The organism is Embleya sp. NPDC055664 (assembly GCF_053618075.1).
The window spans coordinates 1-55,478 of record NZ_JBSHGZ010000009.1; the positions used below are offsets into that span (position 1 = coordinate 1).

At 71.9% G+C, this 55,478-nt stretch carries 55 protein-coding genes and 1 pseudogene (1 of these 56 running past the window's edge); 36 read left to right on the forward strand and 20 right to left on the reverse strand.

Annotation, left to right across the window (positions count from 1 at the left end; translation table 11 throughout):
- Positions 1-25: 25 nt before the first annotated feature.
- Positions 26-556, reverse strand: a complete 531-nt coding sequence (locus tag ACWGR4_RS17560; RefSeq protein WP_380002470.1) for a ferritin-like domain-containing protein — start codon at positions 554-556, stop codon at positions 26-28.
- A gap of 394 nt (positions 557-950) precedes the next feature.
- Here ACWGR4_RS17560 and ACWGR4_RS17565 point away from each other — a divergent pair, with 394 nt between their 5' ends.
- The 3 genes from ACWGR4_RS17565 (at position 951) to ACWGR4_RS17575 (ending at position 2,132) form a co-directional block, all read left to right on the forward strand.
- Positions 951-1,628, forward strand: a complete 678-nt coding sequence (locus ACWGR4_RS17565) for an endonuclease (protein ID WP_452131530.1) — start codon at positions 951-953, stop codon at positions 1,626-1,628.
- Between the two features lie 118 nt (positions 1,629-1,746).
- Positions 1,747-1,956, forward strand: a complete 210-nt coding sequence (locus ACWGR4_RS17570) for a hypothetical protein (protein ID WP_452131531.1) — start codon at positions 1,747-1,749, stop codon at positions 1,954-1,956.
- Positions 1,957-2,006: 50 nt separating this feature from the next.
- The gene (locus tag ACWGR4_RS17575; protein ID WP_380002473.1) at positions 2,007-2,132 is read left to right on the forward strand and encodes a hypothetical protein; all 126 of its coding nucleotides are present in this window, start codon (positions 2,007-2,009) and stop codon (positions 2,130-2,132) included.
- Positions 2,133-2,141: 9 nt separating this feature from the next.
- Here the strand turns inward: ACWGR4_RS17575 and ACWGR4_RS17580 are convergent, their stop codons facing one another.
- Positions 2,142-2,738, reverse strand: coding sequence for a helix-turn-helix domain-containing protein (locus ACWGR4_RS17580; RefSeq protein WP_380002474.1), 597 nt, complete (start codon positions 2,736-2,738; stop codon positions 2,142-2,144).
- A gap of 91 nt (positions 2,739-2,829) precedes the next feature.
- Between ACWGR4_RS17580 and ACWGR4_RS17585 the strand changes: the two genes are divergently transcribed.
- On the forward strand, positions 2,830-3,561 hold the full coding sequence (locus tag ACWGR4_RS17585; RefSeq protein ID WP_452131532.1) for an SAM-dependent methyltransferase: 732 nt from the start codon (positions 2,830-2,832) through the stop codon (positions 3,559-3,561).
- 63 nt (positions 3,562-3,624) lie between these two features.
- A complete protein-coding gene (locus ACWGR4_RS17590) occupies positions 3,625-4,110 on the forward strand; it encodes a DinB family protein (RefSeq protein ID WP_380002476.1) in 486 nt (161 codons plus the stop codon).
- Positions 4,111-4,132: 22 nt separating this feature from the next.
- Here ACWGR4_RS17590 and ACWGR4_RS17595 read toward each other — a convergent pair whose 3' ends face one another.
- Positions 4,133-4,885 carry a TetR/AcrR family transcriptional regulator gene (locus ACWGR4_RS17595; RefSeq protein ID WP_452131533.1) on the reverse strand — a complete coding sequence of 251 codons (753 nt, stop codon included), beginning with the start codon at positions 4,883-4,885 and terminating at the stop codon, positions 4,133-4,135.
- Between the two features lie 51 nt (positions 4,886-4,936).
- Here ACWGR4_RS17595 and ACWGR4_RS17600 point away from each other — a divergent pair, with 51 nt between their 5' ends.
- Together ACWGR4_RS17600 and ACWGR4_RS17605 are read left to right on the forward strand one after the other, a co-directional pair.
- On the forward strand, positions 4,937-5,080 hold the full coding sequence (locus ACWGR4_RS17600; RefSeq protein WP_452131534.1) for a hypothetical protein: 144 nt from the start codon (positions 4,937-4,939) through the stop codon (positions 5,078-5,080).
- A gap of 171 nt (positions 5,081-5,251) precedes the next feature.
- Positions 5,252-5,710 carry a hypothetical protein gene (locus ACWGR4_RS17605; RefSeq protein ID WP_380002478.1) on the forward strand — a complete coding sequence of 153 codons (459 nt, stop codon included), beginning with the start codon at positions 5,252-5,254 and terminating at the stop codon, positions 5,708-5,710.
- 60 nt (positions 5,711-5,770) lie between these two features.
- On the opposite strand, the gene ACWGR4_RS17610 is transcribed toward ACWGR4_RS17605, so the two are convergent.
- Positions 5,771-6,742: an alpha/beta hydrolase family protein gene (locus tag ACWGR4_RS17610; protein WP_380002479.1), complete on the reverse strand. Its 972-nt coding sequence runs from the start codon at positions 6,740-6,742 to the stop codon at positions 5,771-5,773.
- A gap of 62 nt (positions 6,743-6,804) precedes the next feature.
- Entirely contained in the window at positions 6,805-7,347 is a 543-nt protein-coding gene (locus ACWGR4_RS17615) for a CGNR zinc finger domain-containing protein (protein WP_452133704.1), read from the reverse strand.
- A gap of 140 nt (positions 7,348-7,487) precedes the next feature.
- On the opposite strand from ACWGR4_RS17615, the gene ACWGR4_RS17620 reads away from it, so the two are divergent.
- Positions 7,488-9,110: an FAD-dependent monooxygenase gene (locus ACWGR4_RS17620; RefSeq protein ID WP_452133703.1), complete on the forward strand. Its 1,623-nt coding sequence runs from the start codon at positions 7,488-7,490 to the stop codon at positions 9,108-9,110.
- Between the two features lie 13 nt (positions 9,111-9,123).
- Here the strand turns inward: ACWGR4_RS17620 and ACWGR4_RS17625 are convergent, their stop codons facing one another.
- Positions 9,124-10,797, reverse strand: a complete 1,674-nt coding sequence (locus ACWGR4_RS17625) for a PucR family transcriptional regulator (RefSeq protein WP_380002482.1) — start codon at positions 10,795-10,797, stop codon at positions 9,124-9,126.
- A 189-nt stretch (positions 10,798-10,986) separates the two neighbouring features.
- The gene (locus tag ACWGR4_RS17630) at positions 10,987-11,811 is read right to left on the reverse strand and encodes a dienelactone hydrolase family protein (RefSeq protein WP_380002483.1); all 825 of its coding nucleotides are present in this window, start codon (positions 11,809-11,811) and stop codon (positions 10,987-10,989) included.
- An 81-nt stretch (positions 11,812-11,892) separates the two neighbouring features.
- Between ACWGR4_RS17630 and ACWGR4_RS17635 the strand changes: the two genes are divergently transcribed.
- Positions 11,893-12,513, forward strand: a complete 621-nt coding sequence (locus tag ACWGR4_RS17635; protein WP_452133702.1) for a TetR/AcrR family transcriptional regulator — start codon at positions 11,893-11,895, stop codon at positions 12,511-12,513.
- 118 nt (positions 12,514-12,631) lie between these two features.
- Here ACWGR4_RS17635 and ACWGR4_RS17640 read toward each other — a convergent pair whose 3' ends face one another.
- Entirely contained in the window at positions 12,632-13,867 is a 1,236-nt protein-coding gene (locus tag ACWGR4_RS17640; RefSeq protein ID WP_380002485.1) for an NAD(P)/FAD-dependent oxidoreductase, read from the reverse strand.
- A gap of 204 nt (positions 13,868-14,071) precedes the next feature.
- Between ACWGR4_RS17640 and ACWGR4_RS17645 the strand changes: the two genes are divergently transcribed.
- Both ACWGR4_RS17645 and ACWGR4_RS17650 read left to right on the forward strand, forming a co-directional pair.
- Positions 14,072-14,935, forward strand: a complete 864-nt coding sequence (locus tag ACWGR4_RS17645) for an endo alpha-1,4 polygalactosaminidase (RefSeq protein WP_452133701.1) — start codon at positions 14,072-14,074, stop codon at positions 14,933-14,935.
- A 143-nt stretch (positions 14,936-15,078) separates the two neighbouring features.
- A complete protein-coding gene (locus tag ACWGR4_RS17650) occupies positions 15,079-15,399 on the forward strand; it encodes a DUF6087 family protein (protein ID WP_452133700.1) in 321 nt (106 codons plus the stop codon).
- Positions 15,400-15,459: 60 nt separating this feature from the next.
- On the opposite strand, the gene ACWGR4_RS17655 is transcribed toward ACWGR4_RS17650, so the two are convergent.
- On the reverse strand, positions 15,460-16,386 hold the full coding sequence (locus ACWGR4_RS17655; RefSeq protein WP_452133699.1) for an SMP-30/gluconolactonase/LRE family protein: 927 nt from the start codon (positions 16,384-16,386) through the stop codon (positions 15,460-15,462).
- Positions 16,387-16,559: 173 nt separating this feature from the next.
- Here ACWGR4_RS17655 and ACWGR4_RS17660 point away from each other — a divergent pair, with 173 nt between their 5' ends.
- Positions 16,560-17,036 (forward strand): Lrp/AsnC family transcriptional regulator, encoded by a 477-nt coding sequence (locus tag ACWGR4_RS17660; protein WP_452133698.1) that lies wholly within the window; start codon positions 16,560-16,562, stop codon positions 17,034-17,036.
- A 49-nt stretch (positions 17,037-17,085) separates the two neighbouring features.
- Here ACWGR4_RS17660 and ACWGR4_RS17665 read toward each other — a convergent pair whose 3' ends face one another.
- On the reverse strand, positions 17,086-17,757 hold the full coding sequence (locus ACWGR4_RS17665; protein ID WP_452134211.1) for a rhomboid-like protein: 672 nt from the start codon (positions 17,755-17,757) through the stop codon (positions 17,086-17,088).
- Between the two features lie 334 nt (positions 17,758-18,091).
- On the opposite strand from ACWGR4_RS17665, the gene ACWGR4_RS17670 reads away from it, so the two are divergent.
- Positions 18,092-18,565: an indole-3-glycerol phosphate synthase gene (locus ACWGR4_RS17670; RefSeq protein ID WP_380002491.1), complete on the forward strand. Its 474-nt coding sequence runs from the start codon at positions 18,092-18,094 to the stop codon at positions 18,563-18,565.
- 100 nt (positions 18,566-18,665) lie between these two features.
- On the opposite strand, the gene ACWGR4_RS17675 is transcribed toward ACWGR4_RS17670, so the two are convergent.
- Positions 18,666-20,291, reverse strand: a complete 1,626-nt coding sequence (locus tag ACWGR4_RS17675) for an alpha/beta hydrolase (protein ID WP_452133514.1) — start codon at positions 20,289-20,291, stop codon at positions 18,666-18,668.
- Between the two features lie 111 nt (positions 20,292-20,402).
- Positions 20,403-21,383 carry an EamA family transporter gene (locus ACWGR4_RS17680; RefSeq protein WP_452133513.1) on the reverse strand — a complete coding sequence of 327 codons (981 nt, stop codon included), beginning with the start codon at positions 21,381-21,383 and terminating at the stop codon, positions 20,403-20,405.
- Between the two features lie 80 nt (positions 21,384-21,463).
- Between ACWGR4_RS17680 and ACWGR4_RS17685 the strand changes: the two genes are divergently transcribed.
- The 3 genes from ACWGR4_RS17685 to ACWGR4_RS17695 all read left to right on the forward strand — a co-directional run bounded on the left by ACWGR4_RS17685 (position 21,464) and on the right by ACWGR4_RS17695 (position 24,101).
- Entirely contained in the window at positions 21,464-22,372 is a 909-nt protein-coding gene (locus tag ACWGR4_RS17685; RefSeq protein ID WP_452133512.1) for a LysR family transcriptional regulator, read from the forward strand.
- Between the two features lie 142 nt (positions 22,373-22,514).
- Positions 22,515-22,850, forward strand: a complete 336-nt coding sequence (locus tag ACWGR4_RS17690) for an NIPSNAP family protein (protein ID WP_380002495.1) — start codon at positions 22,515-22,517, stop codon at positions 22,848-22,850.
- Positions 22,851-23,168: 318 nt separating this feature from the next.
- Positions 23,169-24,101: a DMT family transporter gene (locus ACWGR4_RS17695; protein WP_452133511.1), complete on the forward strand. Its 933-nt coding sequence runs from the start codon at positions 23,169-23,171 to the stop codon at positions 24,099-24,101.
- A gap of 77 nt (positions 24,102-24,178) precedes the next feature.
- Here ACWGR4_RS17695 and ACWGR4_RS17700 read toward each other — a convergent pair whose 3' ends face one another.
- Positions 24,179-26,200 (reverse strand): hypothetical protein, encoded by a 2,022-nt coding sequence (locus ACWGR4_RS17700; protein WP_452133510.1) that lies wholly within the window; start codon positions 26,198-26,200, stop codon positions 24,179-24,181.
- 533 nt (positions 26,201-26,733) lie between these two features.
- Between ACWGR4_RS17700 and ACWGR4_RS17705 the strand changes: the two genes are divergently transcribed.
- The 5 genes from ACWGR4_RS17705 to ACWGR4_RS17725 all read left to right on the forward strand — a co-directional run bounded on the left by ACWGR4_RS17705 (position 26,734) and on the right by ACWGR4_RS17725 (position 29,916).
- Positions 26,734-27,252: a MarR family winged helix-turn-helix transcriptional regulator gene (locus tag ACWGR4_RS17705; RefSeq protein ID WP_380002500.1), complete on the forward strand. Its 519-nt coding sequence runs from the start codon at positions 26,734-26,736 to the stop codon at positions 27,250-27,252.
- A gap of 158 nt (positions 27,253-27,410) precedes the next feature.
- The gene (locus ACWGR4_RS17710; protein WP_452133509.1) at positions 27,411-27,890 is read left to right on the forward strand and encodes a hypothetical protein; all 480 of its coding nucleotides are present in this window, start codon (positions 27,411-27,413) and stop codon (positions 27,888-27,890) included.
- Positions 27,887-28,753, forward strand: a complete 867-nt coding sequence (locus tag ACWGR4_RS17715; RefSeq protein ID WP_380002502.1) for an NmrA family NAD(P)-binding protein — start codon at positions 27,887-27,889, stop codon at positions 28,751-28,753. Before ACWGR4_RS17710 ends, ACWGR4_RS17715 begins: the two co-directional genes overlap by 4 nt.
- 159 nt (positions 28,754-28,912) lie before the next feature.
- Positions 28,913-29,284, forward strand: a complete 372-nt coding sequence (locus tag ACWGR4_RS17720; RefSeq protein WP_380002503.1) for a VOC family protein — start codon at positions 28,913-28,915, stop codon at positions 29,282-29,284.
- Positions 29,285-29,310: 26 nt separating this feature from the next.
- Complete coding sequence (locus tag ACWGR4_RS17725; protein WP_452133508.1) at positions 29,311-29,916, forward strand: hypothetical protein; 606 nt, start codon at positions 29,311-29,313, stop codon at positions 29,914-29,916.
- A 9-nt stretch (positions 29,917-29,925) separates the two neighbouring features.
- Here ACWGR4_RS17725 and sigJ read toward each other — a convergent pair whose 3' ends face one another.
- Entirely contained in the window at positions 29,926-30,858 is a 933-nt protein-coding gene (gene sigJ / locus ACWGR4_RS17730; protein WP_452133507.1) for an RNA polymerase sigma factor SigJ, read from the reverse strand.
- Between the two features lie 348 nt (positions 30,859-31,206).
- Between sigJ and ACWGR4_RS17735 the strand changes: the two genes are divergently transcribed.
- Complete coding sequence (locus ACWGR4_RS17735) at positions 31,207-32,442, forward strand: epoxide hydrolase family protein (protein WP_452133506.1); 1,236 nt, start codon at positions 31,207-31,209, stop codon at positions 32,440-32,442.
- Between the two features lie 43 nt (positions 32,443-32,485).
- Here ACWGR4_RS17735 and ACWGR4_RS17740 read toward each other — a convergent pair whose 3' ends face one another.
- Positions 32,486-33,268 (reverse strand): response regulator, encoded by a 783-nt coding sequence (locus ACWGR4_RS17740; protein WP_452133505.1) that lies wholly within the window; start codon positions 33,266-33,268, stop codon positions 32,486-32,488.
- A gap of 455 nt (positions 33,269-33,723) precedes the next feature.
- Here ACWGR4_RS17740 and ACWGR4_RS17745 point away from each other — a divergent pair, with 455 nt between their 5' ends.
- From ACWGR4_RS17745 to ACWGR4_RS17765, 5 genes are all read left to right on the forward strand, one after another.
- Positions 33,724-34,632: a universal stress protein gene (locus tag ACWGR4_RS17745; RefSeq protein WP_380002507.1), complete on the forward strand. Its 909-nt coding sequence runs from the start codon at positions 33,724-33,726 to the stop codon at positions 34,630-34,632.
- Positions 34,633-34,780: 148 nt separating this feature from the next.
- Positions 34,781-36,451: a GAF domain-containing protein gene (locus tag ACWGR4_RS17750; RefSeq protein WP_452134216.1), complete on the forward strand. Its 1,671-nt coding sequence runs from the start codon at positions 34,781-34,783 to the stop codon at positions 36,449-36,451.
- 120 nt (positions 36,452-36,571) lie between these two features.
- Positions 36,572-37,006 (forward strand): pyridoxamine 5'-phosphate oxidase family protein, encoded by a 435-nt coding sequence (locus ACWGR4_RS17755; protein WP_452133881.1) that lies wholly within the window; start codon positions 36,572-36,574, stop codon positions 37,004-37,006.
- Positions 37,003-37,962: a S66 peptidase family protein gene (locus tag ACWGR4_RS17760; RefSeq protein ID WP_452133880.1), complete on the forward strand. Its 960-nt coding sequence runs from the start codon at positions 37,003-37,005 to the stop codon at positions 37,960-37,962. The genes ACWGR4_RS17755 and ACWGR4_RS17760 overlap by 4 nt, the downstream gene beginning before the upstream one ends.
- A 127-nt stretch (positions 37,963-38,089) precedes the next feature.
- Positions 38,090-38,749 carry a hypothetical protein gene (locus ACWGR4_RS17765; protein WP_380002510.1) on the forward strand — a complete coding sequence of 220 codons (660 nt, stop codon included), beginning with the start codon at positions 38,090-38,092 and terminating at the stop codon, positions 38,747-38,749.
- Positions 38,750-38,790: 41 nt separating this feature from the next.
- On the opposite strand, the gene ACWGR4_RS17770 is transcribed toward ACWGR4_RS17765, so the two are convergent.
- The gene (locus tag ACWGR4_RS17770) at positions 38,791-39,486 is read right to left on the reverse strand and encodes a hypothetical protein (protein WP_452133879.1); all 696 of its coding nucleotides are present in this window, start codon (positions 39,484-39,486) and stop codon (positions 38,791-38,793) included.
- A 573-nt stretch (positions 39,487-40,059) separates the two neighbouring features.
- Here ACWGR4_RS17770 and ACWGR4_RS17775 point away from each other — a divergent pair.
- The 9 genes and pseudogenes from ACWGR4_RS17775 (at position 40,060) to ACWGR4_RS17815 (ending at position 51,213) form a co-directional block, all read left to right on the forward strand.
- Positions 40,060-40,716: a maleylpyruvate isomerase N-terminal domain-containing protein gene (locus tag ACWGR4_RS17775; protein ID WP_452133878.1), complete on the forward strand. Its 657-nt coding sequence runs from the start codon at positions 40,060-40,062 to the stop codon at positions 40,714-40,716.
- A 53-nt stretch (positions 40,717-40,769) separates the two neighbouring features.
- Complete coding sequence (locus ACWGR4_RS17780) at positions 40,770-41,261, forward strand: DinB family protein (RefSeq protein ID WP_380002513.1); 492 nt, start codon at positions 40,770-40,772, stop codon at positions 41,259-41,261.
- A gap of 253 nt (positions 41,262-41,514) precedes the next feature.
- Complete coding sequence (locus ACWGR4_RS17785; RefSeq protein WP_452133877.1) at positions 41,515-42,750, forward strand: alpha/beta fold hydrolase; 1,236 nt, start codon at positions 41,515-41,517, stop codon at positions 42,748-42,750.
- Between the two features lie 302 nt (positions 42,751-43,052).
- Complete coding sequence (locus ACWGR4_RS17790) at positions 43,053-44,870, forward strand: hypothetical protein (protein WP_452133876.1); 1,818 nt, start codon at positions 43,053-43,055, stop codon at positions 44,868-44,870.
- A gap of 112 nt (positions 44,871-44,982) precedes the next feature.
- Positions 44,983-45,849, forward strand: coding sequence for an ABC transporter permease (locus ACWGR4_RS17795; RefSeq protein ID WP_452134212.1), 867 nt, complete (start codon positions 44,983-44,985; stop codon positions 45,847-45,849).
- Positions 45,777-46,214: pseudogene (locus tag ACWGR4_RS17800) on the forward strand (LuxR C-terminal-related transcriptional regulator); the annotation flags it as partial. The gene ACWGR4_RS17795 and the pseudogene ACWGR4_RS17800, both read left to right, overlap by 73 nt.
- Before the next feature lie 152 nt (positions 46,215-46,366).
- Positions 46,367-49,360: a helix-turn-helix transcriptional regulator gene (locus ACWGR4_RS17805; protein ID WP_452133963.1), complete on the forward strand. Its 2,994-nt coding sequence runs from the start codon at positions 46,367-46,369 to the stop codon at positions 49,358-49,360.
- Positions 49,361-49,636: 276 nt separating this feature from the next.
- Complete coding sequence (locus ACWGR4_RS17810) at positions 49,637-50,320, forward strand: papain-like cysteine protease family protein (RefSeq protein WP_380002518.1); 684 nt, start codon at positions 49,637-49,639, stop codon at positions 50,318-50,320.
- Positions 50,317-51,213: a hypothetical protein gene (locus ACWGR4_RS17815; protein ID WP_452133962.1), complete on the forward strand. Its 897-nt coding sequence runs from the start codon at positions 50,317-50,319 to the stop codon at positions 51,211-51,213. The genes ACWGR4_RS17810 and ACWGR4_RS17815 overlap by 4 nt, the downstream gene beginning before the upstream one ends.
- A 131-nt stretch (positions 51,214-51,344) precedes the next feature.
- On the opposite strand, the gene ACWGR4_RS17820 is transcribed toward ACWGR4_RS17815, so the two are convergent.
- The 4 genes from ACWGR4_RS17820 to ACWGR4_RS17835 all read right to left on the reverse strand — a co-directional run.
- Positions 51,345-52,184: a hypothetical protein gene (locus ACWGR4_RS17820; RefSeq protein WP_452134213.1), complete on the reverse strand. Its 840-nt coding sequence runs from the start codon at positions 52,182-52,184 to the stop codon at positions 51,345-51,347.
- A gap of 231 nt (positions 52,185-52,415) precedes the next feature.
- A complete protein-coding gene (locus ACWGR4_RS17825; RefSeq protein WP_452133204.1) occupies positions 52,416-52,919 on the reverse strand; it encodes a SigE family RNA polymerase sigma factor in 504 nt (167 codons plus the stop codon).
- Between the two features lie 357 nt (positions 52,920-53,276).
- Positions 53,277-54,089 carry a helix-turn-helix transcriptional regulator gene (locus ACWGR4_RS17830; protein ID WP_452133203.1) on the reverse strand — a complete coding sequence of 271 codons (813 nt, stop codon included), beginning with the start codon at positions 54,087-54,089 and terminating at the stop codon, positions 53,277-53,279.
- A gap of 91 nt (positions 54,090-54,180) precedes the next feature.
- On the reverse strand, positions 54,181-55,478 hold the 3' portion of the coding sequence (locus ACWGR4_RS17835) for a bifunctional serine/threonine-protein kinase/transporter substrate-binding domain-containing protein (RefSeq protein WP_452133202.1). The gene runs 874 nt beyond the window's last position; only the last 1,298 of its 2,172 coding nucleotides appear in the window; its start codon lies off the right edge, out of view — the gene reads right to left on this strand; its stop codon occupies positions 54,181-54,183.

Below are 55,478 nucleotides of genomic sequence, written 5' to 3' on the forward strand. Positions count from 1 at the left end.
GGTCCCGCGCGTTCCCGACGTACGCTCAGGAACTCTTCTCCAGGAACCCCAGCATGTCGTCGGCGTGCTCCTCCTCGACCGAAAGAATGTCCTCGATCACCCGCCGCGTGGTCGGATCCCCGTCGCCGAGCCAGCCGATGATCTCCGTGTACGCCTGGATCGCGATGCGCTCGGCGACCAGGTTCTCCCGAATCATCTCGGTCAGATCCGACGACGTCTCGTACTGCGAATGAGCGCGCCCGGCGGCCGTGGACGGGTCGAAGTCCGGTACTCCACCGAGCTGGGTGATCCGCGCGGCGAGCTTGTCCGCATGCTCCTGCTCCTCGTTCGAGTGGACCAGGAACTCCTCCGCGACCGTCTCCCCGTGCACACCCTTCGCCGCGAAGTGGTGTTGGCGATAGCGCAGCACGCACACGATCTCGGTGGCCAGGGCGGTATTGAGCACCTCCACCACCCGCTCCAGGTCCGCCCCGTACGCGGCGGTCACCGGGCCCTTGTCCATCTGCTGCCGAGCCTTGGCCCGCAGGGTCTCCACGTCACTCAGGAATTCCGACATCGTTCCTCATCTCGCTCGCTCGATTCCACGCCGTTACCCCGGGCTCTTCCGCGCAATCGCACGAAATCCGCGCCCGGATCCGTGGGGGCGACCCCCGGACATCGAACGGTGCCCGTCCGGCTGCCCCGGTTCGGCCGATCAATGCACGGGTCGCCGGCACATCCGACCGACAGACCATTGGAAAGGATGAACTCCACTACCAGCAACGCCCGTTGGTCCAACACGCCACTTCGCACCCCATCCCCGCGCCACTTCCGATGGCGCCCTCACCCATGCGGCCGACCGCACCGGGCGGCAGCACTCGCCGCCCCCGCCGCACAAGGTTGTGATCGGACCATCCGGGTACCCGCCCCCGCCAGGAGAGACCGACCGCATCCTCGCTCGGAGGGCACCCGTGACCGACAAGCCGCAGTCCCGTGCGCGACACCGTGCCACCGTCCGGACCCTGCTCGCCGAAGCCGGCACGACCTACGCCGAGGAAGCCGACGTGCGGCTCGCGGACAAGCCCGCGCCGCTGTGGCGACTGCTGGTCCTGAGCAATCTCGGCGCCACCCGGATCAAGGCCGCGATCGCCGTCGCCGCCGCCCGCGAACTCTTCGCGGCCGGCGGCGGCACACCCACCGGTCTGGCCGAACTCACCTGGCAACAACGCGTCGACGCGCTCGGCCGCGCCCACTACGTCCGCTACGACGAGGGCACCGCGACCCGGCTGGGCGACTGCGCCGACCTGATCCACCGCCGCTACGCCGGGGACCTGCGCCGGCTCGCCCGCGACGCCGACGAACGGCCCGAACGCGTCCGGGAACTGCTCTGCGAATTCCCCGGCATCGGGCCGACCGGCGCGGGGATGTTCTGCCGGGAGGCGCAGGCCGTCTGGCCGTTCCTGCGCCCGACCCTGGACGATCGGGCCCTGCACGGCGCCGCCCGGCTCGACCTGCCCACCACCGCGCAGACCCTCGCCGCCCTGGTGGCCGCCGACGACCTGGCCCGACTCGCCGCCGCACTGGTCCGCGTCGACCTGGACAAGCACCTGGCCGACCGCATCACCACCGCGACTCCACCACTCGAGTGAACACGCGCACCCACGCGCTCACCCACACGGACGTGTCATCGACCACGACCCGGGTAGCCGCCCGACAGGAATACACACAGGAAGTCACGCCGGAACCGCAGGAAGCGAGACGACAACCATGGGCACCCGCCACGAATCCCGCGCCGGAACCAAGGCCCGCATCGTGACCCCGACCCCCGACGCCGTCAAGGACCGCGCGGCCGATCACGGCGCCACCTCCGGGCGTCGCGCCAAGCGAGGCGCACCCGCGCTCGGCGCGGCGGCGGCCGGAGTCGCCCTCCTGCTCTGGAAGCGCACCAGGACCAGGTCCCGGCGACCCGGCAAGTAGCCCGAGCCCGCACGCAACCGTCGTACGCAGGCACACCGAAGGAGGCCGGAATGTCGACGGAATCGGTGCTGCGCCTGCGCATCGCGGCGATCGTGCTGATCGCCGTCGTCATCCTGCTGGTCGTGCTGACCACCCGATGGCTGGCCAGACGCCGCCACGGCCACCGCAGGCACTGATGCTCCGACCTACGTCCGCGCCCGAGGCGCGCCCCGGCCGCCGTGTACGTGCGCCCGCGTGCCCTGCAGGTCGAACAGGACCAGAAGCTCCACCGCCCCGCCGTCCGCGCTGCCCAGCCAATGCGGCAGCGAGGTGTCGAACTCGACGGCGTTGTCCGCCTGCACCGTGACGTCCCGCTCGCCGACCACCAGGCGCAACGTGCCGCCGAGCACGTACAGCCACTCGAACCCCTCGTGGGTCTGCAACGTCGGTTCGAGCGGTTCCGGCCGCGCCGGAATGATCATCTTGAACGCCTGTGTACCACCCGGCCGTCGGGACAGCGGCACGAACGTCATCCCGAACCGCCGGATCGGCTTCAGGTGGATACGCGGATCGCCGGCGCGCGGGGCACCCACCAGATCGTCCAGCGGGACGTCGTAGGCATCCGACAGGAGCAGCAGCAGTTCGAGGGTTGCCCGGCGCCGACCGCTCTCCAGCCGGGACAGGGTGCTTTCGGACACCCCGGTGGTCGCGGAGAGATCGGCGAGGGTGATGCCACGCGCCTGCCGCAGCGTCCGCAGCCGCGGTCCGACCGCGTCGAGCACGTCTTCCAGTGCAGAGTCCATGGGACCAGCTTGCCGAAACGGCAAGGAAACGCGCCACCCGGTGGTACGTCGGCCGAGACTGGCCGCACCGACACCGAGGGGAAGGAACCCCATGGAGCACTCCGACGCCGCACCGCACCGGAACGACGCGACACCACACCCCACCGAAGTGACACCACACTCCACCAACGCGGCACCGCATCCCACCGACGCGCACCCCTCCGGGGACGACGCCGCCCGCTACTGGGACTCGGTCTACGCCGGGCGTCCCGCGCCCACCGACCCTCGGCCGAACGCCCGCCTCGTCGAGACGGTCACGGCACTGCCCCCGGGCGACGCGCTGGACCTCGGATGTGGTGGCGGCGGCGACGCGCTGTGGCTCGCGGACCGCGGCTGGCGGGTCACCGCCCTCGACGTCTCGGCCGTGGCCACCTCCCGGCTCGCCCGGTTGGCCCGCGCCCGGGGCCTGGGCAATCGCATCACCGCCACGCCGCAGGACATCCGCGCCGCGCTGCCCGACCTGCGCTTCGACCTGGTCAACGCGCACTACTTCCACACCCCGTACGCACAGGACCGCACCGCCGTCCTGCGCTCCGCCGCCGACCTGCTGCGCCCGGGCGGACGACTGCTGGTCGTCGACCACGGTTCGACGGCGCCGTGGTCGTGGAACCAGGACCCGGACGTGCGGTATCCGACGCCCCGGGAGGTCGTGGCGCCGCTGCGCCTGTCCCCCACGCAGTGGCGGGTCGAACGCGCGGACATGCCGCACCGGATCGCAGTCGGCCCCGACGGCCGCACCGCCGAGGTGATCGACCACGTCCTGCTCGTCCGCCGCACCGCGTGACACCGCTCCCGCCGAACCAAGCCCTCCGCACCACGAGCCCCCACCACGCACCAGGAGAACCCCGTGCCCACCCGCCGCCGTGACACCCCGCCGCCCCGCACCGCGAACACCGAAGTCGACGTCCTGCGCGGATTCCTCGACTACCTGCGCACCTCGATCGCCGCGAAGGTCGACGGAGCCCCGGAACCCGCGGTGCGCACCGCGGCGGTGCCCTCGGGTACGAACCTGCTCGGCCTGCTCACCCATCTGACCGCCGTCGAGGGCGCGATGTTCCTCGGCGAGAAGGTCACCGACTGGCAGGCGACGTTCCGACCCGCCGCCGAGGACGGCGTGACCGACGTCGTCGCCCGCTACCGGGAGACCGTCGACCGCGCGAACACGATCCTCGACACCTGCACCGACCTCGGCGCCCCGCTCCCCCGGCCGGGCCGTCCCGGCTCGGCGCCGAGCGTGCGCTGGGCGCTCACCCACATGATCGAGGAAACCGGTCGCCACGCCGGCCACGCGGACATCCTCCGCGAACTCGTCGACGGCACCACCGGTCGCTGAACCCGCCGCCGGCCGGGCCCGGCTACGAGGCCGTCGGGGCCACCGGTCCGGGACCGTCCGGGACGAGGTTGTCGATGATCAAGCCGAGGGCGAAGTCGAACCGGTCGTGCCCCTCCCCCGAGGTCAGTTCGGCCGCATGCCGCCTGATCTGCGGAAACCGGTCGGCCGGTAGTGCCTCGAACCGGCCGACCAATTCGTCCCGACTGAGCACCCACGCGTAGTCCGGGTGCTTCTGCCGCTGCCCGAGCAGCGAGCGCTCCAGCGCGTAGGCGCAGACATAGAGGGAGAGGCTGTCGATCGCCCACGCGGCCGTCCGCGGTGCGACGCCCCCCGCGAGCAGGATCGCGAGCAGCCCCTCGTTCACCCGCAACGTCTCCAGGTTGGTCGGGACCATGGCGAGCGCGGCGCGCGAGATGCCCGGATACATCAGGAACTGGTCGCGCAGCTGCCCGCACACGTCGTGGGTCTGGGCCCGCCAGGTCGCCGGGTCGGGCTCCGGCAGCACGATCCGGGAGCACAGGCGGCCGATGATCAGGTCGTCGATGTCGTCCTTGTTGACGATGTGCGCGTACAGCGAGGACGGTCCGGTGCCGAGCACGTGGGTGATCCTGCGCACGGTGAGCGAGTCGTATCCCTCCGTGGCGACCACGTGCAACGCGGCGTCGGTGATGCGTTCGAGGGTGATCGGCTCCCGGCGCGGGGGCGTCGCCGCGGGGTCGGCGGGCTGCGGTGCGTGGCGGGCGGCGCGGCCCCGCCTCGGCTGGTCGGAGGGCATGGGCACATCCTAGCTTGACGAGAACTAAGTTCGTTGCATAGAACTTAGTTCATGACCACTGAACTAAGTTCATTGGCACCCCCGCCGGCCCACCTCCCGCCGCTGCGCCGGGCCTGGTTGGTCCTGGCCGCCGCTCTACTGAGCGCCTTCCCGGGGATCGGGGGCCGATTTTCGGCCATGACGCCCGCCGCATGACGGAAAGTCATCGCTGATCAACCAGATGTAACGCACATCACGTCCGCGGTCACCGCTCGACGTCACTCGGTGGCTCACGGTTGTGCGAGTATGTGTCATGTGAGATGTGAAATGTCACACCTCATCAGCGATGAACGTCCGTTCCGGGCGTCACAAAACGGAGGTATCCCCATGAAGAAGGTCATCATCACCGCGGCGGCCATAGGCGTGGCCGGTCTGAGCGTCCTCGCCACGGCGCCGGTCGCGTCCGCCGACGACACGCAGCCGACCACGCCGACGTCGGTCACCTGCGGCACCTACGGCCTGCAGTCGGGCCTGTCGACCAAGGTGTGCGCCGAGGTCACCGGTGAGAATGTCCAGCTCTTCGGCCAGGTCGGGCTCGCCGGTCCCCCGTCCCCGGGCGGCCCGTACCCCCAGCCGCTCCCGGTGACGCTGCGCCTGACCGGCAACGTGTCCGGCGTGTCCCTCGGCGCGGTCAGCCGCAATGACGTCTTCAACTTCACCACGATCAAGGTCTACGGCGTCGGCGGCGCGATCAAGTGCGGCTCGACCATCCACGGCAGCTTCGAGGTGGAGTCCTACCAGTGGCCCGCCCGCCCGGTGACCCTCGACCTGCCCGTGCCCTGCTGACCCCACATCACGCAACGGCGGCCCCCGGGAAGCGAGTTCCCGGGGGCCGCCGTCACACGCCTACTTGGATTCGACGCGACCCATGGGCTTCGGGGCGGACGCCAGCGCGTCGCACGCCGATTGCCAGGCCGATTGCCATGCGGGGTCGTCGGGGTGGAGTCGGGCGCGCAGGTAGGCCCCGGTGAGGTGTTGGACCGCGGTCACCCGCTCGGGGTTCTCGTCCGTGGTTTCGGCGACGTCGTAGCCGGAGATCCCGCCGAGTCCGTGCTCGGCGTCGAACAGGGTGAGCAGGGACTTGGGGCCCGGGGCGAGGAAGTACGGGTCGGTGTGCCATTCCGGACCGGCGACCGTCAGATGGGCGGAGGCGTCCTTGTCGCCGGCGACCACGAGGGTGGGCGTGGTCATCCGGGAGAAGTCCGGGGTCGCGAGGAAGGGGAAGTGCGCGGCCATGGGAGCCGTGAGGGCGTCGCCGCCTCGGCCGGGCGCGGCGAGCAGTACGCCCGCCTTGATCCGCGGGTCGGCCAGGTGCACCTCGCTCCCGTCGTCCGGGTCGGCGAGCCGGGCGCCCAGCAGCAGGCTCGCGGTGTGGCCGCCCATGGAGTGTCCGGCGACGGCGACCCGGCTCGGGTCCAAGCGCCCGGGGAGATGTGGCACGGCGGCCTCGATCACGTCGAGCGCGTCGAGGACGCGGGTCATGTCCTCGACGCGCGATCGCCAGTACATCGGCGCCCCGGGGGTGTCGGGGGCGAGCTTCAGCGTCGTCGAACTCAGGTGGGTGGGCTGGACGACCACGAAGCCGTGGCTCGCCCAGAAGTCCACGAGGGGCGCGTAACCGTCCAGCGAGGAGAGGTGGTTCGAGTGCCCCTGCCCGTGCGAGAGCAGGAGGATCGGCAACTCGCTCCCGGTCACGGGCGCGGTGACGCGCACCTGGAGGTCCACGGCGCGACCGGGCGCGGGGATCACCACCGGCCGGACGGACAGAACGGGGGTGGGCGGGCCGAGGAGGTCGCCGATTCGGGTCGATGTACTCATGGGTAAATCCCCTGAAGAGAAGCGGAGCGTCGTTCCGCTTAATATACGGAACGCGGTTCCGGTTAGTCAATCGCCCGTCGACCCCGGTGCGCGGCCACCCGAACCCGGGTGGCGCAGCGGGGGGTGCAGTAGCGCTGCGGGGTTCGGCGACCGGTGTCGATGAAGAAGTGGTCGCAGTCGGGCGCGGCGCACCGCCCCCAGGCGCAGCGGCCGCGCTCGCCGAGCCACAGACCGAGGGCCAGGGCACAGGTGGCCAGGAGCCAGTGGGCGGGGCCGGCGTCCCGGGGCGCCTTCGCGTGCATCGACCAGGGGCGTCCGGGGAGGCGGACCAGGTAGGGCTGCGCGGGATGTTCGTCGAGGAGGGCGTTGATCGCCTCGGCCGCCCGGTCCTCGTCGTCGGTCTCCAGGATGCGAATCAACCGGGCGGCGGCCTCGCGCAGTCGCCGGGCGTCGTCCTCGGTGAGCGCGAACGACGGGCCGCCGTGGTGCGCCAGGAGGGCATGGAGGGCCGGCGCGCCGACGCCGGGGTCGTCCTGGACGGCGTTCGCCAGGTCGGCGATGAAGTAGAGGCCGCGGGGGTTGTCCGCGCCGAGGTCCTCGGGCATGCGCTTCGTCCTCTCCGACCGGCTCCGTCGCGGGCTTCTTCCCGTGCGACCATACGATGGTAACGTCTAAATAATCCGCCGAGCGTTACGATCTCGATGATCGTCCACTTCACCGCTCGCGATCCGCCCCCGGGAGAGCCATGCACGCACCACCACCGACGACTTCCGTGCTCATCGTGGGCGGCGGGCCGATCGGCCTGACCTTGTCGATCCTGCTGTCCCGGTACGGCGTGGACCACCTGCTGGTCGAAGCCCGTCCGGGTCCCTCCCGCCACCCCAAGGCCCGTGGCGTCGCGGCCCGTTCGATGGAGATCCTGCGGCGCTGCGGCCTCGAGGACGCGGTGCGCGACGCGGGTCTCCCGGCCTCGCAGGTCTTCTTCTACCGGGGCCGAGACCTGGTCGACCCGGACTTCGTCCGCACCGGCGTCGCCCACGACACGTGCGCCGGGGACGAACACACCCCCTCACCCGGGGTGATCTGCTCCCAGGACGCGCTGGAACCGGTGCTGCTGCGCCGGGCGCGCGAATCGGCACCCGACCGCGTTCGCTTCGGCATGCGCCTGCTGTCCTTCACCGAGGCGAAAGCCGAGGCAGGAGCCGAACGCACACCCGACATCGAGGCCGGCGCCGGCCTCGATGTCGTGCTCGAAGACCGCGACACCGGCCGTCGGCATACCGTGCGCACGGCATGGCTCGTCGGTTGCGACGGGGCCGCCGGTACGGTCCGGCCCCGCGCAGGCATCGCCATGGAGGGTCCCACCGGCCTCGGCCACTACCTCAGCGTCCGCTTCGAGGCGCCGCTCGGCGCCGTCGTGGCCGACCGGGCCAGTGCCGCCTACTTCCTGACCCCGCCCGCACTCGGCGGCTTCATGGCTGTGGACAACGACCGCAACTGGATCTACCAGTACCCCTTCGACCCCGAGCACCCGCGCGCGGGCGAAGACCTCGACGACCCGCACCGGCTCGCGGCCCTCGTCCGCACCGCCGCCGGCATCCCCGACCTCGACGTGACCGTCCGCGACACCATGTGCTGGCGGATGGACGCCCGGTTGGCGGCCGGCTACCGCAGCGGGCGGGTGCTGCTGGCCGGCGACGCGGCCCACGTGGTCCCGCCCACCGGCGGACACGGGATGAACACCGGGATCGGCGACGCGGACAACCTCGCCTGGAAACTCGCCGCCGTCGTGGCCGGCCGCGCCGACCCGGCCCTGCTGGACAGCTACGACGCGGAGCGCCGCCCGGTCGCCCGCCACGTCATCGAGGTATCCGACGGCAACGCCCGCTCCCGGACCGGCTATCGCATCGACGACGAACTCCTCCTCACCGCCGCCTACCGCTCCACCGCCGTCGCCCCCGACCCCGACATCCCGGCCCCACCGCCCCTGGATGTCACCGGCTACCACCCGAGCGGCGCCCCCGGACACCGTGCCCCGCACATCCGCCTCGCCGGCCCGCCCCAAGTCGCCTCCACCCTCGACCTCATCGGCCCGGACTTCACCCTGATCACCGCCGCCGACACCCCCGCCTGGCACCGACAGGCCGACGCCGCCGTGGCGGCCGGGATCCCCGTCACCGTCCACCCGCTCGACGGCCTGCGGCTGCGCGAGGAGCACCCGGGCTCCTTCCGGCGGTTGTACGCCCTGCCCGCGAGCGGCGCCGCCCTGATCCGCCCCGACGGCCACATCGCCTGGCGCGCCGCCGCCCCACCCGCGGGCCCCGAGCTCCGCGAGGTGCTGCGGCGCATCCTCACCGGAGCCCGATGACCCCACCGACTCGTTACCGCGCCCCCGTGGAGCGCGCCGCGTCGGCGCCAACCGATCCACCCGACCGGGGCCCCATCAAGCGCAGTTGCAGCGTCATCGCGAACCGCGCCGCCGGGTCCTGGAGGTCGACCCGGCCCACCTTGGCCATGCGACGCATGCGATAGCGGAACGTGTTCGGGTGCACGAACATGCTCGCCGACGCGGAGGCCACGTCGCCGAAGGCGTCCAGCCACGCCCGCAGCGTCTCGACCAGGTTCGACTGGTGCTTGGCGTCGTAGGCGACCAATCGGGCCAGCGGGCCCACCAGCTCGTCACCGTTGACGGCGGCGAGGTCGCGCATCTCCAGGAGCAGTGCGTCGATGTGCACGTCGGCTATCGAGGCGACCCGCAGCTTCACCTCACCGCTCGACAACACCCGCAGCGCACGGTCGGCGTTTCGACGCGAGCGGCGCAGCGCGGTGGGCTCCTCCGCGATCGATCCGACGCCGATCAGCGCCTTGACCCGATCGCCGGTGCGCTCCAGGAAGTTGTCGGCGATCTGTACGGCCCGCTCGCGCGCGGCGCTCGGATCGCCCGGCGCGGGCAGCACGGCGTAGGCGACGTCGCCCAGGAGCGCGACGGCCGAGCGCGGTTGCACGGCGTGGAGGTGTACCGCGAAGGCCGAGGTCAGTCGTTGCCGTTCGGCGGTGAGTCGGGTGTCGTCCTCGGGCCCGTCCGGGACCACGCCCAGCGCGAGCACCACCGTCGGCTCGTGCACAAGACCCAGGCGGGCCAGTGCGTCGGTCGCGCCGGCGCCGCCCTCCAGGACCGTGGTGACCAGGTCGGCGCGCAGCCGGTGCTCGGCGTCGGTGCCGGCCCGGTGGCGCAGCAGGTGCAGGGCCACGAGCTGGGCGGCGTCCCGGAACGCGGCGGTGCGCTCCGGGCTGAGCGGTTCGCGGACCGCGGCCCACACCGAGCCGAGGATCTCGTCGCCCGCCCGGACCACGACCGCCGTGCGCCAGAGCGCGGGCTCGTCCGGGTCGTCGACCGCCGGGGCGATGAGCAGCGGCTCACCGGTGCGGTACAGCTCCTTGAACACGCCCCGGCTCTCGAAGACGCGCAGGTACTTCTCCGGGACGCGGCGGGCGAGGATGGTCTCCACACGTGACGGGTCGGCCTCGTCCTGTCGGCCGGAGAAGGCGAGGATGTGCGAGCGGCGGTCCTCGATGGTGATGGGGGCGTCCAGCAGCGTGGCCACGGCGTTGGCCAGCGCGAACAGGTCTCCCGAGGGCACGCCGCCCAGGGTCTGCCCGCCGGCGTCGCCGAAGTCGCCTTCGGTGAGCAGCGTGCGGAGCATGGCCGCGAGCTGGGCCCAGGACGCGCCCCGGGTCAGCGCCAGCACGGCGATGCCCGTCTCGGCGGCGACGCGCGCGACCTCCTCGTCGGGCTCGACGGGTCCGCGCACGATCAGGGCGGTGACGCCGTGCACGCCGAGCGTGCCCAGGAGCCGGGCGATCTCGACGGGTCCGTGCACGGCCGGTCCCAGCACCACGGCGTGCCGGGGGTAGGCCGGTTCGTCGTACGGGTCGTGAATGACCACCCCGCCGATCTCCTCCACGGTGTCCGCGTCGCCGTGGACAAGATCGAGGAAGGTGCGGCCGAAATCCTCGACCACGCGGGCAAGGCTTCGGCGGTGGTGGTTCGTCACGTGGGTGTCACCTCGGTGCGGCAAAACGATACGGTCCCCCGATGTCGTACCCGACGATCACTGTCGAAGGGAAGATCACCGGGAGATCGAACCACCCGGCTCACCCGGCCGGAACCGGGACAAACCGTCGGCGCATGGTTGCCTGTCGCGGCGGCTACGAGCGCGGCTTCCGCATCGACGCGGGTGCCGTCAGGCCGTGGCGTGATCGGGAAGCAGGCGAGCGCGGAGGAATGCGAGGACTTCGTCGCGGGCTCGCACGGTGGGATGGCCTTCCTCGTCGACGAGGTGCGCGGTGACCACGCTGTGCGGGGTCCGGACCACGTCGCGGAAGAACGGCGGAGGTTCGGGGTTGGCGTAGTCGCCGGGGAGGACGCGGCCGTCGAAGCGGTCGCCGAGGAGTTGTGCGTAGGCGGCGAAGCGTTGGCCGGTACACCACTTGTCGTTGTCGAAGCGCAGGCCGAGTGCGGTGAGTTCGTCACGCTCGAACCGCTCGCGGATGGCGGCCGCGTCCTCGGGCGACAGTTCCAGGGCGGCCGGATCGTCCAGTGGCAGTGAGGGTTGGCCGAGGACCGGGGCGATGACGGCCGGTTCCAGTGTCATGCTCAGCGCGAAGTTGCCGGTGAAGCACATCCCCACCGCGCCGACGCCCGGTCCGCCGCACTCGCTGTGCGCGGTCCTGGCCAGCGCGCGCAGCCACACCGCCACCGGGCTCGTGCCGCCGCCCGCGAACGCCCTGAACTCCTTGCTGACACAAGCCCGTTGCACGATCGGCTCGGCGAGTTCGACGGTGGGATACGCCCCGTCGACGCCGAAGAGCGACGGCAGGTAGACGGTGAATCCCGCATCGCGTACCCACCCGGCGAAGCGCACCACATCGGGGCTGATACCCGGCATCTCGGGCATCACGACCACCGCGGGCCCGTTCCCGGCCACATGGACGGTCTTCTCGCTCCCGGACAGCGAGAGCACGCGTTTCGCGAAGCCGTCCAGCCCGGCGCCGCCGTCGACACCCATGATGCACTCCCCCAATATGCGATCGATCGGTCGTAATTATCGGCCACGCTACACGACCGATCGATCGCATACAATCGGCGCATGGCCCCGGACACCCGTGACTCCGCCGCGAATTCCCTCGCGCCGCGCGCCGACGGCCGCCGCGCCCGCGGCGACCGAACCCGGCACGAAGTCGCCCGACAGGCCGCCATGTCCGCGACCGTGCACGGGCTGGACGCCATCACCGTCGGCGCGCTCGCCGCCCGGACCGGGCACAGCAAGAGCGGGATCCTCACGGTGTTCGCCAACCGGGAAGCCATCCAGATCGCCGCCGTCGCCGAGGCCCGCGCCCTGTACCTGCGGCACGTCGTCGAGCCCTCGTGGCCCGCCGCCCCGGGGCGGCCCCGACTCCGGGCCCTGCTCGACAACTGGGTCGCCTACGCGCGCGACGGCGTCTTCCCCGGCGGGTGCTTCATCACCGCTACCTCGGTCGAATACGGCCGCCGCGAAGGCCCCGTCGCCGACGCCGTCCGCGACCTCGCCCGCGAGTGGCTGCACCTGCTCGAATCGGAACTGTCCGCCGCCGGCAGCCACTTCCCCGCCGACGACGCCTTCCGCATCGACGCCTACCTGCGCGCCGCCAACACCCGCCACCAACTCTTCGGCGACGACACCGAGTTGGACCGCGCCAAACGCCTGTCCCTGGACGTGCTCGGCGCCTGACACCGACACTCGAAGGCATCGTCGCCAAGCCGGTACCGTTCGGCGCGTTCGTTCACGCCGCACCGGGGATCGAGGGCCCGGTGCCGTTGGCCGCCTGCCATTGGCCACCGCCGCGCGGCTACACCCGGTCGAGCGGGATACCCGGGTCGGCCAGCCTTTCCGGATCCACGGCGCGGCCGGAGCGCACGAGTTGCCCGATGGGTTCGGTGACGTCCCAGACGTTGACGTTCATCCCGGCCAGCACGCGACCCTGGGCCAGCCAGAAGGCGATGAACTCCCCGCCGGCCGGGTCGCCTCGAAACAGCACCCGGTCGTACTCCCCCGGTTCGGCGTAGCCGGTGTACTCCATGCCGAGTTCGTATTGGTCGGTGAAGAAGTAGGGGATCCGGTCGTACGACACGTCCCGACCGAGCATCGAACGCGCGGCGGCGGGCGCCTGGTTGAGCGCGTTGGCCCAGTGCTCGACGCGGATGCCCCGGCCCAGGACGGGATGCAGCGCGTTGGCGACGTCGCCGGCCGCGTACACGTCGGCGGCCGAGGTGCGCAGCGCGGCGTCGGTACGGATCCCGTTGTCCACGGTGAGCCCGGCGGCTTCGGCGAGTGCGGTGTTCGGGGTGACGCCGATCCCGACGACGACCACGTCCGCGGCCACCTCCGTACCGTCGCCGAGCCGGACCCCGGTGACCTTGCCGCCGTCGCCGGTGATCTCCGCGACGTCGGCGCGCAACCGGAACTCGACGCCGTGCGCGGTGTGGAGGTCGAGGAAGATCCGGGCGACCTCGTCGCCGAGCACCCGCAGCAGCGGCAGCGGGGCCGCCTCGACCACGGTCACCGGGCACCCGTGCTCGCGCGCCGCGGCGGCGGTCTCCAGGCCGATCCAGCCGCCACCGATCACCACGACCCGACGACCGGCGCGGAAGTCCGCCAACAGCCGGTCGCTGTCGGCCAGGCGCCGCAGATAGCGCACGCCGTCCAGATCGGCGCCGGGCACGGGCAGTCGGCGCGGCGTGGCGCCGGTGGTCAACAACAGCTTGGCGTAGTCGATGCGCTCACCGTCGTCCAGCACGACGGCCGACGTCGCGAGGTCGATCGCGGTGACCGTACGCCCCAGGCGCAGTTCCACGTCGTGGTCGGCGTACCAGGTCTCCTCGTGTACGTAGGCATCGTCGCGGGGGTTCTTGCCGAGCAGGTAGCCCTTCGACAGCGGCGGACGTTCGTAGGGGTACTCCCCTTCGTCGCCGATCAGCACGATCCGGCCCACGTATCCCTCGGCACGCAGGGTCTCCGCCGCCTTGGCGCCGGCGAGGGACGCGCCGACGATCACGTACGGGGAGCCTGTCGAAGTCGTACTCATGGCCGACCCTTTCGTCACTCTGCACGGCAACCTCCCGGCAGCGTACCGATCACACACCGCTCATGACATGTCACGCCACGTGTCGAGTATGCAGGGAAGCCGGCGTGGCGCTCACGATTTCCTCACGGTGGGCGACGCACGATGGGCCCGTTCCGCGCACCCGCGTGCTCGCACCCCCTCGCCGATCCTCCCGGAGTCTCGACCATGCGCCCACCGGCCCGCCGTCGCCGCACCCTCCTCCTCGCGCTCGCCGGGGTGGTGGCGGCGACCCTGCTCACGGGGTGCGCGTCGGAGGGCATCGAGATCGCGCCGCATCCGCCGACGCCCGCATCGATCGCCCCGCCCGCTCCGGGCGTGGTGCGCCCCGAGCCACACGCCCGGTTCGACTACCAAATCGGCGGCGCCTACGCCCCACCGCCCGGCGTACGCGTGTTGTCCCGCGACCGCACCGCCCGCCCCGAACCGGGCCGGTACAACATCTGCTACATCAACGCCTTCCAGGTTCAACCCGACGCCCTCGACCGATGGCAGCGCGAACACCCGGACCTGCTGCTGCGCGACGGCGGCACCATCGTGATGGACACCGAGTGGAACGAGGCCCTGCTCGACATCTCCACCGACGCCAAACGCACCGCCCTCGCCGCGATCGTCGGCGACTGGATCGACGAGTGCGCCCGGTCGGGTTACCAGGCCGTCGAGCCGGACAACTTCGACTCCTACACCCGCTCCCACCGCCTCCTCACCCCGGCCGACGACATCGCCTTCGCCCGCCTCCTCGCCGCCCGGGCGCATGCCGCCCACCTGGCCGTCGCCCAGAAGAACGGCGCCGAACTGATCGACCGCAGCACCGATGTCGGCTTCGACTTCGCGGTGGCCGAGGAGTGCGGCCGGTACGACGAATGCGGCGCGTACGCCGCGGCCTACGCGAACCGCGTCTTCGTCGTCGAGTACGCCAAGCCCCACTTCACCGCGACCTGCCGGGTCTGGGGCGGGAAGTTGTCGGTGGTTCTGCGCGACCGGAACGTGACGCCGGCGGGCAACCGGGAGTATCGCTACGAAACCTGCTGAGCGCGGGGACCTGCCGAGCGTCGACACCTGCCGAGCACCGGCGGCTTCCCCCACCCGGATCAACCCTCGTCGATCCTTGCACCCGTGCCCGATCAAGCCGCTACGGTTCCGGTCAAAGCCTACCCATCCAGACCGGAGAGCACGTGAGCAACGACGAACCCCTGGAAAACTGGGCGGCCCGACGCGAGCAGCGGCTGCGTCCCGTCGGCGAACGCAAGGCCGTACACCTCACCGGCCCGCCCCGCGCACCCCACGTCGATCGTGAGGCACCGCGCGTCGTCCTGGAATGGGACGGCTACCAGTGGGTCACCCTGGCCGTCGCCGCGAACTACCTCGAAGCGGCACGGCTGTTGTATCCGTCGTCGCGGGAGGGAGCCGGCGAGGACGGTACGACGGCCGCCCACCGCACGCAACCGGGCCCGTACCTGGGCGAAGGCACCGGCCGCCACCGCAGGACGACGTAGCACGAGTGCGGCAACTCGGCTGAGCCATGGGCGAGTTCGGCCGCCTACCCTTCGCCTCCGTCATCGCCCGGGCAGTCGTGGCAGGCCCGTGACGGCGGTGACCAGCGAGTACAGGGCGTTGTTGGCGGCGATGAACATGCGGTTGCGCTTGGCGCCGCCGAAGGTGATGTTGGCGACGGGTTCGGGGGTGCGGATGCGGCCGATGAGGGTGCCGTCGGGCGCGTAGCAGTGCACCCCGTCGGCCATCGCCGCCACCCACAATCGACCGCCGTCGTCGAAGCGGATGTTGTCGAACCGCCCGTCGCCGGCCCGGCATTCGACGAACACCTCGCCCTCCGAGAGGGTCCCGTCCGCACGGACGTCGAACACGCGCACATGGTTGGCGCGGGTGTCGGAGACGTACAGCCGGCGCTCGTCGGCGGACAACACCAGGCCATTGGGCCCGGCGAACCCGTCGGCGACCAGCCGCACATCCGCGGTGACCGGGTCGATCCGGTACACGTTCGTCGCGCCGATCTCGCTCTCGCCGCGATGCCCCTCGTAGTCGGTGGTGATGCCGAAGTCGGGGTCGGAGAAGTAGATCGATCCATCCGAGTGCACGACCGCGTCATTGGGGCTGTTCAGCCGCTTGCCCTCGAAACGATCGGCCAACACGGTGACGGAGCCGTCGTGTTCGGTACGGGTGACCCGACGATTGCCCTGTTCGCAGGTGATCAGTCGACCCTGCGCGTCGAGGGTGTTGCCGTTGGGATGCCCGGCCGGCGAACGGAAGACGCCCACCACCCCATTGGTCTCGTCCCAGCGCATCATGCGGTCGTTGGGAATGTCGCTCCAGATCAGGTAGCGCCCGGCCGGGAAGTACAGCGGCCCCTCCGACCAACGACCCCCGTCGTACAGCGTCTCCAGTCGGTCGTCGCCGTAGATGCACCGCTCGGTGCGGAACCGTTCGTCGATCACGTCGTAGATCGGAGTTCGTGCGTCGGACATCGTCTCGCAGCTCCTCGTCATCACAGAACATCATCTCGTGCTTTGCAATGATTACAGAATATGATTCGACCACGTCAACACCGAGTCGAACGCACCACACCTCTTTCCGACGCCGCCGACCTCGCCCGCTACCATCGAGCCCCCGCGATCGACACCACCCCCACGGAGGACCCATGGACGACGTCGATCGGGGCCTGCTCGCGCTGCTCCAAGCCGACGCGACGCGCACCTACGCCGACCTCGGCCGGGAGATCGGCCTGTCGGCCGGCGCCACCCACGAGCGGGTCCGCAAGCTCCGCGCCGCCGGCGTCATCCGCCGCACCACCGTCGACGTCGACCCGGCCGCCGTGGGCCTCGACGTGCTCGCCTTCGTCACCGTCGACTCGGTCGCCTGGATCGGCGACTCCGCACCGGCCTTCGCCGCGATCACCGAGATCCAGGAGGCGCACGTCGTCGCCGGCACGGCCTCCGTCCTGCTCAAGGTCCGCACCACGTCGACCGGCGCCCTTCAGGACGTACTGCGCCGCATCCACGCCATCGCCGGAGTGAGCAGCACCCAGGCCACGATCGCCCTGGACACCTTCTTCGAACGCCCGCCCCCCACCGACGGCACGCCGGCACCGGTCGGGGCCGCGCCCGACGAACGTTGACCCGGTCCGGGCCACGCGCCCGTCGGATCGCACGCCGCCCCGCCTCGCCCTACGAACCGCCGGACGTCGCCCCGACCGCGTCGCCGGCCGACCGGGTCGCGCGCCGGCCGCGCCACCACGCATCCGGATCCCACCTCGGCCGCCCCCGTGCGAAGCGGTGGCAGCACAGTCCGATCAACGCCGCGCACAGATGCCCGGTCGCGGTGACGTCCCGCTGCGAGAGCAACGGCAGGCCCACGTACAGGGCCAGGCCCACCGCGTAGGCCCAGCGCCAACGGCCGGCGATGCCGTGGAACAGCAGCCCGGCGACCGCCATGTAGCCGTAGCTGGGCCCGACATCCACCTGCAGGCGCGCGCTCTCCGCCAGCGTGCCCTCGTGGATCCGGACCAGGACCAGCGCCTGGCTGATGCACGTGGCGCCCACGTGCCCGAGCGCGGCAACCGTGAGCATGCGCCGAGTGCCCACCCATCGTTCGGCGACCGCGCACAGGGCGGTGAGTATCACGACGAACCTGATCACGTGCCAGCCCTCGGCCCACACCGCGCTGGCAGGCATCACCCACAGCGGCCTGGTGTCGAGATTGTGCAGGTTCGTACTCTGCCGACGCAGAAAGGCCACCCGCTCGTCGGCGGTCAGCCGCACATACATGTCGAGCGTGGTGACGTGAATGATCAACAGCCAGAGGTACGTGGCCGGCGCCGATACGACCCAGGCGCGCATCGCGCCGACGGCACGCCGCGTCGAGTTGAGGGTTGGCGCGAGCAATGGTTCCCCCATCGGGAGGCGGACGTCCGTACCGATCCAACCGTGCGGATCCCCGACCGAACTCCCGGCCCGACGCGCACAAACGCATACGGCCGCACGACGCGAGGCCGCACGACGCATACGGACAACAGGGTATGCCGGCGACCCGCGCGCCACGGTCCGTCGCACCGGCCACCGGCGGGCGACGACCTCGGGGCGCCCGGCGGGAAACCGGCGTCGCGGCGGATCCGTGTCGCTATCGTTACTCACCGTCCGCGCCCGTTCGGGGTGCGCCACGGAAAGGCCCACGGTGTTCACGAGCGTCCTGATGGTCGAGCAGCCGCTGTCCGCGGCGGACGTCGACCTCGTCACCACTCTCCACGACGACACGATGTCCTTCGTCGTACTGCTGCAACCGCGCGGCGCCGAGGACCGTCTGCTGCGCGCCATCGACGACGTCGCCCTGGGCGAACTCCAGCAGGCGGTCCACGAATCCGACGAGCCCGAGGGCGAGGAGGCACTTCGGCCCGCGGCCCTCGCCCTGGAGCACTCGCTCCGCAGCCTGCGGAACGCGGGCAGCGAGGCCGTCGGACAACTGGTCGAGGGCCATCCGCTGGATCTGCTCCGGTCCGTGGTCGAGGAGACGCACGCCGACGAGGTGATCGTCCTGACCGCCCCGCACCTGGTCGAGGAGTTCTTCCACCGGGACTGGGCGAGCCGTGCCCGGCACAAGGTGGGTGTGCCGGTGCTGAAGCTGTACGCCCACAGCGACGACGAGGAGTGATGCGCGTCGCCGCCACGCGTGGCCCGGGTCGGCACGGGTCGGCGGCCGTCGGCGGGGAGCCGACGGCCGCCTGATCACACCGGGTCGAGGGGTCGACGGGTTATCGGAGGACGCCCCGAACGGCCTCGGGGTCGGTGGGCGCGAGCGGCACGGCCACGCCCGCGCCCTTGGCCGTCGGCTCCGGCGGCGGGGTCACGTACACGGGGGTGGGATCGGTCTCGGGGGCACAGGTCTTGGCGATCCGGCCGCCGCCCCTGGGGAGGCTGCCGTCGCGCAGGTAGGCGGTGAAGGTGTCGTCCAGGCAGGCGTTGCCGTGGAACAGGATCTCGTGGAAGCTGCCGCCGGTCTGGACGACCAGCTTGGAATTCGGCAGCGCGTCGCGCATCGCGAGGCCGCCCTCGTACGGCGTGGCGGCGTCCTCGGTGGCCTGGAAGAGCAGGACGGGTGGCAGGCCCTTGCCGGTGATCTTCAGCCGGCCCGCCTGGTTGCCCTGGTAGGGCCAGAACATGCAGGCCGCGTTGTACCACATATTGTTATAGGTGTAGAAGGGCGCGGTCGCGTTGACCCGGGCCTGGTCCTTCTTCCAGAACTCCCAGTCGCGCGGCCAGGCGTTCTCCGTGCACTGCGCCGCGTTGTACGCCGGGAAGGCGGCGTCGTCGGTGCCCGGCGCGGCGTAGCGGTTGTAGGCGATGTTCAGCGGCCTGGTGTCGTGTTGGGTGACATACGCGGAGAGCACGGTGGCCATCCGGGGCCAGCGCAGGAAGTTGTAGCCGCCGCAGTAGAAGGTGTCCTCGAACTCGGCGGGGCCGATTTTGCCGGGCGCGGGCGCGGCGTCGACGGGGTCGGTCCGCAGCGCGGCCTCGACCTGGTCGTACGCCCGCCGGACGGCGGCGGCGTCGGTGCCGAGGTGGTAGACCGGGTCGGCCTTGGCGGTCCACTCGGCGAACGCGTCGAAGCGGCGCTGGTGTTCCCTGTCCTGGAGGATGTTGTGGTCGTACCAGCTGATGGTCGGGCCGACGATGCTGTCCAGCACCATGCGGCGCACGCGTGACGGGAAGAGTTGGCCGTAGGTGGAGCCCAGCGAGGTGCCCCAGGATCCGCCGTAGAAGTTGATCTTCGACGCGCCCAGCGCGCGTCGGATGCTGTCCATGTCGCGCGCGTTGTCGACGGTGGTCATGTGCGGCATCAGCCAGGACCAGTCGGCCGTACAGTCGGCGGCGTATCCGGCGGCCTTCGTCAGCCACGCCTTCGAAGTGCCCTGGCTGATCTGGTAGTCGGGCCGTTCGCCGTGGAAGTAGGTCGCATCGCACACGACATGCGGTTCGCTGCCGTTGGTGCCGCGCGGGTCGAAGCCGATCCAGTCGTAGGTCGAGGCGACGTCCTGGGGGATCTGCCCGGAGATGAACGCGGGCATCCACAACCCCGAGTTCCCGGGGCCGCCCGGGTTGAGCAGGATCGGTCCCTGCCGCTTGTCTCCGGGCGCCGTGGCGGGCAGTCGGTTCACCTTGATTTTGATCTTGCGGCCGCGCGGGTCCGCGTAGTCCACCGGCACGTCGAGCATCGCGCATTCGAGCGCGGGCGTGGTGGCGTCGTTACAGGAACTCCAGACGAGTTTTCCCTGCCCGGTGTCCTCGGCGGCGGGATCGTCGGGCGCGGCACTGACCGACGCTCCCCCGAGGGCCACGATCGCGGCGACCGCCGAGCACAGGGCGATGACTTTTTTCATGCTGAGCATGATGTGATATGTGAAATTGCATAACCAGCCTACCGTCCACACGTTGCCAAGCTTTTACTCACGGCGGTCGGTGTTTCGGACGTGACCGGCGGTCGGCAATGGTCACCGGCCGCCCGAATCGGCCGCTCGTTTCCGCTGCGGGGCGGCGGCCGGAGCCGCGGTGGGGGCGGCGGACTTCGGGGCGGGGGCGGGGAGTTGGCCGGCGACGATGGCGGCCAGGGCGAGGGCGAAGCCGGCGAGTTGGATCGGGCCCAGCGTCTGGTCGAGAACGACGGCACCCAGCGTCGCGGCGACCAGCGGGGAGAGCAGGGCGAGAACCGCGACGGAGGTGACGGGCAGCAGGCCGATGCCCTGGAACCACAGGACGTAGGTGATCAGGCCGCCGACCACGCCCAGCCAGAGGTAGCCGGCGGCGGCGTTCGCGTCGATCGCCGGCGGCGCTCCCTCGGCCAGGAAGGTGACCGGTAGCAGGAAAAGGCCCCCGGCGGTCATCTGCCACCCGGCGAAGGCCAGCGGGCCGACCCCGTCCGGGCGTCCCCAACGTTTGGTGAGCGTCAGGCCGGACGCCATCATGGCCGCGCTCCCGAGGCCCGCCACGATGCCCACGGTGTCGAGCGCCGCGTTCGGCCCGATCACCACCAGGCCGACGCCGACCGCGCCCGTCACGCCCCAGAACAGCCGCCGCAGGGACAGGCGTTCGTGCAGCACGCCGACGGCCAGGACGGCGACGATCAGCGGCTGGGCCGCGGACAGCGTGGCGGCGACACCACCGGGCAGGCGTTCGGCCGCGACGAACAGCAGCGGCAGGAACAGTCCGATGTTCAGGACGCCGAGCGCCGCGGCCCTGGCCCACCAGGCGCCGCGCGGCAGCGTCCGGGTGAACGCCAGCGCGATCAGGCCGGCGGGCAGCGCGCGCATCAGGCCCGCGAAGAGCGGGTGGCCGGACGGGAGCAGTTCGGTGGTGACGATGTAGGTCGTGCCCCAGACCAGGGGCGCCAGGGCGGTCAGGGCGGTACGTGGCAGGTTCCCGTGGCGGACGCCGCCCGTGCCGCCTGACGGCCCTCGGCCGGCTCGGCTTGTCATGGCTCGAAGTCTGGCCCGACACCGATCGATGAGTCCAAGACATGTTTGTCACCGCATCGATCTCTACTCAAGATGGGTCCATGGAGCTCCGACAGATGCGCTACGTCGTCGCCGTGGCCGAGACCAACAGCTTCACCCGCGCGGCGGAACGCTGTCTGGTCGTACAGTCCGCCCTCAGCCACCAGATCGCCCGGCTCGAACGCGAACTCGGCGCGCGACTGTTCGCCCGAACCAGTCGGCGGGTGCAACTCACCCCTGCAGGCGAGGCGTTCCTGCCCGCCGCCCGGCAGTGCCTGGACGCGGCCGAACGGGCCGCGGCCGAGGTCGCCGCCGCCGTCGGCGAAGTACGTGGACGCCTCGCCGTCGGCCTGATCCCCACCGTCTCAGCCGCCGACATCCCCGACGCGCTCGGCGACTTCCGCCGGCGCTACCCGCGGGTACGGATCAGCCTGCGGGTCGGTGCCAGCGACGACCTGATCGAGCAGGTCCGAGACGGGACGCTCGACGTCGCCTTCCTCGGCCTGCCCACGACCGCTCACCCCCAGGGTGTGGCCGCCCACGAAATCGGCCGCGACCACCTCGTCGCGATGGTCGCCCCCGACCACCCGCTCGCCGACGCGTCGACCGTCGACCTGCACCGGCTCTCCGCCGAGGTGTTCGTGGACCTCCCGGCCGGGACCGCCGGCCGCATCCAGTCCGACCAGGCCTTCGCGGCGGCCGGGCTCACCCGCGACGTCGCCTTCGAGATCAGCACCACCGACTTCATCCCCCGCCTGGTCGGCCGCGGCCTGTGCGTGGCGATGTTGCCGGCCGCCTACGCGCCGCGCTTCGCCGGTGTCGTCACGCTGGAGATCGCCGACGCGCCGGCGCGGGTCGAATACGTCATCTGGAGCCGCTTCGCCCGCACTCCGGCGGCAAGCGCGTTCCTCGGCATTCTCGATGTTCCCGATCTTCCCGACACAACGACCCCGGACCGAGACGACACGTAAGCCGACGGGCCGGAAAACTCGAGCGCACTCCCCCGATCCCCGGGTGCGGCGTCCGGGGTGGCCGGTAGCGTGCCGAACGCCACCCGCCCTCCTACGCGCCTCCGTAGCGCCGAGGAGGACCCGAACTCCCGGGAGATCGCTCGTGATTCTCGAAATCCGTACGTACCGTCTGAAGCCGGGTACCACCGACGACTTCGTCCGCGTCATGCGGGAGGAGGCGGTGCCGATGCTGGAGAAGGCCGGCATCCGCGTCGTCGACTGCGGATCCTCGCTCGTCGCCGAGGAGGGCCACGAAGAGGCGTACCTGATCCGCGCGTTCGCCTCACTCGACGAACACCGCGAACAGGAGGAGGCGTTCTACGCGAGCGACACCTGGCGCCAGGGCCCGCGCGAGGGCGTCGTATCCCGTATCGAGAGCTACCACTCGATCGTCATCGAAACCCCCGAGGAGGCCGCCACCATCCTCGGCCGCCGCTGACAACAGCCCACGCAGGCGCAGGAAGGGCATGGCATTTCACGAACTGCGGCGCCCGTACGGCGTTTCGCCCGTACGGGTACTTCGCCCGCACGCGGATGACGGACCCGTGCCGTGTACCGACGCATGCCTGCACGATACGGTGATTCTCGTGCATCGCCATCGCGTCATCACCCCGCCGCCCCGCCACTGAGCGGGGCGTCTTTCGGGCCCGGCAGGCCGTTGCCGCCGAGGCCCCATTCGGTGCTGCCCGATGTGCAGTGAAGCGCTGACACCCCGCTCCGACGTTGTCCTCGTCCACGTCGAAGTCGGAGCTTTCCCATGTCCGCACGTCCATCGCCGTTCCTTCCGGCATCCTCCTCGGCCGCCGTCCGCAACCCGCGCGGCGGCACCGGCCTGCTGGTCCTCGCCGGCCTGCTCTGGGGCACCGGCGGTCTCGCCGGCTCCCTGCTAGCCTCCCGGGCGGAGCTGAGTCCGCCGGCCGTCGCCGCGTACCGCCTGCTGCTCGGCGGCATCCTGATCACCGCCTACGCCGCGGTCCGCGGTCGCCACGGGGTCCTTCCGCGCGGATGGGCCGCATGGTCCCGGATCGCGACCGCCGGCCTGTTGCTCGCGGTCTTCCAGGCCGCGTACTTCGGTGCGGTGGCGGCCACTTCCGTCGGTCTGGCCACGCTGACCACGATGGTCGGCGTCACCGTCATGGTGACCGTCGGGTCCGCGCTGCTCGACCGGCGGCGGCCCTCGCGCCGTGCCGTCGGCACCCTCGTCGCCGCCGCCGGCGGCCTGGTCCTCCTGCTCGGCTCAGCCACCGCGGGGGGCCATCGAGTGGCGGGCGCCGCACTGGCCCTGCTCGCCGCGGCGGGCTTCGCCATACTGTCCCTGGATCGCCGCGAACAACCCGCCGGCCTGGACCGCATCGCCTCCACCGGCCTGAGCTTCCTCGCCGGAGCGGCCCTGCTCCTGCCCGTCGGCCTCGTATACGGGATGGCCTTCCAGGTCCGCCCCGACACGCTCGGCGCTCTGCTCTTCCTCGGGCTGTTCCCGACCGCCGCCGCCTACACCGGCTACTTCGCCGGACTCCACCGTGCCGGCCCCGGCGCCGGCACCATCGCCGTGCTCCTGGAACCGCTCACCGCCACCATCCTCGCCGTGCTGCTCCACGGCGAACACCTCGACGGCCGCCGGATCCTCGGCGGTCTCCTTGTCCTGATCGCCATCTCCATCCAACAGACGGCCTCCCGCAACACGTCCTGAACACCCGCCGGTCGCCCGGGATTTGGCACAAACGCAACTCCCGGGCGGCCGGCCCGCCGCGCGGGTGCGCAAGCCCGTCACGACGTTATCGCCGCCGCCGTGGCCAGGAGTTCCGCCAGTGTCCCGGTGAAGTCGCGGAGCAGGTTGGCGGCCACCGCCCAGGCGTCGTCGTCGTCGCGCAGGTGCCCACGAACCAGGTCGCGGGCATACGCGTGGCAAACGACCAGGGCGGGTGCCGCCGGGCGGGCTCCGGTCAGGATCTCGCCGGGGGTGAGCAGGCCGTCGTACAGCAGGTCGCCGAGTTCCCAGATGGGCAGGTCGCGTACCGGGGGGTCGGCGATCAGGGCGCGCGCGACGGCGGGCGATCGAATCGATCCGTGGGAGAAGAAGCCCGGTTGACGGCGGATCAGCGTCGGGATCAGCGCCTCGGGGCAGTCCGGGTGGTACGCGGCGACGACGACCGCCGGGTCACGGGTGGGCGCGGGCATCGGGCCCGGGTCCTGGGCCAACCTGACCCACAGGGCGGCCGGCACGCGGGCAGGCAGCGCGTGCAGCACTTCCGGAGCCGGCCACGTCGCCAGGTCCGCCGCCGAGGCACGGCCCTCGACCCGGTAGTGGGTTCGGCCGCGGTGGGAGTCGAGGTACCAGATGCCCTCGTCGGCGTCCTCGAGCGACTTGCGGACGTGCGCGGGAAGTTCGTCGTCGATCGCCGCCAGCGCCTGGAGCGCGTCGCCGCGGGCGGTGATCCGCCGGGCGAGCCGGTACGGGAACTCCCCGAGCCCGCGGCGGATGAGCGCGAGCGCGACCGGCGGGGCCAGGGTGTGCCGGCCGGCGCCGAACGCGAGCAGGTCGGCGGGTTCGAGCACGGCGACCACCTCGGCCACCAGTTCCGGATCGGCCCGGGACAGTAGCAGCGACAGCGGGCTGGGGGCGCCCCGGAGCAGCTCGGACGGCCCGACCGGCGGCCGGGCTCGCGCGGCCGCGTCGGCGCCGGCCACCGGAGCGCTCCCGGTCCCATCGTCCCCGCCCGCCCCACCCGACTCCCGGACGTGGCACAGCAGTTCGTGCACCGTGCCCGGATACCCCGGCCCCACCCGGGCCAGCCGCAGCCACCCCACCACGTCGTCCGGCAGCAGTGGCCGCAGCCCCGTCACGAGCGGGCCGAACGCGGCGGCCTGCGCCGAGCGGGGGCAGAAGTCGTCGATCGCGCGCAACACGTCCCACGCCGGCCGGCCCGCGTGCAGGAAGCGCTCCGGCGTCACCACCTGTTCCAGCAGGGCGCGTTCGAGCGGTCGATCGGCGTGGTCGAGGTTGGCGTCGAACTCGACGACCGCGTCCGGAGGGCAACCCTCGGTGCCGGCGAGCGCGGCGGCCACGATCGGCGCGAACGGGGTCCGCCGGTGTGCCCGCAGCAGCGCGTCCCAGTCCGGCGGCGTGGCCGCGAGCGAGAGTACGTGTCGCGCCTCGGCGCGGCGCAGGCCGGCGGACCGCAACAGCGCGATCAGTTCGTCGGTGTCCGCATCGGCGCACGTCCCGACCTCCAGCAACATCAGCCCCTCGGGCGCGTCCAGCGCCGCGCGCACGAGCGGGGCGATCACCCGCGTGCGGTAGTTCCGCACGGACAGCGCGGCGAGTACCGCCTCCGGCCCCTCCGCCCGCCACAGCCCGACGAAGGCCTGGAGCCGGGCCCGCTCGACGACGGCCCGGTTCGGCTGCCGACCCAGCACGGCCAGCGCGTGCCGGAGCAACCGGGCCTCGCGCGCGTACACCAGGGCCAGGATGTACGGCCGGGTCCGCGTCGTCGACAACATCTCGCGCAATGCGGGGTGCGGCGGGCGGTCGCGGCTCAGGATTCGGCGCCGAATCCGGGTGTCGGCGCGCGGATTGACGAAGACCTCGCAATCCACCTCGGGGTCGTCGAGCGCGACCAGGTCCGCCAGTACGGATCGCCGCTGCCGATCGTATCGGGCGAGCGCGAGATGATCGCTCCGGTCGCCGTGCGCCTGCGCGTATTCGACCACGCCCGGCACATCCGCCAACTCGGCCAGCACGCGCCCACGTTCGGCCGGATCGCAACGCGCGACGAGGCGGATCACCATGTCCGGATCGGCATGCCGCCACAGTCTCGAGACGGCCCTGCTCAGCACGATCCTTCGCCCCCTTCGCCCCGCACCGATGCCGGGCGCGCAAACCGTCGTCCCGCCACCGCCCCGCCGCCAGTCTCTCAGCGCCCCCACCCGACGCCCACATCGGCTGCCCGGCACGCACGGCCCGAAACCGCCCCCGGTCACGCCCGTCGCGAAGTCGCCAAGATCATGGGTGCACAGTTCCGGTCGGTGGGGCGGGGCCGGATCACCTCCGGTGGGAAACGAGAGCATGCCGGTGTCGGCGCGCATAAAAACCAACAGGGCCCGGAGGCGAGTCGCCGCGCTCGCCACCGCGGCCATCCGAGTCGGGGCGGTTTGCGCGCGGCCTCGGCCTCGAGATCACCCGAACCTTCGCCCGGGCCCTCGAAACCGACTCCCGCAACCCCGTCGTCGACGCCGTCGAAACCTTCGCCACCCGGGTCGGTTGCCCGCACCGCAGGCGGGCGTGTTGACGAAGTAAATAGTTAGGAGCCATACTACTTTCCATGCACCACGATCCACTGCCCGAGGAAACCCCCACGCTCGATCAGGCGGCCCGCCAGATCCGACGCTACGGGCTCGACGCCGACCCGCAGGCCGTGCTGGTCGCCGTGCGATTGTTGGCGGCCGGGGCGCGACTCGGGCAGGCGGTCGAGGCGCACTTCGCCGGATTCGGCCTGTCGGCCGGCCGTTATCGGTTGCTGGCGGCCCTCGAGGACGCCGACGGGGAGATGACCCCCTCGGGCCTCGCCGATGTACTCGGGGTCACCCGGGCAACGGTGACCGGACTGCTCGGCGGCCTGGAGCGGGAGGGACTGGTGCTGCGCCGACCGTCCGCCGAGGACGGCCGCTCCGCCGTGGTCGTACTGACCGCGCGGGGGGCACAGAAGATGCGCGAGTTGGCTCCGACACACTTCGGCCGACTCCAGGAGATGGTGAGCGCACTCGACGCCGAGGAGCGCACCGTGTTCCTGGACCTGCTCGGTCGTGTGGTCCGGGGGATTCCGGCGCTGACGGCGGAGTAGCACCCACCGGGTCACCCATCACTCGTCATGCAGTTATGCAGTTATGCCGTCCCAAGGTTGTCGTCACGTGTGTGCGATGACCTGGGGTGGCCTTTTCTTCACCCATATAGTTAGGGAGCTAATTATATGGTGACCCCGAAACGGAGATCGATATCCCCATGAGGCAAGGACGTTCCACCGGACGTGGCGCCGGCCCACCCCCGTTCACGCTGTGGCGGGAGGTATTGGTCGCCTACCTCGCCCCCGCCCTGATGGCCGGAGCGGGCGGCGTGGCCACCGGGCAGCAGGAGCTGACCATCGCCGCCTGCACGTCGATCGCCGGGACCTCGGCGATCGTCGCCGCACTCGTCGGCTCCTGGCTGCAACGGCGCGGGCCCGGCCGGAGCTGGCTGACCTCGACCCCCCGGGTGGTCCCGACCGTCTTCCTGGCGCTCGTGATCACCGCTCTCGCGGCGTGCGTCGGCTGGTTCGTCGGGGGCCACGTGCCGGAGCGGATCATCCCGCACCACGGGAACTGGCCGGACCGGCTGCGCCTGGACCTGCCGCTGTCGGCGGCCCTGGCCACCACCATCATCACCTGGCGCTGGCGCGGCACCCAGCGGCACCACTCATCCACACCACAGGGAGCACGGACATGATCGTCGTCATGGGCGCGACCGGGACCACCGGAAGCGCACTTCTCCATCGCCTGGTCGCCCTCGGCGTCCCGAGTCGCGCGCTGAGCCGCGACCCGGACGCGCTGCGCGACCGCCTCGGCGGGCCGGCCCGCGCGCTGGTGGAGGTACGGGGAGCCGACGCGGCGGACCCGGATTCGCTGCGCAAGGCGTTCGACGGCGCGAGCCAACTGTTCCTCGCCATGGCCAACAGCCCGGCGCAGGTGGCCCACGAGACGTGCGCGATCTCCGTCGCAGCCGCCGCCGGCATCCGACACGTCGTCAAACTCTCGGCCCCGGAAGCCACTTCGGACTCACCGGTGGCCGTCTCGCGCGGCCACCACACCATCGAGCAGGCACTGCGCGACACGGGCCTGCCGCATACCGTGCTCCGGCCGTACGCGTTCATGCAGAAACTGCTGACGCTCGCCCCGTCGATCGCCGCCGAAGGCGTGTTCCTGGGCAGCATGGGCAACGCCCCCTGCAACTACGTCGACTGCCGCGACATCGCCGACGTGGCCGCCGAGATCCTGACCCGCCCGGACCTCGCCGGCCACACGTACACCCTCACCGGCGACCGCACCTACACCAACCCCGAACTGGCCGACCTGTTCAGGCGCACCCTGGGCCGCCCGATCCGCTACATCGACCTGCCGACCGAGGCCATGCACACCACCCTGACCACCACCGCCGGCCTCCCCGGCTGGCTCGCCGACCACATCGTCGAGATCCAACAACTGGCCATCACCCACCCGGAGTCCCCGACCCGAACGGTCGAAACCCTCCTGAACCGCCCCCCACGCACACTGGAGTCGTTCCTCACGGAAAACGCCCACCACTTCCAATAGCCCCAAACGCACGCACGCCCAAACCGCGGCCTCGGCCGATGCCGCCCACCGGCCTGATCGTCGTCGTTCCTTCGCAACCACGACGATCAGCCGGCCGAGCACCGGAACATTAGGGTGGACGTCACGAGAGTCCGGTGACGCGATGGGTCCGGAGGCGCCATGTCCCTGCAGATGAAGTTGGTCGCGATAACGCTCGATTGCCCCGATCCATCGGCGTTGGCGGCCTTCTACCGGGAGGCGACGGGCTTCGAACCGCACCCGAAGTCGGACGCCGACTTCGCGGGTCTCAACCGCGAGGACGGGCTCTTCATCGGTTTTCAGCGGGTCGACGACTACCGGGCACCCCACTGGCCCGGGCAGACGGTTCCCCAGCAGCTGCACCTGTGCTTCGACGTCGTGGACCTGGACGAGGCCGAGGCCCGACTGCTGGAACTGGGCGCCGGCAAGCCGGACCACCAGCCTCATGACGCCGCCAAGGTGCGGGTCCTCACCGACCCGGCGGGCCACCCCTTCTGCATCTGCCGGGCGTGACCGGGGGGCGGGTTGGGTCGGCGGGCGTGGACGCGTCTGTGCGGAGGTATCGCTATGTCGGGCCGCCCGACCTGACGGCCCTCGTCCGTCCGGACAACGAGGGGCGATCGATCGGCTCGGCCGCGGACGTCGACGCGTGGATCTCGGCACGCGGGCCGCGCGAGGCGTGCGAACCGTTCACGTTCGTCGTCGATGTCGCGGGTGTACTTCGCCTGGCTCCGCGCCGCAGCGAGCATGTCGTGTGTGCGGGTGGGCGCGAGGTGCTCAGTGCCGGGGAGATCGCTTTCCGTTCGGACGCGGGACGGTGGGTCGCCGACGAGATCAGCAACCAGTCCACCGGCTACTGCCCCGACCCCGGCTCGTGGCCGGCCGTCGCCGACGCGCTGACCCGGGCCGGGATCGCGCACCCGGGCGGCTTCACCCACGAGGTGGTCTTCCGCCGCTGCTCCTCCTGTCGGCAGCTCAACATCGTGCGCGATCGGCACTACGTCTGCGCGGTCTGCGACGAGGCGCTTCCCCACGCGTGGAACGTCGACGGGGCCCGGCTTCCCCGACCAGGCGAGGACTTCCGCGACTTTCACGACTTCCGCGACTTCCGGGCGAGCCCGGGTCCCGGCCCGCACGACACGTAGCCGGCCCGGTCAGTCCGTCGGCAGCAGGCCCACATCCGACACCGGGCCGAGGTGGGCGAGCTTGTCCGGGTTCGCCACCGAGTGGATCGCCCGGATCATGCCGTCGGCGATGTCCAGTTCGACCACGCTGAGCACGCGGTCCTCTGCGTCGTGGAACACCACGCCCGGTCGGCCGTTGACCAGGACCGGGTGCAGGGACGCGCCGAGCTTCCGGACCCGGCGCAGGCCGCCGACCAGGAGTTGCGCGACCCGCCGCGGGTCGGTCATCGGCCGCCCGAGGGCGCGTGCCTTGCCGCCGCCGTCGCCGTGGAAGACGACGTCGGGCGCGAGCATGTCGAGCAGCGCGTCCAGGTCGCCGCCTCCGGCGGCGTCGAAGAAGCGGCGTGCGAGTTCCGCGCCCTCCGCCCGCCGCGCCGGGGGCTGTGCGCTCTCGCCCGCCTCGCCTGCGGCGGCGATGCGCTGTTTGGCGCGCGTGAAGATCTGCCGGCAGTTCACCTCGGTCTTGCCGGTGATCCGTGCGACGTCCGGATAGCCGTGTCCGAACACCTCGCGCAGCATGAACACCGCCCGCTCCACCGGAGAAAGCGATTCCAACAACACCAGGAACGCCATCGACAACGAATCGGCCAGCTCGGCGTGTTCGGCCGGTCCCGGCGCCCCGGCCGAGGTGACGACCGGTTCGGGCAGCCAGTCCCCCACGTACGTCTCCCGCCGTACCCGCGCCGAGCGCAGGTGGTTGATGCCCAGGCGCGTCACCGCCGTCGTCAGGTACGCCTTCGGCTCGACGATCGTCGTACCCGCCTGACAGGCGCGCGTCAGGCCCAGGAACGCGTCCTGGACGATGTCCTCGGCGTCGCCCACGGAGCCGGTCATCCCGTAGGCGATGGAGAACAGCAGCGGCCGGTACCCGACCGCGCCCGTCTCGTCCACCGCTCCACTCACGGAACGCCTCCCGCCCGGCTCATCGCCGCTCATGTCCATGCCTTCCCGTCGGGGACCCCTCCGTACGACGTCCGCAGGGTAGTCGCACCCGATGATCGGCACCGAAGCCCGCCGTGTGTTGGTCACTCCCTCCAGGACAAGACACCCGGCCCGGCTGTGACACGGTGTGAGCGGCCTCACAGTCGGCCGCACACCCGGACACACTCGGGCACACACTCGGCCGCGGTATGGCGCACGTCTCATCCGTGCCCCGCCCCAACCGCCCTCGCCGCCCGACACGACCCCGGGGCGGATGTGGAAACATCCCATCGTCGGAGCCCGCTTCCCCGCCCGGTAAGGAACCACGCCATGACTGCCTCGCGCGCCTTCCCCCTGGAGCCCACCCCGATCCACGTGGCCGACGAGGTTCTCGACGATCTGCGCGCCCGTCTCGCGCTGACCCGTGCGCCGCTGGACGAGGGGAACGAGGACTGGTCCTACGGCGTCCCGGACGGCTATCTGCGCGAGTTGGTCGCCCACTGGCGAAATGGCTACGACTGGCGCAAGGCCGAGGCCGCCATCAACGCCCACGAGCACTACCGGGTGAGCGTCGCCGGTGTCCCGGTGCACTTCATGCGCAAGCCCGGCCGCGGCCCCCGTCCGATCCCGTTGATCCTCACCCACGGCTGGCCGTGGACGTTCTGGCACTGGTCGAAGGTGATCGGCCCGCTCGCCGACCCGGCCGTGTTCGGCGGCGACCCCGCCGACGCGTTCGACGTCATCGTGCCGTCGCTGCCCGGCTTCGGTTTCCCCGGCCCGCTCACCGGTTTCCCCGACGTCAACTTCTGGAAGGTCTCCGACCTCTGGCACACCCTGATGACGGAAACCCTGGGATACGAGAAGTACGCCGCCGGGGGCTGCGACATCGGCGGGCTCGTCTCCAGCCAACTGGGCCACAAGTACGCCGACCGGCTGTACGGCATCCACATCGGCTCGGGGCTGCCACTCGACTTCTTCACCGGCCCCCGCGCCTGGGACTTCGCCCGGAACCGGCCCCTCACCGACGACCAGCCCGCCGAAGTCCGCGCCCGCATCGTCGAGATGGACCACCGCTGGGCGACCCACCTCGCCGTGCACATGCTCGACGGCGCCACGCTGGCCCACGGACTGAGCGACTCGCCCGCCGGACTGCTCGCCTGGCTGCTGGAGCGCTGGAACGCCTGGAGCGACAACGGCGGCGACGTCGAGTCGGTCTTCACCAAGGACGACCTGCTCACCCACGCCACGATCTACTGGGTGAACAACTCCATCGCCACGTCGATGCGTTACTACGCCAACGCCAACCGCCACCCGTGGACCCCCGCCCACGACCGCACCCCGGTCGTACCGGCCCCGGTCGGCGTCACCCTCGTCACGTACGAGAACCCGCCCGGCATCCACACCGCCGACGAGCGGGTCCGGGCGTTCGAAACCGGCCCGCAGGCCGCGTGGTTCAACCACGTCAACGTCAACGCCCACGACCACGGCGGCCACTTCATCCCCTGGGAGAACCCCGACGCCTGGGTGGACGACCTGCGCCGCACCTTCCGTGGCCGCAGGCCCTGAAGCGGCGGGCCCGGCCCCCGGTCGCGGCGCCTCGGCGGTGCCGTCACCCGCGCCCGGGGATGCGGGACACCTCCGGTGAGGGTGCGGCCGGGCGGGCCAGGGTTCCCGCGAAGACCGCCGCCTGGACCCGGCGTTCGAAGCCGAGTTTGTGCAGCATCGTGGAGACGTAGTTCTTGACGGTCTTCTCCGCGAGATGCATACGCTCGGCGATCTGGCGGTTCGTCAAGCCCTCGGCGACCAGGTCGAAGGTGCGCCGTTCCTGCTCGGAGAGAGTGGCGACGAGCGAGTCCTCGCGGTTTCCGGTACGCACACGTTCCAGGACCTTCGCGGTGCCGGCCGGATCCAACAGCGAACGCCCGGCCGCGATCTCCCGGACGGCGCGCACCAGATCGTTGCCCCGGATCTGCTTGAGGACATAGCCCGCGGCGCCGGCCATGATCGCGGAGAACAGCGCGTCCTCGTCGTCGTACGAGGTCAGGATCAACGCGTTGATCTCCGGGAACGACGAACGCACCGCGCGACACACGTCGATCCCGCTGCCGTCCGGCAACCGGCCGTCCAGGATGGCGACATGCGGGCGCAGCGCCGGTATCCGGCGGGTCGCCTCCGCCGCCGACGCCGACTCGCCGACCACCTCGATGTCGCCCTCTGCGCCGAGCAGATCGGCCAGGCCGCGGCGGACGATCTCGTGGTCGTCCAGGAGGAACACCCGGATCGTCTCGCCCGGTTGCCCGGTCACCCGCTTCGGCGCGGAAGTTCGCGTGGCACCGGTGTCGCGGGGCAGGCGCGCCCCGGCGACGACTTCGGCGGTGGACCCGGCTTCCATGGTGTGTGCTCCCCGACAGTGACGGACACGCGCCACCCGGTCGGGTCGGCGTCGTGCTCATTCTGCGCGGGGCGAACCGCGCTCGACAGGGCCGGAGGTCCCGAACCCACCAGGGCCGAGAGACCTTGATCGGCGGCCGCGAGCGGCGGGCGCGGCCGGCGAGAGCGACGACCCGGGCCGAACGGCCCTGGGGACCGGGTACCGCGGCCCTGCCGGGCCGTCCGGATCGACGCCATGCTCGACGGGTCCGGCCGAGGACGCCGATCCCGATGCCGTCGGCGACTTTCACCTACGGGCAGGGGGGTACGCAAGGGTGCACGGGAAGAGCGACGACATCGTGCCCCGGCGGCCACTGCGACGAGAACTCCCGGACGAGCGCCGGGACTTCGGCCGACAAACCACGTCACCAATCTTACGGGTGCAGACACCTACCCCACCCGACTCGGGAGCAGTCCATGAACCACAACCCCTCGTCCGTCCCCACCCCCGAGCGCAACGGCGCGCCCCTGCGCGATCACGTGGTCGTCGGCGTCGACGGCTCCGGGCTCGCGGACCTCGCCGTCGAACAGGCCGCCGACGAAGCGGCCTTCCGAGGTGTGCCGCTGGAGGTGTTGCACGTCGTCGACCGGGCGCCGGACCGCGAGGAGGACCAGTCGGCGGCGGAACTGCGGGAGGAAGCGGAATCCCTGGTCCGAACGGCCGCCGAGCGGGCCCGGCTGCGCCATCCGGACCTGGCGATCGTCACCACGGTCGCACTCGCCCGCATCGTGCCGACCCTGGAGCAGGCCACCGACCGCGCGGCGCTCGTCGTCCTGGGCAGTCGCGGACTGGGCGGTTTCGTGGGCCTGTTGCTGGGTTCGGTGTCGTTGTCCGTCGCCGCCGCCGCGCGCTGCCCGATCCTGGTGGTCCGCGCACCGCACGCGAACGTCCCGCTGGACGCGCCCGGCACGGTCGTCGTGGGGGTGTCCGGCATCGACTGCGCCCCCGCCGTCGAGGCGGCGTTCGCCGCGGCCCAGGCGCGCGGCGTGGCACTGCGCGCGGTACACGCGTGGGCACCCCCGGTGTCGCCCGCCGCGCCCTACGCGGCCCCGTTGTGGGTCGGCGACGACGGCCGCAAGAACGCCGAGGCCACCCTCGCCGCGGCCCTCGAACCCGTCATGAACCGCTATCGCCAGGTGCCGCTGACCGAGCAGATCGTCTGCGACATCCCCACCCACGCGCTGCTCGCCGCCGGCGACGAGGCCGAGCTGGTCGTCCTGGCCGCCCACCGCCGCCACGGCCGCTTCGGGCCCAACCTCGGACGCGTCACCCACACGCTGCTGCACCACTCCAAGGCACCGGTGCTGCTGGTCCCGATCGCCTGACCGGATCCCGTCGCCTGCCGGGCCGAGAGGACGCGGCGGCCACTTCCTCGACCCGGTTTGACACGATGGTCCGGAGAAAACGTTTTCGACGGATCATCGATGGTGGGGAGGGGTTGTGGCGTCGGATCAGCGACCGGCATTGCCGCGGATGCGTCTGGACGAGTTGTTGGACGAGCTCCAGGCGCACGTGGAGGTGGTGCGTTCGGCCCGGGATCGGGTGAACGGGCTGCTGGAGGCGGTGCTGTCGGTGGGCAGCGATCTGGACCTGGAGACCGTGCTGCGCCGCATCGTCGAGTCGGCGGTGTCGCTGGTCGACGCCGAATACGGCGCCCTCGGCGTCATCGGCGACGAGGAACGCCTGGCCCGATTCCTGCCCGTGGGCATGGACCCCGCCACCATCCTGCGCATCGGCCCCTTCCCCACCGGACGCGGCATCCTCGGCCTGATCATCCGCGACCCCCACCCCCTGCGCCTGCACGACCTCACCCAACACCCCGACTCGTTCGGCTTCCCCGCCGGCCACCCACCCATGAACACCTTCGTCGGCGTGCCCATCCGCATCCGCGACACCGTCTTCGGCAACCTCTACCTCACCGAGAAACGCGGCGGCGCCGACTTCGACGAGGACGACGAGGCCGTCCTGCGCACCCTCGCCGCCGCCGCGGGCGTGGCCATCGACAACGCCCGCCTGTACGACGACGTCCGCCGCCGCGAACGCTGGCTCACCGCCAGCTCCGACCTCACCCGCAGCCTCCTGTCCGGCCAACCCCCCGCCGACGTGCTCCGCTCCTTCACCGCCACCATCCGCGAGATGGCCGACGCCGACCTCGTCACCCTCGCCGTCCCCGTACCCGGCAGCGACGACCTGGTCGTCGAGGCCGCCTCCGGACCCCTCGCCGACGGCATCCACGGCCTCGTCCTGGCCGGCGAAAGCACCCTGATGGGCAAGGTCTTCGCCTCCGGCGAGACCATCGTCACCCACCACCTCAGCCACGACCCCCGCGCCGTCGTCGCCGGCGCGGTGGGCCCCGACCTGGGCTCCGCGTTCCTGCTCCCCCTCGGCACCCCCGACAGCATCCGCGGCGTGCTCCAGGTCGCCAACCGAGCCGAACGCCCCCCACTGCCCGACGCGGTGGTGCGCATGGTCACCGGCTTCGCCGACCACGCCGCACTCGCCCTCGAAATCGCCGAACGACGCCGCGACGCGGAGTTGTTGACCGTGCTCCAGGACCGCGACCGCATCGCCCGCGACCTCCACGACCTCGCCATCCAACGACTCTTCGCCACCGGCATGACCCTCCAAAGCGCCACCCGCTTCATCGACCACCCCGAAGCCCTCGAACGCGTCGAAACCGCCGTGGACGCCCTCGACGACACCATCAAGGTCATCCGATCCACGATCTTCTCCCTCAAGACCCGCAACCGCGACACCACCACCGCACTACGCTCACGCTGCCTCCGCGAAGTCGACAACGCCACCCAAACCCTCGGCTACGCCCCCACCCTGCGCGTCGACGGCCTCCTCGACACCACCGTCCCCGAAACCATCACCGTCCACCTCATCGCCGTCCTACGCGAAGCACTCGCCAACACCGCCCGCCACGCACACGCAACCCGCGCCGAAGTACACGTCGAAACCGACGGAGCGGAGGTGTGGGTACGCGTCCGCGACAACGGCATCGGCCCACCCACACCCCCAACCCGCAACAGCGGCCTGAACAACATGCGCGAACGCGCCGAAACCCTCGGCGGAACCTGCACATTCACCCCGGCACCCGACGGCGGCGCACTCCTGGAATGGCGCGTACCGCTGCCCTGACGGCCTCGCGGGGCCGTCGGGCTCCGCGGCGCGCGGCACGTGGTACTGCGGCGCTCGATGGCGCGGGCTCAGGGCCGTTCGGCCCTGTGCCACACCCGCGCCCGGTTCGAAAGTTGAGCCATGAGCAAGCACCCACCCACGAGCCACTCCCTCGGCCGCCGAGAAACCCTCCGCCTGATGGCAAGCGAACCGATGGGACGCGTCATCGTCAGCGAGGGCGCCCTCCCGGCCGTCCACGTGGTGCCGTTCGCCCTGGACCGGGAATGCGTGGTGTTCCGCACCCCGCCCGACTCCCCCCTCGCCAAGGCCGCCCTCGACACGGTGGTCGCATTCCAAACCGACCACATCGACCCCAGGGCACACACCGGCTGGACCGGCACCATCACCGGCCACGCCTCCCGAATCGAAGACCCCACCACACTCACCCGCCTCAACCACCTACTCCCCACCCCCCACGACCCCCACCAGACATGGTTCCGAATCACCTCCGAACTCGTCACCGGCCACACCCTCCACCCCCACCCCGAAGCCGCCCATAGAAGGCTTCCACCGTGACCACCACCAACAGCCCCCGACGAACCGTCCGCCCCCCACGCCTCCACCCCGGCGACCGGGTACGCATCGTCTCCCCCGCCAGTCCACCCACCCGCGACGGCGTCGCGTACGGCGTCGAGTTGCTGACGTCATGGGGGTTGCGGGTCGAGGTGGGTGAACACGCCTTCGACCGATGGGGGTACATGGCCGGCAGGGACCGGGACCGCATCGCCGACCTGAACGCGGCCTTCCGGGATCCCGGAGTCCGCGCCGTGCTCGCGAGCCGAGGCGGCAAGGGCGCCTACCGCATCGTCAACGACCTCGACCTCGACGCGCTGCGCCGTGACCCGAAGCCCCTCGTCGGCTTCAGCGACATCACCCACCTCCACCTGGCCCTGTGGGCCCACTGCGGACTCGCCTCCCTGCACGGCCCGTTCCCGGACGGCAGCCGAGACCGGTGCGGCCCCGCCTCGACCACCGCGCTGCATCGCGCGCTGACCACCACCACGCCGGTCGTCCTGCACCGGGAGCCCACCGAGGTCACCGCCCCGATCACCTTCGGGGGCACCGCGGTCGGCGTCCTGGTCGGCGGCAATCTCGACGCGATCCGCACCGAGGCCGGAGCCGGGCTGCCCGCGCTCGGCGGAACCATCCTCTTCCTCGAACACCAACGAGGCACGGGACTGGGGGAGGTCGATCGTGCACTCACCCAACTCGCCCGCAGCGGCGCCCTGGACGGTCTGCGCGGCGTGGTGCTCGGGCAATTCCTCGGCTTCGAGCGGGACGCCGACGACCCGACCCTGGGCGGTTGGGGCATCGTGGACGTCCTGCGTGACCGACTGGGCCGGCTGGGCATCCCCGTCCTCGGCGGCATCCCCGCCGGGCACGGCCCCCACCCACCGACGATTCCGCTCGGCACCGAGGCAGCCCTCGACACCGCCGCCGGAACCCTCACGATCCAGGCGGCCGTGGTCTGAGCCCACGCTCGGCTCGAACTGCTCCGAGTGCGGCAAATGCGGTGAGTGCGGGGGCTGCCGCGAGCGCAAAACGCCTGTGCCGCCGGGGGTTCGGGATTCCCCGGGTCGGCGCGCCTACACTCCCCGCATGGCAGGACACGCGACTACGACGGCACTGTCCGATGTGCGCTTCGTGGGGCTTCGCTTCCGGCTGGTGACCCGGGGTGTGCAGCGCCCGGCGCCGGTGGAGGTGGCCGCCCTCGCGCACCACGGGATCGGGGACCTCGTCTCCTGGCGGGCGCACGCGGTGATCGAACCGCCCGAGCCCGGGAGCCCTCCCCCCGCGCCGATCACGGCCCCCGTCCCGCCGGCCGAGCCCGGATCCGTGGCCGAGGCGCTGGCCGCGATCGACCGGCGGATCTCGGGCGACCACCCGCACGCGCTGATCGCGGTCCCGCCGTTCGCCGAGACGACGATCATCCGCGAACAACGCGCGTACTGCCCGGCCCTGGCGTCCTGCGTCGTGCTGGACCTGATGACCCTGGCCGCCATCGTCCGACCCACCGCCACGCCGCAGTCCCTGGACGGCCGCCTGCGCGCCATCGGCCTCCAGCCGCCGCAGGACCGCGCGGCCACCTGGGACGCCTACGCCGTGACCCACCTGTTCCACACCCTCGTCGGCGAGGGCATCGCCGGCCGCCGCTGGTCCACCCTGGAGGACCTCGCCCGAACCGCGGGCACGTACCCGCCGCCGATCGAACCGGAGTTCCTCCCCCCGAGCGACGTACAGGAGTCCCTGTTCGACTGAATGCCGGCCGCCTGCTTCACCGAACGTGATGCCGCCGGTGATCAGTCGGGGCGCAGGTCGCCCGCGGCGTAGCGTTTGGAAATCCTGGCGCCCGTGTCGGTGCGGAGGAGGAAGTACCAGGTGCGGTCGCCCTCGTGGTAGGCGGGTTTGGGGATGTCCACGATTCCGGATTCCAGGACCAATGCACGTGCCTGGTCGGTGAGTTGATCGGCTTCGAGCGCGGCACGCAGCGCCGAGGCGGCGGCCGAGAGGTCGTGACGGGTGCCGAACGGGGTCAGTTCGTGCAGATCGAACCGCCGGTCCGGCTCGGCTCGCAGGCGAGCGATCGCATGGTGGTACATCGGCACCTCCGTCCAACCGCCGGGCGGGAGTTCGCGGTGCACCTCGCCCGACGCACCCATCGCGGACAGGATGTCCTCGGACACCAGCGGGTGCCGGACATAGGCCTCCACGACGGCCGGGCGCAGTTCCACGTCGGCAACGGCCCGGCACAGCAAGACCAGGTCACCCGGCCTGGTGATCAGGTTGACGAAGGTCTGGTCGACGAACCGCCGGGCGTCGCGGTGCTGTTCGCCGCGCCCGAAGACGAGTCGCGCGGCGTCGGCGAACACCGCGGCGAAGACGTCCTCGTGTGCCCACAACCGGGTGGCGCGCAGCCGATCCGCGAGCAATCGGTAGCGCTGGTAAGCGGATATCGACATCAACTCGTGGACCGGCATGTGGTCGTCGATGTGCATCCGCCCGCTTCCGTCGTCCCTCGCCTCGCCCGTGTGCCGTGTGTGCCGTGTGTGCCGGATCGGCGCCGACAGTCCAGCCGGCGCCGATCCGTGGTCGATCCTCACCGGGACCGACGGCCACGCCCCCGCTCCGTACCCGCGCGGGTCCAGGAGGCCCGGTGCGGTGACCGGGAGGGTGCCGAGCCGACGACGATCACGCCGGTCGCTTCCCCGATCGTGTGGGTACAGCGTTCGCTCGCGCCCAGGCATCGCGGGCACGACATGGCGCGCCGACGTCGCCCGTCGCCGGCACCGTCCCCCGCCTCGCCACCCGGCGTGTTCTTCGCCGCCCCGGTCGTCGTACGCATGTTCGCTCCCATTCGGTGAGGCCGATCGCCCACACCAGAAAAACCGCCCTCACCGCATCACGCATACGCACGACCGGACCGCGTCGGCCCCACAGGGCACACGTCCCGGGGAAATCCCCGCTCCGACCCACGCACCCGTGCGGGTGAACGGCCCGGTCGCGACCGATCCATATCGCGCCGGGCAAAAGCGTTTGTCGGGTGTTGTGGTGCGCACTACCGTGCCGGTGTGGATCTCTTCTCACGCTCGTGGACGGCGTTGCGCGCGGCGGTTGCCGGGCTTTCGGACGAGGACTTCGCCCGGCCGTCGGGGTGTACCGGCTGGCTGGTGCAGGACCTGGTGTGCCACCTGGTCATCGACGCGCAGGACGTCCTGATCACACTCGTGACGCCCGCCGACACGGAGCCGACGCGCGATGCGGTGACGTATTGGGAGGTCGCCGAGACGCCGCCGACCGGTGACGATCCGCTCGATGCGCTGACGGTTCGGCTGGCCGCCGCGTACCAGGATCCCGGGTTGCTCAAGTTCCACCTCGACGACGTCGGCTCGGCCGCCGGGCGTGCGGCCGAACTGGCCGATCCCAAGCTGCGGGTCGGTACGCGGGACCAGGTGCTCACCGTGGCCGACTACCTGTCCGTGTACGTCCTGGAGTGGACCCTGCACCACCTCGACCTGATCGCAGACCTCCCGGACGCGGCGGCCCCGCCCGCCGAGGGGTTGGCCCGGACTCGCGAGCTGCTGGAGCGGATCGCCGGGGCCTCCTTCCCGGCGTCGTGGTCGGACCGGGACGCGCTCCTGGTCGGTACCGGGCGGCGGGCGGCGACGGATGGGGAGCGGGCCGAACTGGGTGATCTCGCGGCGCGGCTGCCGCTTTTCCTCGGCTGACGGTTCGGGGCGGGGCTCGCGGGGTGCGCCGGGGGCGCTGTTAGGGTCCGTCGATGACAAGAATCGTGCCCTACACCGGTGCCGAGAAGGAGAGTCTGCTCGCCAGTCTCGATCGGCATCGCGATGCGGTCCTGTGGAAGCTCGACGGTCTCGACGACGACGCGCTGCGGCGGCCGATGACGCCCTCGGGGACCAATCTGCTGTCCCTGGTCAAGCACTTGGCGGCGGTCGAGTACGGGTGGTTCTGTACGACTTTCGGGCGCGAGAGCGAACCGCTGTGGTTCGACCCGGAAGACGACATGACCGTGCTGCCCAGCGAGTCCACGGCCGACCTCGTCGCCTTCTACGGCCGTGCGCGTGTCGCCGCCGACCGGGTCGTCGACGAACTCGGCCTGGACGACGTCGGCACGTCCTGGAACGGCAATACGGTGTCCCTGCGCTGGGTCCTGATCCACATGATCGAGGACACGGCGCGGCACGCCGGCCACATGGACATCGTGCGCGAACTCCTCGACGGGGCGACCGGCGACCACCCGCGTCCCTGATTCCGCCCGCCGCGACTCGGCCCCGGTGCGGCGTGGAGGCTACTTCCGGGGGAGCATGGGCTTCGCCGGGCCATGCCGCCCACGGAGCACGCGAGGAGCCTTCTCCCGTCGGATGCGGGCGCCGGGGGGCGCGGGCGAGAGTTGTTCTCGTCAGGGCGGCTGCGTGGGGCGGAGGCGTCCGCCCCACCCGGTGCACCGCCGCGTCCGGGCCGGGTCGTGTACCGGCGCTTTCGACCACCGACGGGGAACTGCTGTGGAGCACCGACCAACCGAGAACGGCACCGACGACGAAGCCGGGCCCGAAGTCGGCACCGATACCGGCACCGATGGCGGCACCGTTGGGGCGGAGGGTGGCGGTCGGGGCGACGAGGCCGGCTCGGCCGCCGAGGCCCGGCCGGGCGGGGCCGACTCGACCGCGACGGTGACCGATGCGGGTGCCGGTGTCGGCGTCTCCACGGCCGACCCGACCTCGGACGCCGACCATCCGGCCACGGACCCGCCGTCCGGCGGAACCCCGCCGCCCCGGACGCGGTCGCGGCTTCGCCGTTGGGGGCGGCGGATCGCGTTGACCTGCTTGGTGACGCTGGTCGCCGTGACGCTCGCGTCGTTCACGTACAACGCGTTCACCGACGACCGGGCCGACCCACCCGAGGGGCTGACCTACGTTCAGGCGGCCGACATCCGTACGCGCTACCAGACGTGGGGCACGTCCGGGTCGCCCGTCGTCCTCGTGCACGGTGCCTTCGAGTCCGTCGACACGTGGTCGCGGCTGGCTCCGCTGCTGGCCCGCGACCACCGGGTCTACGCGCTCGACCTGACCGGATACGGCTACAGCCAGCGGCGCGGCCCGTACACGGTCGACCACCTCACCCGGCAGCTCCTGGGCTTCCTGGACGCGATGCACCTGGGTGGTCCGGGTGAACGGCCGCTGCTGGTGGGCCACTCCAGCGGGGCCGCGATGGTCGCGGAGGCGGCCCTGCGCGCGCCCGAGCGGGTCGGGGGGATGATGCTCCTCGACGGCGACGCGCTCGACACCGGCGCCGGTCCGCCGTCCGCGCTCAAGTACGTGCTGATCGACCCGTTCCGCACCAGCCTGCTGCGGATCGGGCTCGGGACGGACTGGCTGATCCGGAAGGTGTACGGCTCGCAGTGCGGACCGCAGTGCCCTCGGCTCGACGGCGCGGGGGTCGACCAGTGGCGGCGGCCCTTCCAGGTGGCGGGCGCCGAGGGCGCGCTGTGGAGCATGCTCGGCGAGGGCGTGTTGGGTATATCCGCCGAACGCCTGCAGCGGCTGCGCGACGTGCCCATGCCCAAGTCGGTGGTCTTCGGCGCGAACGACGACGTGTTCGATCACAAGACCCCCGCCGAAACCGCCGACCGCATAGGCGCCCCGCCGCCCACGCTCATCCCCAAGTCCCGCCACCTCCCCATGATCTCCGCCCCGGAAGCGGTAGCCACCGCGATCGACGCGGTCCCGGCCCGGCAATAGCCGGCAACCGACGGCCGGGCCCTGCTCGGCTCGCGCCCGGTGCCGACCCGCGCCCCGGGAGAATCACCCGATCGAGGCCGTCGTAGGGGCAACGGTCGTGCTCGAACGCGACATCATCGACACCATGCCCGGCGAACCGACGGCCGGGGTCAACGGCTCGCACGTGTTGTCGATCGCCCCGACGCCTCGATCATGACCGGCTTCGCACACGCTCGCGGTCCGGCGCGACAGCGCCCCGACGGCCGTCCACCCGCCGAACCGGAACATCGAAGCGGAACACCGACCCGGAACCCAAGGACGACATGACCGGCACCACCACGCCCACCCTCACATCCGACGCGCTCCCGGACGTCACCGCGCCGTCGGAGCCCGCCGGCCCCGGCCGGGGCCTCGCCCGCCGGACCCGCCTCCTCGACCACCTCGCCATCGCCCTCCCGGTGCTGATCCTGGCCGGCATGGGGTGGCACCGGCGGTGGATCACCGACGACGGGTTGATCTACGTACGTGCGGCCCGGCAGATCCTCGCCGGCAACGGGCCGGTGTACAGCCCCGGCGAGCGCGTGGAGACGTCGACCGGCACGTTGTGGCAGTGGCTGCTGGTGCTGCTCGACGCGTTCGTCCCGGGCGATCCGGCCCGCGTCGCCGTCTACGCGGGCCTGGTCCTGTCGGTCGCCGGGTTGTGGCTCGCCCTGTCGGGCACCCGTCGGCTGCTGCGCGCGGAGACCGGCCGGGTCCTCGTCCCCGCCGGCGCCCTCGTCCTGGTCGCGCTGCCTCCGGTCTGGGACTTCGCCACGTCGGGGCTCGAAACCGGCCTGCTCGTCGCCTGGATCGGCCTGTCGTGGTGGTTGCTGGTCGGAGGCGATCCCCGGGCGTGGTCGACTCGGCATCGCCTCGGCGTCGCGGCGGTGTTCGGGCTCGGTTTCCTGATCCGCCCCGAACTGGCCGCGACCGCGCTGGTGTTCCTGATCGCCCTGGCCCTGGTGTCCGGATCGGGACGGCGTGCCGTCGTGGCGATGTTCCTGGCCGCCGGCGCACTCCCCCTGGCGTACCAGGTTTTCCGCATGGGCTTCTACGGCCTGCCCTATCCGATGCCCGCCGTCGCGAAGAGCGCGACGCGCCTGTACTGGGGGCGCGGTTGGGACTATCTCCTCGACGTCGACCGGCCCTACCGCCTGTGGATGCCTACCCTCCTGATCCTGGCGGTCGTGGCGCTGCTCCTGCTCCGCCGCCGCCCGCGCGAGCGACGCACGTCGATCGTCGGTGCCGCGCCGGTCGTGGCCGCGCTCGTCCAGGCGCTGTATGTCGTGGGCGTCGGCGGCGACTTCATGCACGGTCGTATGTGGGTGCCGGTGCTGGTGCTGATCCTGCTGCCGGCCCTGCTCGTGCCCGTGGACCGTCGCGCGGCGGCCGTTCTCGTGCTGGTGCCGGTCTGGGCCGTCTGGTGCGGCGTCTCGTTGCGGTCCGGTCTGACCACCACCGACGGGCCGCGTCCGGGGGTGTACCAGACCTGGAACGAGCGCATGGTGTACGTGAATTGGACCAGGACCACCAACCCCACCACGTCGTACGCACACAGCGAGACTCTCCCCGGGCTGCGCGCGGAGTTGTTCCGCATGGATGCCCAGGGCCGGCATCTTCTGGTGCTGGACGGCAACCACCTCTCCGCGGCCGGCGGCGTGCCGCCGTTGCCGCTGCGACCCGAAGTGCGGGCCGCCGAGGGCCTGGTGATGGGGCGCCTGGGCGTCGGCGGCGTGGTCACCCCGCTGAGCGGGATCGTGGTGGACGTGTGGGGGCTGAGCAATACAGTCGGCGCGCACATCGAGCGCACCCAGCACGTCGCCGCCGGCCACGAGAAGCTGCTTCCCCCGGCCTGGAACGTCGCCCTCTACGTCGACCCGGCCGCCTGGTCGCAGATCCCGCCGAACGCGGCATCCCCGGAGGACATCCGCGCCGCCCGGGCCGCTTTGGACTGCGGCGACCTGAAGGAGTTGGTGCGCTCCACGACGGAGCCGATGACACCGGGCCGATTCCTGCGCAACCTCACCGGCTCCTTCGACCGCGCCCGGCTGACCATCCCGGCCGACCCGAAGGCGGCGGAACGCAAGTTCTGCCGCCGCTGACCCGACCCGGCCGGCGCCGAGACACCACCGCGCGGGGGTGTGGTTCTCCGCAGGTGGACCCGGCGCTCGGCCCCATGTCGCGGCCGAGGGCGTGCGCGGGGTGTACGGGCGGATGCACGCCCCGGATACCGTGGCGCTGCACGGTCGGGGCGCACCGCTGCGTGCGCGCGGCAGCCTCGTCGCGGACCGGCCGGCCGGCGCCGCGCCTGGATCGCGGCCGCGCCGGCCGGCCCGGCGGAGGCGGTCGTGGCGGCGAAGCGCGCGCGGGCCCACGGGATCGGCCTCGGCGACCGGACCCCGCGACGGGGAGGCCGCCGCACGCGGGGACGCCGCCGGGGCCTCGTTGGACCTGGTCACCTACATCCTGCTCGACTTCGCCGGGATCTCGGTGCTGGTCGGGGTGTTCCCGATCGGCAACACCTCCTCGACACTGATCGCCGCACGCACGCGACAGAGCGGGTTGTTGCGCGCCGTCGGCGCCCGACGCGGGCAGGTGAACCGGTTGGTGCTCGGCGAGGCCGGGGTGTTGGGCGTCGCGGGTTCGACGCTCGGTCTGGCCCTGGGCGTGGCACTGGCGGTCGGGCTGATCCGGCCGGTCGGGCCGGTCGGCGACGCCCCGGCGGTGGGTGGGCCGACGGTGCGGCCGGGTACGCCGGTGGTGGTGCACGCGGTCGGGGTACTGATCACCCTGGCGGCGGCCTGGCTGCCCGCGCGCCGGGCCGGCCGGGTACCGCCGATGACCGCCCGCCCTGCTGCGGGTGGCCGCCCCGGCCGATGCGCGGTCGCCGCAAGCCCGAACGGTGCTCGCCGCTGTGGCGGGTGTCCTCGGCGGGGGTGCGCTGCTGCTCGCGGTCCGGGCCGACGAACTCGCCGCCGCCGGGGCGCTGCTCGCGGTCGGCGTACTGCCGCCGGCAGCCGGGTGTCGGTGTGCTGGTCCTGTCCCAGTACATCGAAAGGCGCTACGCGGTCGAGCTGTTGATCCAGGACGGCGCGGCGGTCGGCTATCTGCTCAAGGACCGTGTCGCACACGTCGACGACTTTCTCGACGCGCCGGCCCGGGTGACCACCGGCGGCGCGGCCTTCGACCCGGAGGGGGTCCGCCAACTGTTGTCCCGGACCACCCACACCGACCCCCTGGACCGGCTGACCGCCCGGGAGTCCGAGGTCCTGGCGCACATGGCCGAGGGCCGCACCAACGCGGCCGTCGCCAAGGCCCTGCACATATCGCAGAGCGCCGTCGAAAAGCACGCGAACGCCATCTTCGACAAACTGGACCTGCCACACGGCCCCGAAACCGGGTACAGCCGCCGGGTCCTGGCCATCCTGCGCTATCTGGGCTCCTGACCCCGCCACGAGCGTCGACGGGCCGACGGCATCCGGGAAGCCCTCGGCCGCGCCCACCCGTTGACGCCCGGCGGGAGCCGCGTGACGATGGGTCCGGCCGCGGGCGGGTGGCGGCCTCGGCGGACGTGGATCCGGCATGGTGAGGACGACGCGTGGCGCACACCGACCGTACGCGACACGAACTGACCGCGCTGGCCCGGGATCGGCTCGCCTCGGGCGGCGTCGTCCTGCACGGCCCGGTCGGGATCGGCAAGTCCCATGTGCTGCGCGCGTTGCTCGCCGGTGAACGGGGCGCACTGCTTTTACGGACCGAACCGGCGCCGGCGGAGCGGGAGTTGGCCTTCTCCACGCTCGCCGACCTGCTCGATCCGGTCACCGACGAGGTGTTGCGCGCACTGCCCGCGCCGCAACGCTCGGCGCTGCGGGTCGTGTTGTGCCGCGAGCCGGCCGAACCGGGCGGACCGGATCCGTTGGCGCTGCGTCTGGGTACGCTCGCGGTGTTGCGCGCGTTGTCGGCGTCCACTCCGGCGATGGTGGCGATCGACGGTGCGCAGTGGGTGGATCCGGCCAGCGCCGAGGTGCTGACGTTCGTCGCCCGGCGCCTGGATCCCGCGCGGGTGCGCGTGGTCGTCGCCGAGACCACGGATCCGCCGGCCGGGCCGATCCACGGCGGCCGGTTCTGTCCCGGCGACCTGCTCGAACTCGAACTCCCGCCACTGGGCTTGGCGGAGACCCGCGATCTCCTCGACCGAACGGATCGAACCGACCGGATCGACCGGATCAACCGAACCGCCGGTTCCATCGGGGCTCTCGGAGCCATCGGTGCCCTCGGAACCGGCGGGCCCTGCGGCGTCCTCGGCGCCGACCCGACCCCGCCCGGCCCCGACGATCCGACGGACGAACGCCCCCTGCCCCACTGGCTCAGCCGGCAGGTGCATCGGGCCGGCGCGGGCAATCCGATGTATGCCCTCGAACTCGCCCGCGCGCTGCGTCGGTTGGACCGGTTCCCGACCCGCGACCAACCGTTGCCCGTGCCCGATCGGCTGCGCCGGCTGCTCACCACCCGCCTGGAGGGTTGGTCCACCGACGCCCGCTGGTTGTTGCTGCTCGCCGGGGCCGCCGCCCGTCCCACCGTCTCGACGCTGCGCGCGGCGGCCGGTTTCATGCACGCCGCACACGACGCGCCGATCCACACGGCGGACCCGAGCGGCGACGATCTGGTCCGGCGCACCGTCGCCGACGCGACCGCGGCGGGCGTCCTCGACGTGGGCGAGGACGGTGATCGACTGCGGTTCGTGCACCCGCTGTTCGCCGCCGCGCTGTACGACGGCGGCACCGCGGAGGAGCGCCGCGCCGCGCATGCCGCGCTCGCCGAGGTGTGCGGCGAGCCGATCGAACGGGCCCGCCATCTGGCCCTGGCCCTGCCCGGCCCGGACGAACGGGTGGCCGGCACGCTGATGGCCGCCGCCGAACAGGCCCGCCGCCGGGGCATGCCCGACGAGGCCGCCGCACTGGCCCGCCTCGCCGTGGCGCGTACCCCGGACGAACACGCCGACCGCAGATGCGAACGCAGCCTCGACGGCGCCGGGCACGCCTACGCCGCCACCGACTACGAGCTGTGTCGCGAACTGGCCGGTCACGTCTTCGCTCTCGGCCCCACCCCCGCGCAACGCGTCCGGGCCTGCATCCTGATCATCAATGCGGCCAATCAGGCGCTGCACGACCTGGACGAGGTCTTCGCGGAGGCGTTCGCCCAGGTCGGCGACGACACGTGCGGGCGGGCCCGGTTGCACTATCTGCGCGCGTGCAAGGCGCACATCAGCGACGGCGACTCGGCGATCGCCTGGACCGAGGCGGCGCGCGCCGCGACGCTCGCCCGGCGCGGCGGCGACCGCTCCACCGAGCAGGTCGCACTCGCCCTCCAGGCGTTCGTGGGCACCCTCCAGGGCCGGCCGAACGCACGCGAACCGCTGACCCGGGCGTTGGCCCGGCCGCAGGACGCCGGACCGACCGGCAGCCACAACGGCCCTCGCGGGGTCAAGGCACGATTGGACTTCTTCGCCGACCGGCTCGTCGACGCCGCGACCGAACTCGACCGTATGTTGCGCCGGGCGAAGGAGTCCGACGACGCGGAGGAGAAGGTGTTCCTGCTTTGCGCCAAGGTCGACGTGGACGTCCGGGCAGGGCGGTGCGCCCAGGCATTGTCGGCCGGGCACGAGGCGTTGCGGGTGGCTCGCGAGATCGGCGCACAGCTCGGTCCGGCCTACTATGCGGCGGCGGTGGCCGAGGCGGCCGGGGGTGATCCGGCCCGGGGCGCGGAGCTGGCCCGCGAGGGCATACGCGTGGGTCGGTCCGAGCAGGATCAGGTGTATCTGCCGTTGGCACTGTGCATCCTGGGGCAGATCCAATATCGGCTGCGCGATCCGGTCGCGGCGGTGGGCTGCCTGAGTCGGGCCCGCACGATCGCCGGGCGGCGCGGCATCGTGGATCCGGCGGCGATCCCGTGGGGCGTGGATCTGGCCGAGGCGCTGGTGGCGGTGGGCGACCACGATCAGGCGCGCGCGGTGGTCGCCGAGGTCGGGGAGGCCGCGCAACGACTGGGCCGTGACGGGGTGTTCGCGTCGTTGTCCCGGGCCGACGCCCTGGTCCGGGGCGAGTCCGGCGACCTGGCCGGCGCGGCCGAGTGCCTGCGGACGACCGCCGAGCGGCATCGCGAACTGGGCCTGCCGATGGAGCACGGCCGCGACCTGTTGGCGCTCGGCGTCGTGGAGTTGCGCCGCCGGCATCCGGCCGCCGCGCTGGCCGCGTGGCGCGGCGCGGAGCTGGCGTTCGTACACACGGCGGCGCGTCCCTGGCTCGATCAGGTCCGTACCGAGTTGGAGCGGGTCACCTTCGCGGACGACCCGGCCGCGGGTCGTCCGGCCGCCGAGGCACGCTCACGGGCGTTGACGCCGGCGGAGCATCGGGTCGCGGAGATGGTCGGCGACGGCGCGACCAACCGCGAGATCGCCACCCGGCTGTTCCTGTCCGCCAAGACGGTCGAATCCACCCTGACCCGGGTGTACCGCAAGCTCGGGATCCGCTCGCGCGCCGAGCTGATCCGGCTCTCCCTGGGCGCGAACGGCCGGTCCCACCAGGCGGAATAGCCGCGCTTCGCGGTTGGTCGCGGCACCGAGGGGGGCTCGGGGGAACCCCCTGCTTTGTGTCCGGGGGGTTCCGGAGCAGGCCGTGAAGGATCAGCGTTGCCGGTGTTCCCCCGCACGACCGGCGAGGGACTTCCTCCGCGTCCCGGACGACTCATCGCGCATGTCGTCCGGGGTGTCCGGCACCGCGTGTCCCGTTCCGTCCGCGGTGCCCCCTCGCCGGTCGCGTCCCCCTCGATCTCCGTCCGGTGCCCCCTCGCCGGACGAGAAGGAGACACGATGATTCTGCGGAATCACGGTACGGTTCGCGGCGCCGCGAACCCGCCGGCCACGCCGTCGCGGCGCTGGAAGTCGGTCTGTGCCGGAGTGACCGCCGCGCTGTGTCTGGCCGTTCCGTTGGCCGGAAACGCGTCGGCAGCGCCGGCCAAGCCGTCCGTCGCCGCGCCCCTGAAGGTCGCATCGGGCGGTCCGCACGCCGCCTACGGAGCACGGCAGTTGGCCCTCACCGAACTGACCCAGGTGCAGAACCAGTGGTGCTGGGCAGCCACCGGGCTGTCCGTGGCCAGGTATCTCGGCCGCGGTCTGAACACCAGTCAGAACACCTTCTGCGACTACGCCCGCGGCCTGCCCACCAACTACCAGTGCCCGAACCAGCCCGGTGAGCTGAGCGACGTACAGCGGGCCTGGTCCCGCCTCGGCATGCGACCGGGACGGGTCACCGGGACGCTGGACCTCGGCACGGTGGCGTCCTCGATCGACGCCAACTCGCCGATCGTGGTGGGCATCTACTGGACCGCGGGCGGTGGGCACGCGAACGTCCTGTACGGCTACGACTCGGACAACGGAACGCTGATGTACTCCGACCCGTGGCCGTCCAGTCAGCGCTACGGCGAGATGGATTACAACTCGTACGTCAGCAACTACGAGTTCCAGTGGGCCGAGTCGCTGTACGGAGAGGCGTGAGTGTGATGACCGACATCTTCCGTTCCCGGCCCGACCACTCCCGCGCGCCCGCCCGGCGCGTCGGGGTGTTGGCCACCGTCGGTATCGGTGCGTTGCTGTTCCTCGCACCGACCGCGTCGGCCGCCGGTGACGTCGCCCTGACCGGTGGCGACTCGCCGACGGCCGCCGACCGGAACGCGGCGCAGCAGGCCCTGGTCTCCCCCGAGACCACGAACCGGCTGGCGACCTTCTTCGTCCACCTCGACCAGCGTGCGACCGCGCAAAACGGCGCGGTGGTGCAGTCGAAGGTCGCCCCCGAGGCCGCGGCGGCGCAGGCCCCGCAACTCGTGGGCGCCGCGGTTCCGGTGTACTCGCTCAACGCGGACTTCGTGCGTGGCGGCAACTCGTCGGCGCCGGTGGCCAATTTCGCCTATCTCGCCACCGAGGCCCGTTCGGCCGCCGGGGTCGAGGCGACGGTGTGGACGGTGCGCGACCGCGCCTCGGGCGCGTGGCGGGTCACCAACGTGCTGTCGGGTGCCGACGAGGTCGGCTATGCCCGCCAGGCAGGCGGCGACACGGTGTTCACCGAGCCGCAGATCGCGGCCTGGTACCGGGTGCACGAGGGTCGTGTCCTGCCGCTGAACCCGGCCGCGCAGCAGTCGGTCGGCCCGAACGGCGCCATCCTGGCCGACTATCGCAGGCTCGTACACGACCGGTACGCCGACAAGTTGCCTGGTTCGACGTACCAGCGCGACGGGAAACTGGGCGGTTTCGCGGCCACACCAAGTACGCCCGGCACCCATCACGGCGGATCCTCGGCGGCCGATATCGCGCTGCCGGCGAGTGCCGCCGGCGTGCTGGTCCTGGGCGTCGGCACCCTGGTGATTCGCCGCCGTCGGACGGCAACAACCTGATCCCGCACCTCGGTTCACATTCCGTGCGGCCGTCTCCCGACCGCCACGGACTCCAATCCCACCGCCCCGCGGGCCGAAGTCGCGGGGCGGTGGCCGTTTCGCCCGGTCGGGCGATCGGGTGGGCCGATGGGTCAGCGCGCGCCGACGGGTTCGGTCCGGGCGCCCGGGATGGCCGCGATCAGGTCCTGGTTGGCGACGAGTGCGAGCAACTCGGCGCTGTTCAGGGCCGGTCCGTCGTGGATCGTGCCGAACTTGTCGCGGTTGCTCGACGCGACGACGTAGGTCAGGCCGGCGGGCGTGATCAGGGAGACCGAGACGCGGGTCTCCCTCCCCGAGCGCAGTTTGTCGGTGATCGCCTTCGAGCCGTCCGGCAGGACGCTGCGCTCGCACTCGGAGTAGTCGGGTTGGATCATCCGGCCCGTCTTGTTGTCGAATTGCGGACCGAGTTGGCACAGGTTGTCCGGCTCGGCACCCGGGGTGGCGGGCCGGCCGCCGCCGAGGTCGATCGTGGTGACGGTGCCGTCCTGGCGGGTCAGTCGGAAGAACAGCGTCTGGTCGCCCTCGTCCTGGTCCTCGGCGCTGACCACACCCGCGGGCAGGTGCGCGCGCAGGGCCGCGAGGACCCGATCGTGGATGGGGCCGGGGTTTCGCAGGAAGTCGTCGCCGGACACGGTGGGCGGCGGCGCGATGGCGGACGGCGGTGGCTGCGGTACCGCTCGGCTGGGGGCGGCGGCCGGGCCGCTCGTGGCGGGTTCGCCGTCATCCCCCGTCAACGCCAGTACGCCGACGGCGGTGCCGGCGAGCAGGGCGCCCGCGGCGAGGCTCGCCACGCCGACACCGAGCCGGCGGCGGCGCCGACGGCGGACGCCGCCGGCTCGGACCCCGGGCAGGACGTCGGGAATCGGCGGCTCGGCATCGGCCACCGGCAGCATCTCCCGCAGCAGTCCGGGCATCTCGTCTTCGAGAGGCATCGTGCGCTCCTTGGTTTCTGTTGTCGTGCCGGGCTTGTCGTCGTCGTTCGGGTTGTCGTCGTGCGGGTTGTGCGATCGTTCGCCGTCGCGTGCGGCCTGGTCGCCGCGCGGGCTTGCCGCCGCGTACGGCTTGGTCGTTGCGCGGGCTTGCCGTCGCGTACGGATCCGTGGTTGCGCGGGTTTCGGCGCCGCGTGCGGCCTGGTTGTCCCGCGCGGTTTTGTTCCGATCGATTACGCGTGCGCGATGTCCGTCACCGACTCGCCGAGGATCGCGCGCAGTTGGTCCAGTCCGCGGCTCGCGGCCGACCGTACGGCCGACGAACTCCGGCCGAGGATCGCCGCGGTCTCCTCGATGCTCTGGTCCTCCCAGTACCGCAGGACCAGCACGGCCCGATATCCGGGCGACACCTTCCCCAGCGCCGCCAACAGCGCCAACCTGCGGGCACTGTCCTCCGGAACCGCCGAGCCGTCGGGAACGGTCGCGGCCGGGAACTCGCGGCTGCCGCGCAGGCGTTTGCCGTCCACGAACCCCCGCACCATCACCCGTCGGGTATAGGCGTCCACCGCTCCCGGATCACGCATCCTGTGCCACGACGCGAACACCTTCTCCAACGCGTTCTGGACCAGGTCCTCCGCCTGGTGCCAGTCGCCGCACAGGAGATACGCCGTCCGGCGCAGCGCCTGGTAACGCGCCGCGACGAACTCGTCGAACATGCGCTCTCGTTCCTGCCTCATCCCCGGTCCAGCCTCATCCCGGCCCCCTGCTTCCCGTGCGACCGATGTTCGCGGCGACCGTCTGCTCGCCGGTGTCGGGAGATAGACGGGTCGACGGCCCGGGAATGTTGCGTCACGATCGCGAGCGGAGAGGACAACCGGCCCGGTCACGCAACATCGGGCCCTGCCAGTGCGGGGTTTGCACTGTCTGGGGCGGCTGTGGTGGTCGATGATCGGTGGGTCCGAGGCGATCGTGGGCGGTGTGGAGGGGATCCACGATCGTGCGGCGAAGGCGCGTGCCCCCATCCGTGCTCCCCGGATGGGGTCGCGCCGCCTCGGTCGGGGCGCCTCGGGCCCGGCCTCGTCACCGAGGGTGCGTCACGACTCGCCGTCGAGCAGAGCCAGCGCCGCCGCGGAGACCGCGTCCGCCGGCGCGTACGCGATCACCACCTTGTCCGGGTCGTCGGACGGGTGCAGGGATTCGTAGGTCAGATCGAGCGCGCCGACGAGCGGATGCCGGATGCGACAGGTCCCGTGGGCCAGGTCGAACTTCGCCTGGGCCGACCACAGCCGGACGAAGTCGGGGCTGATCGCCGCGAGTTCGCGCAGGTGTGCGGCCAGGTCCGGGTCCCGGGGCCGCTTGCCTACCTCGGTCCGCAGATAGGCGACGGTCTCTCCCGCCTTGCGCTCCCAGTCCGCGTACAGGGTTTTGGCGCGCGGGTCGCCGAACATCAGGCCGCCGATCGAGCGCCGTTCGGGCGGGACTTCGCCGAAGTCGAGGAACACCCGGGTGGCCGCGCGATTCCAGGCCACGATGACGCCGTTGCGGCCGACCACGTACGCGGGCGGACCCCACGCGTCGAGCAACACGCGCAACCCCGGGCGTACCGACGCCCGTTCCCGCGTGCTCGCGGTATCGGGCCGGGCCAGGTTGCGCAGGTACTGCCGTTCGCCCCGGGTCAGGCGCAGCGCCTCGGCGACGGCGTCCAGGACCGCGTCCGAGACGCGCGAGGCCTGGCCGCGCTCGAGGCGTATGTAGTGGTCGACGCTGACCGCGGCGAGCGAGGCCACCTCCTCGCGGCGCAGACCGACCACCCGTCGGGGACCGTCGTCGGACAGTCCCACATCGCGCGGTGACAACCGGGCGCGCCGGGACACGAGGAATTCGCGCAACGCGGTACTTGGGTCCACGCCGGCCAGTATCCCCATCCAAACGAGTGCTTGGGAAGCATCTCGGCCGCCTCCTCGCGGCACCGCCGGGTTCGGGGAGGGGGTCGCCGGGTCAGCCGCCGTTGACCGTCACGCGCGGGACGGCGCCCGCGCCGAGTTGCCAACGGTCCAGGATCGCCCGGTACTCCCCGGTTTGCAGCAGGCGCTCCAGTGCCTGCCGCACCGCGTCCCGCAGCGCGGTGTCGGACTTGCGCAGGGCGATGCCGTACGGCAGGGGTTCGATCTGCTCGCCCACGACTTCGAGGACACCGCCCGAGATCCGAGCCCCGTTCACCGCCACGGGGAGATCGAACACGCCCACATCCGCGCCACCTTCGGCGATCTGCTTCGCGGCGGCCTCGATGCCGTCGAGCTTGATCGGGCTCGACGCGCCGGGCCCGCATCGGGTGGTTGCGCGAGCGACCATGTCCTCCTGGATCGCGCCGCGTTGCACCGCCACCTTCGCGCCGCACAGGTCGGCCAGGGTGCGAATGCCCCGGGGGTTGCCCTTCCGGACCAGGAGCACGCTGCCGGCGGTGAAGTAGTCGACGAAGTCGACCATGTTCAGCCGTTCCCTGGTGTCGAACATCGACGACACGACCAGGTCGACTCGACGTTCGACCAGCGACGAGATCAAGGCGTCGAACTTGGTGTTCTCCAACTTCGGTGTCGCACCGAGCAGTTGCCCGATCGCCCGGATCAGGTCGGCGGACATGCCGACGACGCTCCGGCCGTCGGTGTCCACAAACTCGTTGGGTGGGTAGGCGGCGTCCACGCCGACGAGGAGGGGCCGTCCGGACCGGTACGGCTCGGGGAGGAGGTGGGCCAACGGGGCGGGGGCGGACGATTGTCCGCCGGTGCCGGTGCCGTTCGGCGCCGAGGCGGATGTGGTCGGGCTCGGGGACGAACCGGTGCCGGGCGACCACGGGTTCGCGGCGTTGCCCGCGCCGACCGCACCCTTGCCCTCGTCGCGGGTGAGCAGGTACGCACCGCCGCCGGCGAGCGCGGCGGCCACGACGGAACCGCCGATCAGGAGGCGGCGGCGCGCGATGCCGGGGCTCGACGGCGCCGGCGGGGCCGGGGGGATGGGGGCGGGGGCATACGCGGGCTTGACGGGCGGCGGCGGGGGGATCATCGGCGGCCCGATCGGGCGGGCCGGGGGTTGCTCGGGCCGGGACGACGGGGTGGCGACCGGGCCGACGGCGGCGGTCGCCGTCGCCGCCTCGACCTGGTCGGGGCGGTGCGGGGGCCGAACGTCGGTCGGCGGCACGTCGGTTGGTGGCACGTCGGTCGGCGGGGCGCCCGTCGCACCCGTCGCATCCGGCGCACCCGGTGCCGCCGGTGCCGCCGGCGCCGCTCCGCCGCTCGCCG

What these genes read in the sequence shown, in the direction of transcription:
- ACWGR4_RS17560 (WP_380002470.1), bottom strand. Translation starts at nt 556, where the DNA reads ATGTCGGAATTCCTGAGTGACGTGGAGACCCTGCGGGCCAAGGCTCGG.
- ACWGR4_RS17570 (WP_452131531.1), top strand. Translation starts at nt 1,747, where the DNA reads ATGGGCACCCGCCACGAATCCCGCGCCGGAACCAAGGCCCGCATCGTG.
- ACWGR4_RS17575 (WP_380002473.1), top strand. Translation starts at nt 2,007, where the DNA reads ATGTCGACGGAATCGGTGCTGCGCCTGCGCATCGCGGCGATCGTGCTG.
- ACWGR4_RS17580 (WP_380002474.1), bottom strand. Translation starts at nt 2,738, where the DNA reads ATGGACTCTGCACTGGAAGACGTGCTCGACGCGGTCGGACCGCGGCTG.
- ACWGR4_RS17585 (WP_452131532.1), top strand. Translation starts at nt 2,830, where the DNA reads ATGGAGCACTCCGACGCCGCACCGCACCGGAACGACGCGACACCACAC.
- ACWGR4_RS17595 (WP_452131533.1), bottom strand. Translation starts at nt 4,885, where the DNA reads ATGCCCTCCGACCAGCCGAGGCGGGGCCGCGCCGCCCGCCACGCACCG.
- ACWGR4_RS17600 (WP_452131534.1), top strand. Translation starts at nt 4,937, where the DNA reads ATGACCACTGAACTAAGTTCATTGGCACCCCCGCCGGCCCACCTCCCG.
- ACWGR4_RS17605 (WP_380002478.1), top strand. Translation starts at nt 5,252, where the DNA reads ATGAAGAAGGTCATCATCACCGCGGCGGCCATAGGCGTGGCCGGTCTG.
- ACWGR4_RS17610 (WP_380002479.1), bottom strand. Translation starts at nt 6,742, where the DNA reads ATGAGTACATCGACCCGAATCGGCGACCTCCTCGGCCCGCCCACCCCC.
- ACWGR4_RS17615 (WP_452133704.1), bottom strand. Translation starts at nt 7,347, where the DNA reads ATGCCCGAGGACCTCGGCGCGGACAACCCCCGCGGCCTCTACTTCATC.
- ACWGR4_RS17620 (WP_452133703.1), top strand. Translation starts at nt 7,488, where the DNA reads ATGCACGCACCACCACCGACGACTTCCGTGCTCATCGTGGGCGGCGGG.
- ACWGR4_RS17630 (WP_380002483.1), bottom strand. Translation starts at nt 11,811, where the DNA reads ATGGGTGTCGACGGCGGCGCCGGGCTGGACGGCTTCGCGAAACGCGTG.
- ACWGR4_RS17635 (WP_452133702.1), top strand. Translation starts at nt 11,893, where the DNA reads ATGGCCCCGGACACCCGTGACTCCGCCGCGAATTCCCTCGCGCCGCGC.
- ACWGR4_RS17640 (WP_380002485.1), bottom strand. Translation starts at nt 13,867, where the DNA reads ATGAGTACGACTTCGACAGGCTCCCCGTACGTGATCGTCGGCGCGTCC.
- ACWGR4_RS17645 (WP_452133701.1), top strand. Translation starts at nt 14,072, where the DNA reads ATGCGCCCACCGGCCCGCCGTCGCCGCACCCTCCTCCTCGCGCTCGCC.
- ACWGR4_RS17655 (WP_452133699.1), bottom strand. Translation starts at nt 16,386, where the DNA reads ATGTCCGACGCACGAACTCCGATCTACGACGTGATCGACGAACGGTTC.
- ACWGR4_RS17660 (WP_452133698.1), top strand. Translation starts at nt 16,560, where the DNA reads ATGGACGACGTCGATCGGGGCCTGCTCGCGCTGCTCCAAGCCGACGCG.
- ACWGR4_RS17665 (WP_452134211.1), bottom strand. Translation starts at nt 17,757, where the DNA reads ATGCGCGCCTGGGTCGTATCGGCGCCGGCCACGTACCTCTGGCTGTTG.
- ACWGR4_RS17675 (WP_452133514.1), bottom strand. Translation starts at nt 20,291, where the DNA reads ATGAAAAAAGTCATCGCCCTGTGCTCGGCGGTCGCCGCGATCGTGGCC.
- ACWGR4_RS17680 (WP_452133513.1), bottom strand. Translation starts at nt 21,383, where the DNA reads ATGACAAGCCGAGCCGGCCGAGGGCCGTCAGGCGGCACGGGCGGCGTC.
- ACWGR4_RS17685 (WP_452133512.1), top strand. Translation starts at nt 21,464, where the DNA reads ATGGAGCTCCGACAGATGCGCTACGTCGTCGCCGTGGCCGAGACCAAC.
- ACWGR4_RS17695 (WP_452133511.1), top strand. Translation starts at nt 23,169, where the DNA reads ATGTCCGCACGTCCATCGCCGTTCCTTCCGGCATCCTCCTCGGCCGCC.
- ACWGR4_RS17700 (WP_452133510.1), bottom strand. Translation starts at nt 26,200, where the DNA reads ATGGTGATCCGCCTCGTCGCGCGTTGCGATCCGGCCGAACGTGGGCGC.
- ACWGR4_RS17705 (WP_380002500.1), top strand. Translation starts at nt 26,734, where the DNA reads ATGCACCACGATCCACTGCCCGAGGAAACCCCCACGCTCGATCAGGCG.
- ACWGR4_RS17710 (WP_452133509.1), top strand. Translation starts at nt 27,411, where the DNA reads ATGAGGCAAGGACGTTCCACCGGACGTGGCGCCGGCCCACCCCCGTTC.
- ACWGR4_RS17715 (WP_380002502.1), top strand. Translation starts at nt 27,887, where the DNA reads ATGATCGTCGTCATGGGCGCGACCGGGACCACCGGAAGCGCACTTCTC.
- ACWGR4_RS17720 (WP_380002503.1), top strand. Translation starts at nt 28,913, where the DNA reads ATGTCCCTGCAGATGAAGTTGGTCGCGATAACGCTCGATTGCCCCGAT.
- ACWGR4_RS17735 (WP_452133506.1), top strand. Translation starts at nt 31,207, where the DNA reads ATGACTGCCTCGCGCGCCTTCCCCCTGGAGCCCACCCCGATCCACGTG.
- ACWGR4_RS17740 (WP_452133505.1), bottom strand. Translation starts at nt 33,268, where the DNA reads ATGGAAGCCGGGTCCACCGCCGAAGTCGTCGCCGGGGCGCGCCTGCCC.
- ACWGR4_RS17745 (WP_380002507.1), top strand. Translation starts at nt 33,724, where the DNA reads ATGAACCACAACCCCTCGTCCGTCCCCACCCCCGAGCGCAACGGCGCG.
- ACWGR4_RS17750 (WP_452134216.1), top strand. Translation starts at nt 34,781, where the DNA reads ATGCGTCTGGACGAGTTGTTGGACGAGCTCCAGGCGCACGTGGAGGTG.
- ACWGR4_RS17755 (WP_452133881.1), top strand. Translation starts at nt 36,572, where the DNA reads ATGAGCAAGCACCCACCCACGAGCCACTCCCTCGGCCGCCGAGAAACC.
- ACWGR4_RS17765 (WP_380002510.1), top strand. Translation starts at nt 38,090, where the DNA reads ATGGCAGGACACGCGACTACGACGGCACTGTCCGATGTGCGCTTCGTG.
- ACWGR4_RS17770 (WP_452133879.1), bottom strand. Translation starts at nt 39,486, where the DNA reads ATGCACATCGACGACCACATGCCGGTCCACGAGTTGATGTCGATATCC.
- ACWGR4_RS17780 (WP_380002513.1), top strand. Translation starts at nt 40,770, where the DNA reads ATGACAAGAATCGTGCCCTACACCGGTGCCGAGAAGGAGAGTCTGCTC.
- ACWGR4_RS17790 (WP_452133876.1), top strand. Translation starts at nt 43,053, where the DNA reads ATGACCGGCACCACCACGCCCACCCTCACATCCGACGCGCTCCCGGAC.
- ACWGR4_RS17795 (WP_452134212.1), top strand. Translation starts at nt 44,983, where the DNA reads ATGCACGCCCCGGATACCGTGGCGCTGCACGGTCGGGGCGCACCGCTG.
- ACWGR4_RS17810 (WP_380002518.1), top strand. Translation starts at nt 49,637, where the DNA reads ATGATTCTGCGGAATCACGGTACGGTTCGCGGCGCCGCGAACCCGCCG.
- ACWGR4_RS17820 (WP_452134213.1), bottom strand. Translation starts at nt 52,184, where the DNA reads ATGCCTCTCGAAGACGAGATGCCCGGACTGCTGCGGGAGATGCTGCCG.
- ACWGR4_RS17825 (WP_452133204.1), bottom strand. Translation starts at nt 52,919, where the DNA reads ATGAGGCAGGAACGAGAGCGCATGTTCGACGAGTTCGTCGCGGCGCGT.